Source organism: Halosolutus sp. YCN4 (assembly GCF_059736495.1).
The window spans coordinates 115343-172447 of the sequence record NZ_JCASSM010000003.1 but is presented as its reverse complement, the minus strand read 5'-3'; the positions used below and the strand labels follow the sequence as shown (position 1 = coordinate 172447).

The 57105-nt window shown below is 64.6% G+C and carries 51 protein-coding genes and 7 pseudogenes (2 of these 58 only partly in view); 39 read left to right on the top strand and 19 right to left on the bottom strand.

The window, feature by feature from the left end:
• The 8 genes from AC6I6X_RS11495 to AC6I6X_RS11460 all read left to right on the top strand — a co-directional run.
• A protein-coding gene (locus AC6I6X_RS11495; protein WP_497930650.1) for an ABC transporter ATP-binding protein crosses the window boundary here: on the top strand, positions 1-189 show its end. Its footprint begins 1722 nt before the window's first position; the window shows 189 of its 1911 coding nt (coding positions 1723-1911); its start codon lies off the left edge, out of view; it ends in the stop codon at positions 187-189.
• A 57-nt stretch (positions 190-246) separates the two neighbouring features.
• Complete coding sequence (locus AC6I6X_RS11490; protein ID WP_497930649.1) at positions 247-1476, top strand: ABC transporter substrate-binding protein; 1230 nt, start codon at positions 247-249, stop codon at positions 1474-1476.
• 2 nt (positions 1477-1478) lie between these two features.
• Positions 1479-2669: an ABC transporter substrate-binding protein gene (locus tag AC6I6X_RS11485; protein ID WP_497930648.1), complete on the top strand. Its 1191-nt coding sequence runs from the start codon at positions 1479-1481 to the stop codon at positions 2667-2669.
• Positions 2670-2671: 2 nt separating this feature from the next.
• Entirely contained in the window at positions 2672-3895 is a 1224-nt protein-coding gene (locus tag AC6I6X_RS11480; protein ID WP_497930647.1) for an ABC transporter substrate-binding protein, read from the top strand.
• Between the two features lie 286 nt (positions 3896-4181).
• Positions 4182-4985: a class I SAM-dependent methyltransferase gene (locus AC6I6X_RS11475; protein WP_497930646.1), complete on the top strand. Its 804-nt coding sequence runs from the start codon at positions 4182-4184 to the stop codon at positions 4983-4985.
• A 12-nt stretch (positions 4986-4997) separates the two neighbouring features.
• Positions 4998-5912, top strand: a complete 915-nt coding sequence (locus AC6I6X_RS11470) for a DUF7551 domain-containing protein (RefSeq protein ID WP_497930645.1) — start codon at positions 4998-5000, stop codon at positions 5910-5912.
• Entirely contained in the window at positions 5909-6721 is an 813-nt protein-coding gene (locus AC6I6X_RS11465; protein ID WP_497930644.1) for a DUF7260 family protein, read from the top strand. The genes AC6I6X_RS11470 and AC6I6X_RS11465 overlap by 4 nt, the downstream gene beginning before the upstream one ends.
• A gap of 450 nt (positions 6722-7171) precedes the next feature.
• Positions 7172-7609, top strand: a complete 438-nt coding sequence (locus AC6I6X_RS11460) for a metal-dependent transcriptional regulator (RefSeq protein WP_497930643.1) — start codon at positions 7172-7174, stop codon at positions 7607-7609.
• A 136-nt stretch (positions 7610-7745) separates the two neighbouring features.
• Here AC6I6X_RS11460 and dpsA read toward each other — a convergent pair whose 3' ends face one another.
• Positions 7746-8291 carry a DNA starvation/stationary phase protection protein DpsA gene (gene dpsA / locus AC6I6X_RS11455; RefSeq protein WP_497930642.1) on the bottom strand — a complete coding sequence of 182 codons (546 nt, stop codon included), beginning with the start codon at positions 8289-8291 and terminating at the stop codon, positions 7746-7748.
• 84 nt (positions 8292-8375) lie between these two features.
• Here dpsA and AC6I6X_RS11450 point away from each other — a divergent pair.
• Together AC6I6X_RS11450 and AC6I6X_RS11445 are read left to right on the top strand one after the other, a co-directional pair.
• Positions 8376-8837 (top strand): annotated as a pseudogene (locus AC6I6X_RS11450) (protein-L-isoaspartate O-methyltransferase); the annotation flags it as partial.
• A gap of 304 nt (positions 8838-9141) precedes the next feature.
• Positions 9142-9306 (top strand): HalOD1 output domain-containing protein, encoded by a 165-nt coding sequence (locus AC6I6X_RS11445; protein ID WP_497930641.1) that lies wholly within the window; start codon positions 9142-9144, stop codon positions 9304-9306.
• Positions 9307-9394: 88 nt separating this feature from the next.
• On the opposite strand, the gene AC6I6X_RS11440 is transcribed toward AC6I6X_RS11445, so the two are convergent.
• The 4 genes from AC6I6X_RS11440 to AC6I6X_RS11425 form a co-directional block, all read right to left on the bottom strand.
• Positions 9395-9811: a GlcG/HbpS family heme-binding protein gene (locus AC6I6X_RS11440; RefSeq protein ID WP_497930640.1), complete on the bottom strand. Its 417-nt coding sequence runs from the start codon at positions 9809-9811 to the stop codon at positions 9395-9397.
• A 923-nt stretch (positions 9812-10734) separates the two neighbouring features.
• On the bottom strand, positions 10735-11043 hold the full coding sequence (locus AC6I6X_RS11435; RefSeq protein WP_497930639.1) for a type II toxin-antitoxin system VapC family toxin: 309 nt from the start codon (positions 11041-11043) through the stop codon (positions 10735-10737).
• A 57-nt stretch (positions 11044-11100) separates the two neighbouring features.
• Positions 11101-11583, bottom strand: coding sequence for a hypothetical protein (locus AC6I6X_RS11430; protein ID WP_497930638.1), 483 nt, complete (start codon positions 11581-11583; stop codon positions 11101-11103).
• A 521-nt stretch (positions 11584-12104) separates the two neighbouring features.
• Positions 12105-12443 (bottom strand): hypothetical protein, encoded by a 339-nt coding sequence (locus AC6I6X_RS11425; RefSeq protein ID WP_497930637.1) that lies wholly within the window; start codon positions 12441-12443, stop codon positions 12105-12107.
• 378 nt (positions 12444-12821) lie between these two features.
• Here AC6I6X_RS11425 and AC6I6X_RS11420 point away from each other — a divergent pair, with 378 nt between their 5' ends.
• Together AC6I6X_RS11420 and AC6I6X_RS11415 are read left to right on the top strand one after the other, a co-directional pair.
• Complete coding sequence (locus AC6I6X_RS11420; protein ID WP_497930636.1) at positions 12822-13937, top strand: thiamine pyrophosphate-dependent enzyme; 1116 nt, start codon at positions 12822-12824, stop codon at positions 13935-13937.
• 2 nt (positions 13938-13939) lie between these two features.
• Positions 13940-14920 carry an alpha-ketoacid dehydrogenase subunit beta gene (locus AC6I6X_RS11415; protein WP_497930635.1) on the top strand — a complete coding sequence of 327 codons (981 nt, stop codon included), beginning with the start codon at positions 13940-13942 and terminating at the stop codon, positions 14918-14920.
• A gap of 87 nt (positions 14921-15007) precedes the next feature.
• On the opposite strand, the pseudogene AC6I6X_RS11410 reads toward AC6I6X_RS11415, so the two are convergent.
• From AC6I6X_RS11410 to AC6I6X_RS11400, 3 genes and pseudogenes are all read right to left on the bottom strand, one after another.
• Positions 15008-15232, bottom strand: a pseudogene (locus AC6I6X_RS11410) (proteasome assembly chaperone family protein); the annotation flags it as partial.
• 274 nt (positions 15233-15506) lie between these two features.
• The gene (locus tag AC6I6X_RS11405) at positions 15507-16070 is read right to left on the bottom strand and encodes a DsrE/DsrF/DrsH-like family protein (protein WP_497930634.1); all 564 of its coding nucleotides are present in this window, start codon (positions 16068-16070) and stop codon (positions 15507-15509) included.
• Positions 16067-16327, bottom strand: coding sequence for a sulfurtransferase TusA family protein (locus tag AC6I6X_RS11400; protein ID WP_497930633.1), 261 nt, complete (start codon positions 16325-16327; stop codon positions 16067-16069). Before AC6I6X_RS11400 ends, AC6I6X_RS11405 begins: the two co-directional genes overlap by 4 nt.
• Positions 16328-16604: 277 nt before the next feature.
• Here AC6I6X_RS11400 and AC6I6X_RS11395 point away from each other — a divergent pair, with 277 nt between their 5' ends.
• From AC6I6X_RS11395 to AC6I6X_RS11385, 3 genes are read left to right on the top strand one after another with little or no spacing between them, the layout of a single operon-like run.
• A complete protein-coding gene (locus AC6I6X_RS11395; RefSeq protein ID WP_497930632.1) occupies positions 16605-18401 on the top strand; it encodes a 4Fe-4S dicluster domain-containing protein in 1797 nt (598 codons plus the stop codon).
• Between the two features lie 2 nt (positions 18402-18403).
• Entirely contained in the window at positions 18404-21592 is a 3189-nt protein-coding gene (locus tag AC6I6X_RS11390) for a molybdopterin-dependent oxidoreductase (RefSeq protein ID WP_497930631.1), read from the top strand.
• A gap of 6 nt (positions 21593-21598) precedes the next feature.
• Complete coding sequence (locus AC6I6X_RS11385; RefSeq protein WP_497930630.1) at positions 21599-22843, top strand: Mrp/NBP35 family ATP-binding protein; 1245 nt, start codon at positions 21599-21601, stop codon at positions 22841-22843.
• Between the two features lie 23 nt (positions 22844-22866).
• Here the strand turns inward: AC6I6X_RS11385 and AC6I6X_RS11380 are convergent, their stop codons facing one another.
• The 5 genes from AC6I6X_RS11380 to AC6I6X_RS11360 all read right to left on the bottom strand — a co-directional run bounded on the left by AC6I6X_RS11380 (position 22867) and on the right by AC6I6X_RS11360 (position 28029).
• A complete protein-coding gene (locus tag AC6I6X_RS11380; protein WP_497930629.1) occupies positions 22867-24135 on the bottom strand; it encodes a saccharopine dehydrogenase family protein in 1269 nt (422 codons plus the stop codon).
• Between the two features lie 771 nt (positions 24136-24906).
• Positions 24907-25677, bottom strand: coding sequence for a LamB/YcsF family protein (locus AC6I6X_RS11375; RefSeq protein WP_497930628.1), 771 nt, complete (start codon positions 25675-25677; stop codon positions 24907-24909).
• A gap of 101 nt (positions 25678-25778) precedes the next feature.
• Positions 25779-26027: an acetyl-CoA carboxylase gene (locus AC6I6X_RS11370; RefSeq protein ID WP_497930627.1), complete on the bottom strand. Its 249-nt coding sequence runs from the start codon at positions 26025-26027 to the stop codon at positions 25779-25781.
• Between the two features lie 131 nt (positions 26028-26158).
• A complete protein-coding gene (locus AC6I6X_RS11365; RefSeq protein WP_497930626.1) occupies positions 26159-27127 on the bottom strand; it encodes a 5-oxoprolinase subunit C family protein in 969 nt (322 codons plus the stop codon).
• On the bottom strand, positions 27124-28029 hold the full coding sequence (locus AC6I6X_RS11360; protein ID WP_497930625.1) for a 5-oxoprolinase subunit B family protein: 906 nt from the start codon (positions 28027-28029) through the stop codon (positions 27124-27126). Before AC6I6X_RS11360 ends, AC6I6X_RS11365 begins: the two co-directional genes overlap by 4 nt.
• Before the next feature lie 238 nt (positions 28030-28267).
• On the opposite strand from AC6I6X_RS11360, the gene AC6I6X_RS11355 reads away from it, so the two are divergent.
• The 3 genes from AC6I6X_RS11355 to AC6I6X_RS11345 all read left to right on the top strand — a co-directional run bounded on the left by AC6I6X_RS11355 (position 28268) and on the right by AC6I6X_RS11345 (position 32688).
• Positions 28268-29614, top strand: a complete 1347-nt coding sequence (locus tag AC6I6X_RS11355) for an acetyl-CoA carboxylase biotin carboxylase subunit (RefSeq protein WP_497930624.1) — start codon at positions 28268-28270, stop codon at positions 29612-29614.
• Between the two features lie 859 nt (positions 29615-30473).
• Complete coding sequence (locus AC6I6X_RS11350) at positions 30474-31556, top strand: inositol monophosphatase family protein (RefSeq protein WP_497930623.1); 1083 nt, start codon at positions 30474-30476, stop codon at positions 31554-31556.
• A 139-nt stretch (positions 31557-31695) separates the two neighbouring features.
• Complete coding sequence (locus tag AC6I6X_RS11345; protein ID WP_497930622.1) at positions 31696-32688, top strand: glycerophosphodiester phosphodiesterase; 993 nt, start codon at positions 31696-31698, stop codon at positions 32686-32688.
• A 635-nt stretch (positions 32689-33323) separates the two neighbouring features.
• Here the strand turns inward: AC6I6X_RS11345 and AC6I6X_RS11340 are convergent.
• Positions 33324-34001 (bottom strand): annotated as a pseudogene (locus AC6I6X_RS11340) (IS6 family transposase).
• A gap of 41 nt (positions 34002-34042) precedes the next feature.
• On the opposite strand from AC6I6X_RS11340, the pseudogene AC6I6X_RS11335 reads away from it, so the two are divergent.
• The 4 genes and pseudogenes from AC6I6X_RS11335 to AC6I6X_RS11320 form a co-directional block, all read left to right on the top strand.
• A pseudogene (locus AC6I6X_RS11335) lies at positions 34043-34366 on the top strand (nucleotidyltransferase domain-containing protein); the annotation flags it as partial.
• Positions 34359-34484: a hypothetical protein gene (locus AC6I6X_RS11330; RefSeq protein ID WP_497930621.1), complete on the top strand. Its 126-nt coding sequence runs from the start codon at positions 34359-34361 to the stop codon at positions 34482-34484. The pseudogene AC6I6X_RS11335 and the gene AC6I6X_RS11330, both read left to right, overlap by 8 nt.
• 6 nt (positions 34485-34490) lie before the next feature.
• A pseudogene (locus AC6I6X_RS11325) lies at positions 34491-34717 on the top strand (DUF8154 family protein); the annotation flags it as partial.
• Between the two features lie 56 nt (positions 34718-34773).
• Positions 34774-34833: pseudogene (locus tag AC6I6X_RS11320) on the top strand (hypothetical protein); the annotation flags it as partial.
• 244 nt (positions 34834-35077) lie between these two features.
• On the opposite strand, the gene AC6I6X_RS11315 reads toward AC6I6X_RS11320, so the two are convergent.
• A complete protein-coding gene (locus AC6I6X_RS11315) occupies positions 35078-36208 on the bottom strand; it encodes an iron-containing alcohol dehydrogenase family protein (RefSeq protein WP_497930620.1) in 1131 nt (376 codons plus the stop codon).
• A gap of 154 nt (positions 36209-36362) precedes the next feature.
• Positions 36363-37799 (bottom strand): aldehyde dehydrogenase family protein, encoded by a 1437-nt coding sequence (locus AC6I6X_RS11310; protein WP_497930619.1) that lies wholly within the window; start codon positions 37797-37799, stop codon positions 36363-36365.
• Between the two features lie 276 nt (positions 37800-38075).
• Here AC6I6X_RS11310 and AC6I6X_RS11305 point away from each other — a divergent pair, with 276 nt between their 5' ends.
• Positions 38076-38252: an FxsA family protein gene (locus AC6I6X_RS11305; RefSeq protein ID WP_497930618.1), complete on the top strand. Its 177-nt coding sequence runs from the start codon at positions 38076-38078 to the stop codon at positions 38250-38252.
• 207 nt (positions 38253-38459) lie between these two features.
• On the opposite strand, the gene AC6I6X_RS11300 is transcribed toward AC6I6X_RS11305, so the two are convergent.
• Positions 38460-39239: a carbon-nitrogen hydrolase family protein gene (locus AC6I6X_RS11300; protein WP_497930617.1), complete on the bottom strand. Its 780-nt coding sequence runs from the start codon at positions 39237-39239 to the stop codon at positions 38460-38462.
• Between the two features lie 143 nt (positions 39240-39382).
• Between AC6I6X_RS11300 and AC6I6X_RS11295 the strand changes: the two genes are divergently transcribed.
• The 12 genes and pseudogenes from AC6I6X_RS11295 to AC6I6X_RS11240 all read left to right on the top strand — a co-directional run bounded on the left by AC6I6X_RS11295 (position 39383) and on the right by AC6I6X_RS11240 (position 52078).
• Positions 39383-42262, top strand: coding sequence for an FAD-binding and (Fe-S)-binding domain-containing protein (locus AC6I6X_RS11295; protein WP_497930616.1), 2880 nt, complete (start codon positions 39383-39385; stop codon positions 42260-42262).
• On the top strand, positions 42259-43116 hold the full coding sequence (locus AC6I6X_RS11290) for a DUF6282 family protein (protein WP_497930615.1): 858 nt from the start codon (positions 42259-42261) through the stop codon (positions 43114-43116). The genes AC6I6X_RS11295 and AC6I6X_RS11290 overlap by 4 nt, the downstream gene beginning before the upstream one ends.
• A gap of 87 nt (positions 43117-43203) precedes the next feature.
• Positions 43204-44022 (top strand): amidohydrolase family protein, encoded by an 819-nt coding sequence (locus AC6I6X_RS11285; RefSeq protein ID WP_497930614.1) that lies wholly within the window; start codon positions 43204-43206, stop codon positions 44020-44022.
• A 9-nt stretch (positions 44023-44031) separates the two neighbouring features.
• Positions 44032-44670 (top strand): annotated as a pseudogene (locus AC6I6X_RS11280) (MmgE/PrpD family protein); the annotation flags it as partial.
• Positions 44671-44773: 103 nt separating this feature from the next.
• Positions 44774-45331, top strand: a complete 558-nt coding sequence (locus AC6I6X_RS11275; protein WP_497931283.1) for an MmgE/PrpD family protein — start codon at positions 44774-44776, stop codon at positions 45329-45331.
• Positions 45332-45409: 78 nt separating this feature from the next.
• Positions 45410-46117 carry a helix-turn-helix domain-containing protein gene (locus tag AC6I6X_RS11270; protein WP_497930613.1) on the top strand — a complete coding sequence of 236 codons (708 nt, stop codon included), beginning with the start codon at positions 45410-45412 and terminating at the stop codon, positions 46115-46117.
• A gap of 153 nt (positions 46118-46270) precedes the next feature.
• Positions 46271-46714, top strand: a complete 444-nt coding sequence (locus tag AC6I6X_RS11265; protein ID WP_497930612.1) for a universal stress protein — start codon at positions 46271-46273, stop codon at positions 46712-46714.
• Positions 46715-47159: 445 nt separating this feature from the next.
• Positions 47160-48017: a glycine betaine ABC transporter substrate-binding protein gene (locus AC6I6X_RS11260; RefSeq protein WP_497930611.1), complete on the top strand. Its 858-nt coding sequence runs from the start codon at positions 47160-47162 to the stop codon at positions 48015-48017.
• Between the two features lies 1 nt (position 48018).
• Positions 48019-48759 carry an ABC transporter permease gene (locus AC6I6X_RS11255; protein WP_497930610.1) on the top strand — a complete coding sequence of 247 codons (741 nt, stop codon included), beginning with the start codon at positions 48019-48021 and terminating at the stop codon, positions 48757-48759.
• An 8-nt stretch (positions 48760-48767) separates the two neighbouring features.
• Positions 48768-49784 (top strand): ABC transporter ATP-binding protein, encoded by a 1017-nt coding sequence (locus tag AC6I6X_RS11250; protein WP_497930609.1) that lies wholly within the window; start codon positions 48768-48770, stop codon positions 49782-49784.
• A gap of 1 nt (position 49785) precedes the next feature.
• Complete coding sequence (locus AC6I6X_RS11245) at positions 49786-50454, top strand: ABC transporter permease (RefSeq protein WP_497930608.1); 669 nt, start codon at positions 49786-49788, stop codon at positions 50452-50454.
• Between the two features lie 175 nt (positions 50455-50629).
• Positions 50630-52078, top strand: a complete 1449-nt coding sequence (locus tag AC6I6X_RS11240) for an aldehyde dehydrogenase family protein (RefSeq protein ID WP_497930607.1) — start codon at positions 50630-50632, stop codon at positions 52076-52078.
• Positions 52079-52107: 29 nt separating this feature from the next.
• On the opposite strand, the gene AC6I6X_RS11235 is transcribed toward AC6I6X_RS11240, so the two are convergent.
• Together AC6I6X_RS11235 and AC6I6X_RS11230 are read right to left on the bottom strand one after the other, a co-directional pair.
• A complete protein-coding gene (locus AC6I6X_RS11235) occupies positions 52108-53337 on the bottom strand; it encodes an RNA-guided endonuclease InsQ/TnpB family protein (RefSeq protein WP_497930606.1) in 1230 nt (409 codons plus the stop codon).
• Positions 53338-53340: 3 nt separating this feature from the next.
• Complete coding sequence (locus tag AC6I6X_RS11230) at positions 53341-53487, bottom strand: DUF2080 family transposase-associated protein (RefSeq protein ID WP_394324589.1); 147 nt, start codon at positions 53485-53487, stop codon at positions 53341-53343.
• A 289-nt stretch (positions 53488-53776) separates the two neighbouring features.
• Here AC6I6X_RS11230 and AC6I6X_RS11225 point away from each other — a divergent pair, with 289 nt between their 5' ends.
• From AC6I6X_RS11225 to AC6I6X_RS11210, 4 genes are all read left to right on the top strand, one after another.
• Positions 53777-54199: a nuclear transport factor 2 family protein gene (locus tag AC6I6X_RS11225; RefSeq protein ID WP_497930605.1), complete on the top strand. Its 423-nt coding sequence runs from the start codon at positions 53777-53779 to the stop codon at positions 54197-54199.
• Complete coding sequence (locus AC6I6X_RS11220; RefSeq protein ID WP_497930604.1) at positions 54196-55332, top strand: zinc-binding dehydrogenase; 1137 nt, start codon at positions 54196-54198, stop codon at positions 55330-55332. Before AC6I6X_RS11225 ends, AC6I6X_RS11220 begins: the two co-directional genes overlap by 4 nt.
• Positions 55333-55380: 48 nt before the next feature.
• Positions 55381-56079, top strand: a complete 699-nt coding sequence (locus AC6I6X_RS11215; RefSeq protein ID WP_497930603.1) for a helix-turn-helix domain-containing protein — start codon at positions 55381-55383, stop codon at positions 56077-56079.
• Positions 56080-56452: 373 nt separating this feature from the next.
• A protein-coding gene (locus tag AC6I6X_RS11210) for a zinc-binding dehydrogenase (protein WP_497930602.1) crosses the window boundary here: on the top strand, positions 56453-57105 show its 5' portion. Its footprint extends 484 nt past the window's final position; 653 of the gene's 1137 nt are visible here — the first part of the coding sequence; it begins with the start codon at positions 56453-56455; its stop codon lies beyond the right edge, outside the window.

Here is a 57105-nt window from a genome sequence, read left to right as displayed (position 1 = left end):
TCGACCATCAAAGACGCCGACACGATCGTCGTGCTGGACGAGGGCCGGGTCGTCGAGAGTGGCACCCACGAGGAACTGTTGGAGGCCGACGGATTGTACGCGAACCTCTGGGGCGTGCAGGCTGGCGAGATGGAGTCGCTGCCGGAGGACTTCCTGGCGCGGACGAGGCGGTCGTTCGCTGGATACTGATTTTAGGCTAGCCTAAAAATCGGAACTACTATATTGTTTTAGGCGAGCCTAAATCGTATGGCAGACGACGCGGCGGAACACGACGCACCGACGCGCAGAGAGTACGTGAAGTACGGTGGAGCGGTCGTCGGCGGGGGGCTGCTCGCTGGCTGTGCGGGACAGTCCGATTCTGAAACAACGCCGGAAGGGACTAGCAACGAAACCAACGACGGGAGTTACACGGTCGAGATGTTCCCCGTCGGCGAAGTGGAGTTCGAGTCCGTGCCAGAGTCAGTCACGACTTACGCCATGGCGTGGGCCGACATGGTAGTCTCGCTCGGGCAGGCGGACAAGCTCCAGACGAACCGGTTGAGCGGGCCCACGCTCTTCTACGATCCGTTGGACATCGACTACGACAATGACTGGCCGCCACTGTGGCAGGACGGCGGGATGCCCAAGGAGGTGTTCTACGAGCACGACCCGGACGTGTTCTTCATCGATCCGAACCTGATCCAGGCGTGGGACGACAACTGGGACGACTCGGACGTCGAAGAGATCGAGTCGAACGTCGCGCCATTCTTCGGATGTCTCAACCGTCGCTTCCGTGCCGAGTGGCAGCAGGAGATGGAGTACCCCGAGCAGGCTCCGTCGATGCTGGAGGCGTTCGAGAAGGTCGGGACAGTCCTGGACGAACGAGCCCGGGTGGAGGCCTGGCTCGACCTCCACGAGGACCTCCAGTCCGAACTGCAGTCACGGATTCCGGACGACCCTGAGACGCCGTCGATAGGACTGATAAATAGTGGCTCTTCCCCCGAGAGCGGCGAGTTCTACGTGCTCTATCTTGAGGAAAACGGCTACGAGATGAAGCCCTACCGCGACCTGGGGCTGGTGGAATCGGACGCCTTCGCGGGCGTCGAGACTGGCCAGTACGGATTGACTGACTACGAGACGCTGCTGGAAGTGGACCCGGATCTCATTCTCGTTCACTGGGGCATCACCACGGGGTCGGTAACCTTCGGCGGCGACGGCGCGTTCGACGCCCAACAGTTCCGTGAGCAGTTCGTCGCACCGATAGAGAACGACGACGTCGGGAGCCAGCTCACCGCCGTGCAGAACGATCGGGTCCTCCCCGGGCCGACCGCCGAACAGGGCCCGCTTATCAACGCCTTCCAGACGGAACTGACCGCGCGACTGTTCTATCCGGAGGAATTCGGCGAGCTCGATCTGGACGCACCACTCGACGTACCCGAGGAAGAGCAGCTGTTCGACCGCCAGCGAGTTGCGGACATCATCAACGGAGACATTTGAATATGAACGACGATATCACTACGACGGACGCACTGACGCGGCGAGATACGATCAAATACGGCGGCACAGTCGTCACTGGTGGCCTGCTAGCGGGTTGTACGGGCAAAAGTGGCAGTGGAGACACGGACACCGAGACCACCAGTTACTCAGTGACGATGTCGCCCGTGGGCGAGGTCACGTTCGAGGAGGTGCCGACGAACGTGATGGCGTACAGCCCGCAGTACGTGGACATGCTCGTGGCGCTCGGCCACGAGGACGCGCTGAACTCCATCGGGTTCAACAACTACGTCGAGGGCCTCCAGTACTTCTTCGACGCGTTCGACGGTGCATCTATCTCGGCTGACGGTCTCCAGCAGCTTTACAACGAGGGGATGGACAAGGAACTGCTCTACGAACTGGACAGCGACGTCCACCTCCAGGACCCAGCGTGGGTGACGTCGTTCGATGCCTGGGGTAAGGACGACACCGAGGAGATCGCAGAGAACGTCGGGCCGTGGTTCGCAAACCGATACAGCCGCGAACACACTCAACCGCCCGAAGGGTGGCGCGACGGGTACCGGTACTACTCTATCTGGGAGATCACTGAGAAAGTCTCGCAGGTGTTCAAAGAGCCCGAACGCTTCCAGGCGCTCAAAGACGAATACGAGAAGCTCTACAGCCACATCCGATCGAATCTCCCGCCGGAGAACGAGCGCCCGACGGTCGGCCTCGTCGCGTTCTGGGAAGGGGAGTTCTCACCGTACAAGATCTCGGGGCCCGGCTTCGGGAAGGCCCACACCCGGCCGATGGGCGCGCAAGACGCGTTCGCGGACAGCGACAAGACCTACGACGAAAACTACGGGGCAAGCTATGACTTCGAGGGGATGTTGGAGATCGATCCGGACGTCATCCTCCACAACTTCGCCGTGACGCCCTTTTACGAGTGGGACCAGATCAAAGAGGCCGTCACGGACGACGCTGTGGGGAAAGAACTGACCGCCGTAAAGAACGACCGATTCTACGCCTCTGGGCAGTCCTTCCAGGGACCGCTCCAGAACCTGTTGCAACTGGAGATGACGGCCAAGCAACTCTACCCCGAGCAGTTCGGCGAGTGGCCGCGCTTCGAAGAAGGCGATAGCTATCCCGACTTTTCCGAGGACGAACAGCTGTTCGACCACCAGCGAGTCGCGGACATCATCAATGGAGAGATCTGAAGATGAGTGACAACGACACCAATACGACGAGGGGGGTATCGACGCGCAGAGACTACGTGAAGTACGGCGGCGCAGTCGTCGGCGGTGGATTATTCGCTGGTTGCACCGGACAGAGTGACTCGGAAACGACCACTCGGACGGGGAATTCCCACGAGGCCTGTCTCGAGCCAGCGGGCTGTGTTACGTTCGAGGAGGTCCCGGAGACGTATCTGGTATACAACGGTGGTTGGGCAGACATGGCGTTCGCGCTCGGTCAGCGTGAAGGGTTCGTGACCGCAGGTAACATGATTCCCGGATTCTTCTTCGAGCCCTTCGACTTGGACGTCCCTTCACAGGATGAACTTCCAGCATTGGCGAACTGGGATGGCGGCGGCTGGGACAAGGAGATCTTCTACGAACTCGACCCGGACGTCATCCTCATGGATCCCAACTACATGCACGGAACGGGGTGGGATGACGACTGGGACGAGTCCGATACGCAGGAGATCACCGAGAACGTTGCGCCGTTCTTCGGGAACAACTGCCGCCGTCGCCGTGAGTTTCACGACTACAAACTCCCCACGCTCTACGAGGCGTTCGACCGACTCGCCGATCTCTTTCAGGAACGCGAGCGCTACGAGGCGTTCGCCACGCTCCACGACGAGGTCCTCAGCGAGGTTCAGTCGCGGCTCCCTCCCGAAGGGGAGCGTCCGGAGGTCGGGCTCATCAACGGTGGATCAAATCCGAACAAAGGCGAGTTCTACCCGCTGCACACCCAGGACGAGGGCTACGAAATGAAACCGTACCGCGATCTCGACGTCAAGAGCGCCTTCTCGAAGGAACTGGAGGACAGCGGGACGATCGACTACGAGAGGTTGCTTGAGATCGATCCCGAGATCATCATCGTCCACTGGGGCATCGGTACCACCGGTGACGAGGGACGAGGAGCCGGAAACACGGGCGGCTCCGGGTTCGCCCCCGATGCCTTCCGCGAGCAGTACGTCGCGCCGATGGAGGAGGACGCCGTCGGGAGTCAACTCACGGCCGTGCAGAACGGGGACGTGTATCCCGGTGCCTACGGCGAACAGGGTCCGATCGTCAATCTCCTGCAGATCGAAATGAAGGCCCAGCAACTCTATCCGGACGAATTCGGCGTGTTCGATCCCGAACTGTTCCCGGAGGTGCCCGAAGAGAACCAGCTCTTCGACCGGCAACGGGTTAGGGACATCATCGACGGAGACATCTGAGAATGCACGACGATGCATCCGGTTCCCGAAATTCGGAATCGAAGACCGACCCATCCCGATCCACGAGCGTAGCAGGGACCAGCGCAGGGAAGTCCCGCATGCGAGCCCGGACGTGGGTTATCGCGGCACAGTACAATGAACCGGAGGATTACGGCATTCCGCCGCTGCCAGCATGGACCGTCCTCCGGGGAAACGGATGCGGGATAGCGTTCGCCGAGCACGACGGTGCCGATCCGTTCATCCGAGCTGACCAGCCGATGAAGGTCCGACGATAGACACCAGCAACATGACTGAACGAACAATCACAACCGCGACCGAGCCGGCAGGCGAACGGCTAAAAGCGGCTGCCGGTGCTCGATGGAACGACGAGCGCAGCGCCGAGATGTGGGCGCAGTACGCCGACGAGATCACGCAGCACGGTGACCGTCAGCCGTGGGAGAACGTCATTCGTGACGTGATCGGTGACGACTCCCGCCGTGTTCTCGACGTTGGGACCGGAGCAGGCTTCCTTGCTGGATTGTACGCCGGGTTGGGTCACGAGGTCATCGGGTGTGATTTCTCCGAGCCGATGCTCGAACGGGCACGTGAACGTGCCGCACGCGATGGTTTCGACGCTCGGTTCGCGGCTGGCGACGCGGAGGCCCTCCCGTTCGACGACGGGACGTTCGATGTCGTGACGAACCGTGTCATAATCTGGTCGTTGCCACAGCCTGGAGTAGCGGTTCGAGAATGGTTCCGGGTGCTCCGGCCTGGTGGGCAGGTGGTCCTGTTCGGCAATCACCCGGAGGACCCTACGCAGAGCATTTCGGAGCAGATTATCCGCCGACTGTACGGGTTACTACTGCGTATCCGTCGAGGCGGGTCCGCGATGAGTCTGGACGACCAAACGCAGCAGGTGTGGGATGATGCCAAAACCGACCTGCCGTTCCATCACGCCCCACCCTCGAAGATTCGAAGCCTATTCGACGCCGCCGGCTTCGAAGAAACTCGTGTTCTCGATGTCGCGGAGGCGTTCGATCAGTGGCGACGGCTCGGTCCGTGGCGTGAACGGGTTCCATGGCACATCGTTACAGGCCGCAAACCCGGGTGATTTGAGGAACCGATGGTTGGAACAACGCTCGGTGACATCCGCGAACACATCGAGGCACTCGCTACCGAGACTGGCGAGTACTACCTGGTCTGTGCCCGGTACGGTGATCAGCCGGTTCCAGCCGACGGACTGCGCTTCGACAGTCGCCCGACAGCCCAGGCAGCCGCCCGGGCGACTGAACAGTACCGCACGGCCCTCCGTCGGTACGATCCGCGTCTCCCATACTACGACGTAATCGTCTGTCAGGACACGACGACGCCTTCGACCGACGGCGTTACAACCGAGACCGATGAGCTGCGTCGGTCCCCTGAGCTACCAGCGCCGGAATCAGGGCGACAGTCGCTCATCGACTTCTGTCACACGGTCGCCGGTGCGGTCTTCGAGACGGTTTCGGCGTCCGACCACCGCGCGGTCGAACGGGCGATCATGGAGACGTACCTCGCGCAGGCTGAAACGATAGACAGCCCGGACGAACTCTGTCTGCGCATGCTCGAAAGCATGGCTGTCGAACTCGACCGGCGCCTCACGCCAGACGAACACGCCCGACTCTTACTGTCGGCCGCTGCCCGGTTGCCCGACTCCGCCACGAACGGCGATCCACTCGGCGCGCCCCTGTCACACATCTGTTCGGTATCCCTCGCAACCGACTACACGCTGCGCCCGTGTTCGATCGACTGCGACACTGGTGACCGGTCCTGGGACGTGATCTTGTCTGGATATGCGCTCAACCGAACAGAGAAGGCGTTCACGACGCTCCCGCTCGTCATCGACCTGCTGCGTCGCTGGGCCGAGCCCAGACTCGCGATCACTCACGTCACGCATCGTACTGACGCGAGGGCTCCATCGAGGCGGTGTTTTCGCGTCAGATCAACACCCGGGAACGAGCCGACCGGGTTAGTGCGTCTCTCGGAGGGATCCACGAAATGACCATCCAGACACACATCGATCGGGCCCGTGACCGCGTCCGGAACGAACAGACACACGTTAATGAAAAACGAGCCGCGTTCGATGCGTTTGAACGCAGTGTCCGCGATATCTCCCCTGTTCGACAGCGAACCCACGGAGGACCGGGACCGTCCGCAGACGGTGGGTTGGTCACCGTCTCCGCGTCCTCGCTCACGCCAATCGCGGAATCAGCCGCGGATCGTTGCCGTGAGGTGCGTGAGACGTTTGCCGAGACGGTTCGTCCTTACAGCATCGAGGACATCGACGGGTCCGAGTCCCTGTCGAAGACGGTCGGTGAAGAACTCGGCAGCGATGTTTCGGTCGCGCTCGCTCCGGAGACCGGTGGGAGATTCACACCGACAACGAAGCAAGCAGTCCTCTCAGCGATTACAGAACGACAGCAGGAACTCGCGGTGATGGAACGGGCCCTCGACGCCGAAGAGCAGTCGTTGCAGACAGCTAACCAGCTGATCACGGAGATCACCGACTGGCTCGTTCAGGCCAACGAGACGCCGCTAACTAACCTGGCCTTCGACACCCTCCAGGCACGGCACGAGACGCTGGCGGACCATCGATCCCGGCTCGACGAGGTGGCGGCTGACCGGCAGGACTGCCTCAACGCGACGACCAAGCGCGGCGCAACTGTCGGGATCAACCATCGAGCGCTCACCGAGCACTTGTATACGGAGTTTCCCGTGGACTACCCGGTGTTAGTGACCGTGACGCGTCTGGACGACGTCTGTGCTAACTGCCAGCTCGCTCTCCGTGATCACTTGGTTCGACGAGTATGATCCCGACTGGACTCCGACGAAAACGAGCGCGATGCTGGGCTGCTCTCTACGCCGGACTCTTCGGCGTAGCTGACGAGGACGTGCCTGTCCAGTCGGGAGCAGAAGAAGGCGAACAGCACGATGAAGGACAAGAGGGTGCGTAATGGCTTTCGAACGGCCTTCTCCCGGAAACGGAGGTCATTGGGGACCGGAACTGAGACGTCCTGTCGAGAACCGAACGGTGTCTATTGTGGGAGTACCCGAAACTCGTATCTGGCAGTACGGTCCCGGTCGGAGCCAGAGGGGCCATCGGCACAGATCGGTGATCCTCCCCCAACTATCTCGGTTTGTGAACCCCGTCCCAGGACGTTCGTCTTTCACGAAGCAGATAACACGAACGGCTGGATCGCTATCGACTCGCCCGTCGATCCGGATCGCTAGCCGATCACCGTGCTCCTCAATCTCGGGTGAGTGTCTGTGACAGACCGTACTGCCCAGTATCTCGTTATGATTTACGCGCTCGAAGACAGAGAAGGTGCACCTGTCCCAACTGGGCGAGTCGCACAGGTAATCGATCGCTCACCATCGGCCGTGACCGAAAAGATGCAACGACTCGCAGCCGACGCGCTCATCATCCACGAACCATACGAAGGCGTCGAACTGACTGAGACAGGACGAGACCGAGGCGCCGACCTGTACGCAACCCACGAGACGCTTTGCCGCTTCTTCCGCGACGTGCTCGGACTTGACGACTACGCTCGGGACGCACTGGACGTTACAGGAGTTGTGGACACGAAGATAGCGCGGCGACTGGAAACGACGCTCCTTCGGCCGGACGACGCGTCATCGGAGCCGATCGATCCGCTTCCGTCGCAATCGCCGGTGCTCTCGGAAGAGTTAGAACGTTAACTCAATCGTTCCGTTCTTCGTCGTCAAGGCGGAAGGCGCCACAGAGGAAATTGACCACCACGAGCGTATGAGGCAAGTCTTTTCATGGACAACGAAAACAACCGTTAAGCTCGCACCGGAGTCTACCCTGTTTCGATTACTTTGTCGCGGATTCGAGGACGAGCGTGTCGTCTTCGAGGTAGTGATCGATGACGTGGGCGTGCTCTTCGAGGTCTTCTAGCTGTTCGCGGAGCATCTCGCCCGTCGCGTAGTCGCCGAGCCTTTCCGCGAGTTCGATGTGTTCGCGGTAGCTCTCGATGATGTCACCGTACATCTTCAGGTCGTTCTCGAACGAGGTTCTGATGTCGTAGACGTCTTCGTCTTCGGGTTCGACGGTCGCCGCGTCCGAGAGTGCAGGCATGCTCGCGTGCGGGACGCCGCCGATCGCCTGAATGCGTTCGGCGATCGCGTCCGCGGCCGCTTCGACGTCTTCGTAGGCTTCTTGGAGGAAGACGTGGATCGGGAGGTGTTCTGCCCCTTCGACGTTCCAGTGGTGCTTGTGGAGCTGGTGGTAGAGGACGTACGCGTCCGCGAGGTCGGTGTTGAGTGCGTCGATGATCTGCTCGGCCTTCCCCCGGTCGAGACGTACGGGGTTTTCGTGGACGCTGCCTGCCTGTCTGCGAACCGTTTTTTGAGTGCTCATTGCGTCTATGTGAAGCCATCCAGTCCTCTTATAACTTTTCAAAATGCAAACATTTTTCGTACAGCCTAAAGATCGGCTTCCTCGGCAGTCGCGACGATGGCGGAGTTGCTCGACCTCGGGCGCGGGCAGACGGTCCTCGAGGTCGACACCGGCAGCGGCTACCACGCCGCGGTGACGGCCGACCTCGTCGGGGCGGACCACGTCTCCTCGACCGAGCGCCGGCCGAGTCTCGCCGAGTGGGCACGCGAGAACCTGGCGCGGGCCGGCGACGACGAGGTGACGCTCCGCGGCGGCGACGGCACGACGGGACTGCCCGCCCACGCGCCGTACGACCGGATCTCCGTAACCGCCGCGGGGCCGGACGTGCCCGAGCCACTGCTCGCGCAACTGGCCGACGGCGGTCGCATGGTCGGTCCGCTCGGGCGCGGCACGCGCCACACGCTCACCCGGATCGACAAGCGAGACGACGAGAGCACCCGGACTCGCCACGGTCCGGTGCGGTTCGTCCCGCTGATCGGCGACTACGGGCTGGACGACGAGGCGTGACGACGTGGGGGAGACGGACTGCTGGCCGTCAGGGGCGGCGCACCCGCGAGGTGGCCGTCGGGTATGCCGGACCTCGGTACAGCAGGTCGTTGCACGCGCCAGCGGGGTCTGCGCGCCACGCGGCGGTGAGCCGCAGCCGACCCCGGGTGCCGTCCCAGCGACGGTGGGGCGCTCGCTTCATCTGGATCGACCGCCGGGACTGAATCGGCCGTTCGGGCCGTCTCCAAGGTGATGATCGTATCAGCGATGCTGCCACGTTGTGCTGCGCGCGGGGTATTACTATTGTGTCCGGTACCACTCGGCGGTGCGTGCGAGTCCGTCGCGGAACGAGACCGTCGGGACCGTGGCCGGCACGGCGGTGACCGAGTTGCCGCTCCTGTTCTCAGCCGTCGATCCGAAAGCGCTCGACATGATCGTGGGGTCGGCGGGAGACGACGTGGTCTCTCTGACGCTCCGCCCCAGCGAATAGACTTCCTCTTGGGAATCCCCAAACGAGCACTCCCAGTTCTGGGCGATCGTTGGAACGGGACACCACTGGTGGAAACCGATGCCGACGGTTAGCCGGTCTCGAACGCCTCGAGCCCCGCGTGGGCGACTTCGACGTCCTCGTCCACGCTGCCGCCGGACACGCCGACGCCGCCGACGACGGTGCCGTCGTCGTTCTCGAGGGGGAGTCCGCCACCGAAGGTGATGATTCGGCCGTCGTTCGTCTCCCCGATCCCATACAACGACTCCCCCGGCTGTGCGACCTCGTGGACGGTTTCCGTATCCAGTTGCAACGAGACCGCTGTGTAGGCCTTGTTCTGGGCGATGTCGATACTCGCGAGCAGCGCGCCGTCCATCCGGTGAAACGCGACGAGATTGCCACCCGCGTCCATTACGGCGATACACATCGGCGGGACGTCGGATTCCTCGACGTGGGTCTCCGCCGCGTCGATGATCTTCGTTGCGACATCCAGTGTAACTTCTGTCATGTGGTCCAGCCTCCCGTCCGTATACTCATAATAATGAAAAATAAAGCTATGGCGCGTGTTAGTATGACTATTAGTTTCGGCTGACCCTCTCGTCAGTCGATAGATCGCCGCACGGACGCCGGCCGACCGCGCCGATCGTGACGACAGCCGGTCTGGGGGCACCGTCCGCTGACCGCCGCGGCGCCCAGCCCGGGGTCGGGGGCGCGGCCCGCCCTCGGTCGCGATCGGCTCACGGGTGGCGGTCGACGCCGGTGCCGTCGCCGACCCGACGCGAATCGAGAGCGTGCGCTGGCCGATCGTCGGCGTCGAGTCGCCGCCCGACACCCCGATGGACGTCGACGCGTTCGATCGAGAGGGATCGGTCAGGCCGGGGTCGACCCCATCGGGATCAAGCGGATACTCGTCGGCCGGATCGTCGACAGACGGCTGATTCGGTCCTGGGTTGGAACTTACTGGTCGCGAATTGCACGTCGCGGGCCGACGCGACACGCACAGATGGAGCGATCGTGAACGCCACGCGATGTCTCCGTGGGAGCACGCCGCCGCCTCCCGCTGTGACGCGGCGTTCGCGCGGTGGCACGAGAGGTACCGACGGGGTGGGCCGGCCGCGTCGTGCTGCTGGCCTCCCAACGCCCGGCACTACTCGACACCCTGTTGGCGTGGCCGTGTGGCCGCTTTCCAGTGGGCGCGTTTACTCGTGGTCGTCGTGGTCCCGCGCTCGGGTGCCGGCCTCACGATCGCACACCCACGCGGGCGGCCGACGCTGGGCGTCGCGCTCGCGATCGGTGATCTCAAACCCGGGTATCGACAGACTGCGGGGCCGGACACGATGTCGATGCCCTCCCACCGCTTGGGGGATTCGAGACATTGTTCGACGAGCGAGAGTACGCTGAGTCGGCTGCGTCCACCTCCGTGGGCGGATTTCAAAAGGACGTCCAATCGACGACGGTGACGTCGTCCATCCCGTCGAAGTGGTCGACGTTCGCAGTGAGCACCGAGAGCTGTTCGACCACGGCCGTCGCCCCGATGTAGACGTCATGGAGGTCGTGAAGTGGCGTGCCTTGCTGTTGTAACTCGCTGGTGATGTCGGCGGCAGCGGTCGCGACCGCGCGATCGACCTCTCTGAAGGTTTTTGAAGCGCGGTGATGACAGGTCCGACTGCAGACCACGGCGGCGTCCTCGTACTGGCACCGTCGCTGGTGGCGATCGGCCTCGCGATGACGACCCGCCAAGTGCTGGGCTCGCTGTTCCCCGGCGTCTGGCTCGGCACCGGTGTGCCGCGATCGGGGCTACGGATTCGTGATACGATCACCCACCCAGGCGGTGATCTCCGGGAAGCCGCCGCCGATCGCCGCGAAGAGGAGCACCAACGGGAGCACTGCCACCACTAGCGCGACGAGCTGTGGGAGGCGTGTCCGTGCGACGCCGGTCCGCGTGCGCAACTGGGCCGCACCTGTGAATACTGTAACTGCACCGAGGAAGCACAGGATCGCCCCAGCGATGCTCGCGTCAGTGCGTGCCCGGACGAACGATCGATCGAGCGTGTAGTGAAAGGCGAAGAGATCGGCCCACGGGGAGTTGTGGATCGCGTACAGCTGCGTCTCGTAGCCCGGGACGATGTGGTGGATGTCGGGGGCGAGCCCCCAGAGGCCGCCAGCGGCGACGAGCCACAGCGGCCACCACGGCGCGAGCCGGTACCGGAGCGCGATCGGGGTCGCGAGCAGGAGCGCCAGCGAGGCGCCGACCAGGAAGTGGACGATTGCGAAGGCCATTGACGATCGATCCAGCCGTGACGCCGGCAGGGTAGGTCGCTACACCAGTACCGGACATTAGTAGGCAGTCGTTGCACGAGCAACGCGACTCGATCGCGGCTATCTTTCTTCGAGGAGAGAATCCCGCCGTGAACGGCGGGCGTGAATCCGACGAGGCCGACACGATCACCGTTCAGCAGCAATACGGATATTTAAGTGGCATCGCAGGGTAGTATGACGTACATCGAGGCGGTCACACCGCCCACCTAAATGCACAATATCGGGACTCCGAGGCCCAGAATGTTCGAGACACCCTCTCGAACCGCTGTGGTGTCTCGGTCAAGATAACTCCGAGTCCCCTGCCGGGATAGGAGTAACGGCGGTGTGGCCCCGCCATCGGCCTGTCATGCCGACGGGTCGTAAACCATCAAATATCCCAACTCAGCGGTGCGGTACCGTGGGAAGCCTCGCCGTTTACGGCGAGGAGGAGGTCACAGCGAAGCTACTGCCGCACCCAGATCGACGCCCAGTTCAGGGTCTCGTCAGTCGTCCGATGGGTCCGCGATAGGCTCGCCGCGGCACCGGCGAACGAGGCCCCACACGAGCGCCGCCCCCAGCCCCGCGACGAGGGCCGGCCAGCGATCGCTGCCGAGATAGAGGCCCGGTGCCGGAAACTGATACCCTGACAGCGGCCAGAGCACGGGGTCTGAGTAGCCGGTCACGTTCAGCAAGAGGAGATCGAGCGCGTGGTGGGAGGCGGCGCCAAGGGCAAACAGGACGATCGCCTGCCGGCGGTGGTCGGGCGCGACGAGCAGGGCACCCAGGCCGACCACGAAAACGGAGCCGCCGAGGGTGTGGAGCGGCGTCCAAGCGACCGGCACGCCGAGCAGCACTTCCACGCTGTCGCTCGGCAGCACGAGCAAGATCTTGACGAAATCCGGTGAGACGCCGCCGCCACTGTGTGGGCCGTCTCAGCGACCGTGGATACACGGCCCTCATCGGCTGTCTCTTGCTCGACCGCCCTCCCCAGTGATCCGACCCGGTACGCGATCACCGATCGACGGGGAGGGATCCGGACGAGAACGGGACGAGACGCGCCAGCTCCCGGTGAGCGCAACCGCCTCGGCGGAGACTGCCGCCCAGAAGACGCGGTCGGTCCGATCCGAATCGACAGCCGGGAGGATCACTCCCAGGAGTTCGCACGGCCACAGCCGTGTGTCTCGTTAACATATATGATGGCGGAGAGCGACGTGCTACGCATGGCCAGGTTTCCCGAGGAGTACGACCAGTGCGAACGAATCGTTGCGCCGGACGGGTCCTACGACGCGGCCGACGTTACCGCCCTCGAACTCGACGAGGAGGAGTTTCGAACGCTGTACGAATCGATGGTCCAGGCGCGGGCCCTCGAAGAGCACGGCTTGACCTTGCAACGGCGAGGGGAGTTTCACTTTTGGATGGAGTGTCGAGGCTTAGAAGCGTCGCACGTGGGGCCAGCGGCGGCGCTCGCCGATCGAGACTGGCTCAACACGGAGTGGCGCCAGTACGGCGCTCACATCCAGCGCGGCCGACCGCTCGCGGACATCCTGTCGTTCTGGCTTCGTGGATACGAGGAGTGGGAGGCCGACGACATCGACGGGATGGAACCGTACGAACGGCGACTGCCCCACATCGTCGCGGTCGGCACGCAACTCCCGCAGACGGCCGGGCTCATGTGGGGACGGAAGCTACAGGGATACGACGAAGTCGGGCTCGTCACGGTCGGCGACGGCGGTGCGAGCAAGGGTGATTTCCACGCCGGGCTCAACTTCGCCGGGGTCCTCGACCTCCCGATCGTCTTCCTCGTGCTCAACAATCAGTGGGCTATCTCGACGCCCGTCGCGGACCAGACCGCGGGCGACACGTTCGTCCAGCGCGCGGACGGCTACGGGTTCGACGGCGTGCTGGTCGACGGGAACGACGTACTGGCGACCTACCGCGAAACCCGTCGCGCCGTCGAACGCGCCCGGGACGGCGACCCGGTGTTGATCGAGGCGCTGACGTTCCGCCGCGGTGCGCACTCCTCTAGCGACGACGACCGTCGGTACCGCTCCGCGGAGGCGATCGAACCGTGGCGCGAGCGCGATCCGATCGACCGTTACGAGCGGGTGCTCGAAGACCGCGGGCTCTGGGACGAGGAGTACGCCGCGTCGGTGCGCGAGGCCGCCGAGGAGCGTGCCCGGGAGGCGGCCGACGAGGCGCTCGCGGTGGCGGCGGAGCAGTCCCCCGAGGACGTGTTCGACGAGGTGTTCGCGAACCCGCCGGACTACATCGAGAGCCAGCGGGCCGAACTGCTGGAGCTCTACGAGAGACACGGCGAGGAGGCGTTCCGGTGGTAACCATGGCGGCCGAGACGCTCACGCTGGTCGAGGCGGTCGCCGAAGGGCTCCACGACGAGATGGCCCGCGACGAGTCGGTTGTCGTCCTCGGCGAGGACGTCGGCCGCTCCGGGGGCGTCTTCCGTGCGACCGACGGACTCTACGACGCGTTCGGGCCCGAACGCGTCGTCGACACGCCGCTCACGGAGACTGGAATCGCGGGCGCGGCCATCGGATTGGCGGCCGCTGGGCTGCGGCCCGTGGCGGAGATCCAGTTCATGGGCTTTACTTACGCCGCGCTGGAGCAACTGTTCACCCGGGCCGCCCGCATGAACGCCCGATCGCGGGGGCAGTTCCCCGGCCGGATGGTTATCCGTGCGCCCTTCGGCGGCGGGGTTCGTGCGCCCGACCTGCACGGGGAATCGATGGAAGCGATCTTCGTCCATCATCCGGGGTTCAAAGTCGTTGTTCCGAGCACGCCGCGAGACGCCAAGGGGCTGCTGACGGCGGCGATTCGCGATCCGGATCCGGTCGTGGTTCTCGAACCGAAGAAGATCTACCGCGCGTTCCGCGAGGACGTTCCCGAGGACTCCTACGAGGTATTGATCGGCGACGCGAGCGTTCGCCGCGAGGGCGCGGACGTGTCCGTGTTCACGTGGGGGGCCATGACGCGGCCAACCCTCGATGCGGCCGACGAGGTGGCGGACGAGATCGACGTCGAGGTAGTGGATCTCCGGACGCTCTCGCCGATGGACCGCGAGACGATCGTCGACTCCTTCAAAACGACCGGACGGGCCGTGGTCGTCCACGAGGCGCCCCGGACGGGCGGGCTGGCCGGCGAGATCACGGCACTCCTCCAGGAAGAGGCCCTGTTCTACCAGGAGGCCCCGATCGCGCGCGTCACCGGCTGGGACGTGGTGTATCCGCTCTACGATCTCGAGGATTTTCAGCTCCCGAACGCGGCCCGGATTACGGAGGCGATCAGGGAGGTCAGCGAATTCTGACTCGGCTTCCATGAGATCGACTTCAGCCGCCTCGAATTCCGTTTTCAGCTCCTCGGTGGTGGCAACGCCGACGACGTCGTCCCGCTGTTCCTCTGATTGGGCCGGCGCACCGGCGAGAAAGATTGCCCGGCTGAAGTCCTCAACCAGTTCCGCCAACACACACGGGCTCAGTTCGGTGAACGCGTCGTCCGGAACCGGGGCGTCGCTCTGCAAGGTCAGGACGTCGGGATCCGTCCCGCCGTAGTCCCGGACGGTATCCTGAACGAGCCCGTCGGTGAACGACGTAACGGGCGGAAGGGAATCGGATCGGATCGGATCGACCCGTACTGCTCGAGCCCAAACTGAGTAATCTGGTCGACGGCGATCGACGCAACCAGTCCGTGATCCGGTACCCCCTCGATCAGCGTCGGTGCTTCGGCGTCGGGATCCGTCGATCGATGAAACGCCGTCTCGGCAGCGTTCGATGGCATGTCCAGCGCACTACACCGACCCGCCACATCTGCCTACGGGACGCTCTCAGGGGCAGTGTTCAGCTTCCGTGTCTCAGCGATCTGCCTCGAAGAACGGAACCGCGGGAGGCCGTCGATCAAACGAGTAGTTGGATGTCGGCGTCGGCCATGTGTTCGAGTGCGGTCGCCGCACCGACGCCCGTCGTGACGCCCTCGTAGAACTCGTCCTCGTTGTAGTCCATCAGGTCCTGGGTCATTTGGCAGGCCTGTAGCTCGACGCCCATCTCCAGGGAGGTGTCGATGAGTTCTTCGATGGTGGCCGTCTCGTTGTCAGCGATGCGACGGTTCATCATCCACGTCGTCATTCGATCCATGCCGGGGAGCATGGCGAGTAGGTTCGGTACCGGCATGTTCGGGTTCCCGACGGAACTCAACTTGAGTTCCTTCGAGCGCTCTTCGTGAAGCATCTCCAAGCCCCAAAACGTGTGGAAGACCGTGACATCCCAGCCGAACGCTGCTGCCGTGCTCGCCAGGATGAGTGGCGGGTACGCCATGTCCAGCGTGCCCTTCGTTGCGATGATGGTCATCCGCCTTTGGCCGTCATCGTCGCGTTTCACTGCGGCGAGGTCCTCCTGGAGCTCGGTTATCTGCTCCTGTAGGTGCGCTGTACTCGGGTCCGCTGTCGACGAATCGGTGCTCATGCCCCTGTCCTCCGGACGTAGTGTCGGTAGACTGTTTCGCCGTCTTCGTCACCCTCGTCCTGTTCGAGGAGCTCTACCCCATCCGTCGAGCTCGCCCACCCCTCGATGTCGGATACACTTCCGGGGTCCGTCGCGATGATCGCGATGACGTCTCCTGACTCGCGGCTGTCGACCGCCTGCTTCGCTTTCACAACCGGTATCGGGCAGTTCTGCCCTTTCACGTCGACCGTTTCGGTGATGTCGTAGTTCGTGCTCATATGTCTTGCCGATCTCGCACAACTATCCCTATTATGCACAAGGTAGTTAAAGTTTCGTATATCTGAAAATTGCGTGATATGCTCTATCACAAACGTTGCTGTTCACGACGCTGTCTCCTCTTTCTGGTGCTGGTAGGCGAGCGATAGTTGGCACGCCACGCTTCCAGTGCCAGTCGTGTCGCCGACTTTTGTGTCCTATATTCGGGATATTGTACAATTTAGACAAGATTTAAGTATCGGCTCGATCCATGTTGGGTGTTGCCACAAACCAACGGAGGTGGGTCACATCACGAACTACGGCTTCGTCATCGACAACAGGAAATGCATCGGCTGTCACGCCTGCACGGTCGCCTGTAAGGGTGAGCACGACGACCCGATCGGCGTGAACAAGACATGGGTCAAATACATCGAGAAAGGCGAGTTCCCCAATACGAACCGCAACTTCTCGGTGATGCGGTGTAACCACTGCGACGACTCTCCGTGTACCGACGTCTGTCCCGTTACCGCACTCTGGGAACGCGAGGACGGCATCGTCGACTTCGACCCCGAACGGTGTATCGGCTGCAAGGCCTGCATGCAAGGGTGTCCGTACGACGCGCTCTACATCGATCCGAACACGGAGACGGCGGCGAAATGTAACTACTGTAGCCACCGGGTCGACACGGGGCGCGAGCCGGCCTGCGTGACCGTCTGTCCGGAGGATGCGATCCTCGCCGGCGATCTCGAGAATCCGGACACCGAAATCGCTCGCACGATCTCCCGCGAGGAGGTCCAGGCCCGCAAGCCCGAGAAGGGCACGGAGCCGACGCTGTTCTACGTCGACGGCGACGAGGGCAGCACCACCCCGGGCACGACCGCCCGCGAGGAACACTACATGTGGAGCGACGCTCCCCATCAGGTCGAGACCGAGGGCGAAGCGGTCCCCGACTTCGACCTCGAGAAGGCCGCCGAGTCGCTCGCGGCGTCCGACGTCTCGCTGGGCGATGCCGGGGGATCGGACGGCGGGGATGCCCGCGCCGACGGCGGGCGCACGGACTGTGGCTGTGATTCCTGTGGGTGCGGCAAGGAGGACGCGTCCGCGTCGTCCACGGACACGAGTGACGTCCAGTCCGATGGCGGGTACGGAACCGAGCCCGCAGGCCGGAGGGGGTCCGACGACTCGAAAAGCCGGACCGAACGCGCCTACGAACTCCTCCACGAGGAGGCAACGCGGGTCTACGACATCGGCGAAGACCACTACGGGTCCTGGGGCTGGGAGGTGTACTCCTACACCTGGACGAAGGGGATCGCTGCCGGGGCGCTCCTGCTCCCGGCGCTGTTCATGCTGTTCGGACTGGTCGAACCGAGCGTGACCACCTTCGGCGCGAGCGCGTTCGTCAGCGGCCTGTTTCTGGCGGCGACCGGGGTGCTCCTCATCCTGGATCTGGAGCAGCCGACCCGGTTTCACTGGGTGCTGTTGCGGCCGAACTGGAACTCCTGGCTCGTGAAAGGTGCCTACATCATCTCGGCGGCCGGCGCGTACCTCGGGCTGGCCGTGCTGGGAGCACTCCTGGGAATCGAAGCCGTCGTCCACCCGCTCTCGCTGGGCGCGGCCGCCGTCCTCGGCGCGGCGACGGCGGTCTACACGGCGTTTCTGTTCAGCCAGTCGAAAGGACGCGACCTCTGGCAGAGCCCCGCGATGCCGCTGCACATGTTCGCGCAGTCGATCGTCGGCGGCGGCGCGACGCTGGTGGTCCTCGGCGTCGCTGGCGTGCCGTGGTTCGAAGCGATGGTCGGGCCGTCGGCGCTGGCGCTCGGTGTCGGCCTGGTCGGCCACGCCGTGCTGGTCGCCTCCGAGATCTTCACGCCCCATCAGACCGCGGACGCCGAGGAGGCCGCCGCGCGCATCACTCGCGGCCGATTCCGGAGGGCGTTCTGGATCGGTGGCGTCGTCGTCGGCATCCTGTTGCCGCTGGCGGCGCTGGCCGTCGGCTGGCCGATCCTCGCGGCGGTGGCCGGCGCGCTCGCACTCGCTGGTCTCCTCGCCTTCGAGTATTGCTGGATAACCGCTCCGCAGACGATTTCACTCGCCTGACCATGGGACACGAATTCGATCCGAGCCGAATCGAGAAACTCGCCGAACGACTCGGCGTCATTTCGAACCGGACAGAGCAAACGAAAAAACAGCGACAGCGTCGCGGGGTAGACGGGGTCGATCGCATCGCCCCGGAGGGCGAACTCGGCTCGTATCCGGACCCCGACCAGTGGCACGACTGGGTCGAGTACGAGTCCGAGGGCCTCCCGAAGGAGTACTCGGTCGTCCCGACGGCCTGCTTCAACTGCGAGGCTGGCTGCGGGCTGCTCACCTACATCGACAAGGAAACCGGCGACATCCGCAAGATCGAGGGCAATCCCGAACACCCCGGAAGCCGAGGGCGCAATTGCGCGAAGGGGCCGGCCACGATCAACCAGATCAACGATCCCCAGCGCATCCGCTATCCGCTCAAGCGGGACGGCCCGCGGGGGAGCGGCGAGTGGACCCGCGTGTCCTGGGACGACGCCCTCGAGGACATCGCCACCGAGATGCGCGAGACCATCATCGACGGCCGCGAGAACGAGATCACCTATCACGTCGGCCGGCCCGGCCACGAGGGGTCTATGGACCGGGTCATCAACGCCTGGGGGCTCGACGGCCACAACTCCCACACGAACATCTGCTCGGCGGGTGCCAGGGCGGGCTACGCGTTCTGGCACAAGTACGATCGGCCGAGCGCCGACTTCGCCAACGCCGAGTTCATCCTGTTACTGTCCGCCCACCTCGAGTCCGGCCACTACTTCAACCCCCACGCCCAGCGCATCATCGAGGGCGTCATGGAGGGCGGCCAGCTCGCGGTGTTGGATCCGCGGCTGTCGAACACCGCTGCCATGTCGGACTACTGGCTTCCAACCCAGCCCGGCAGCGAGGCTGCCGTCTTGCTGGCGATGGCGAACGTCATCCTCGAGGAGGGGCTCTACGACGAGGAGTTCCTCTCCAACTGGGTGAACTGGCGGCAGTTCCTCGACGAGGAACACCCCGGCCGCGAGCGGACGTTCGAGACGTACCTCGCCGTGCTTCGGGACACGTACGCGGACTTTACGCCGGCGTACGCCGAGGCCGAGAGCGGCGTCGACGCCGCGACCATCGAGACGGTCGGCCGGAAAATCGGCACTGCCGGGTCGCGCTTTGCCAGTCACATCTGGCGCTCCGCGGCGTCGGGGAACGAGGGCGGCTGGCAGGTCAGTCGGGCGCTGCACTTCCTGTCCGTGCTCACCGGCAGCGTTGGCACGAAAGGCGGCACGTCGCCGAACGCCTGGCACAAGTTCGAGCCGGAGATGCCGAAGGAGCCGCCGCGCCAGACGCTCTGGGACGAACTCCAGTTGCCGCCGGAGTGGCCGTTCGCCCACTACGAGATGAGCCAGCTCCTGCCGTACTTCCTCAAGGAGGGTCGCGGGAAACTGTCGGTCTACTTCACCCGCGTGTTCAACCCCGTCTACACCTACCCCGACGGGTTCTCCTGGATCGAGGCGCTGAGCGACGAGGACAAGGTCGGGATGCACGTCGCGCTGACGCCCACCTGGAACGAGACGGCGTACTTCGCCGACTACGTCCTGCCGATGGGCCACAGCCCCGAGCGTCACGACATCCAGAGCCAGGAGACCCACGCCGCGACGTGGGTCACGTACCGACAGCCCGTCCAGCGGGAGTACGCCGAGCGCGAGGGGGCGGACATCGAGCGCACCTACGAGGCCAATCCGGGCGAGGTCTGGGAGGAAGACGAGTTCTGGATGGACCTCTCCTGGCGCGTCGACGAAGACGGCGACCTGGGCATCCGGGAGTACTTCGAGAGCCCCTACCGCGATCGGGAGACGGCCGCGGCGAACGGCGGCACGACCGAACAGCGCGACGACGGCGCGGCCGATCGCGAGGCGACGGGTACTGACGAGGCCACGGACGACCCGCCCCAGATGACTATCGACGAGTACTACCGCTACGTCTTCGAGCACGAGGAGAACCTCGTCGAGGCGGCCGAGGAGGCCGGGATGGAGCCCCTGGAGTACATGAAACACCACGGGGCGTTCGAGGCCAGCCGGAACGAGTACGAACTCCACGAGGAACCGCTCGATCCGGCGCTGCTCGAGGACGACGACGTGTTCGTCGACGAGTACGGGACGATCCACCGGGTACTGGATGCGGACGCCGACGTTTCGATCCCCGACGGGGCGGCGCAGTCGGCCGACATCGACGAGGGGGCCGATCATCCTGGCGGGTACGATACGGTTCCGCATGGCTCCCTCGCGGACCTCGAAACCCAGGTGCTCGGCGTGCTCGTCGACGGCGAACCGAAACGCGGGTTCCCCTCGCCGACCGGCAAGCAGCAGTTCTACTCGAAGACGCTCGCGGAGTGGGGCTGGGACGACGAGGAGTACACCATCCCCCACTATCTGAAGAGCCACGTCCATCCCGAAAACCTCGACTACGAGGACGGTGAGATGGTGCTCGTGCCGACGTTCCGCCTGCCGACCCAGATCCACTCCCGGTCGTCGAACTCCAAGTGGCTCGAGGAAATCTCGCACAACAACCCGGTCTGGCTGCACCGCACGGACGCCGAGCGACTGGGCGTCGAGACGGGCGACCTCGTGCGCGTCGAGACTGACATCGGCTACTACGTCAACGAGGTCTGGGTCACCGAGTCGATCAAGCCCGGCATCGCCGCGATGAGCCACCACATGGGGCAGTGGAAGATCGACCGCGACGACGACGGTGACTTCGACGAGGGCGGCGACCCCTACGGGAAGGTTACGGTCGACCTGCAAGACGAGGACAGCCAGTGGGGCATGCGACAGCAGTCCGGCATCGGGCCGTTCGAGAGCGACGATCCCGACTCCGCCAGGGTCTGGTGGACCGACGGCGGCGTTCCACAGAACCTCACGCACGCGCCCCACCCCGACCCCATCTCGGGGATGCACTGCTGGCACCAGAAGGTCCGGATCCGGCCGGCGAAGGCGGACGACTACTACGGCGACGTCTACGTCGATACCGATCGCTCCATGGCGATCTACCGCGAGTGGGTCGAGAAGACGCGCCCGGCCGATGGGCCGGCTGGGAAGCGCCGACCGAAGTGGCTCAAGCGGCCGATCGCGCCGCCGATCGACCCCGGCGAGGACGACGCCTGGTATCTGGACGGGCCGGTCGGTCGCGAGCAACGATGGGATCCGGACGAGTTCGGCCCGCACGGTGAGGACTGATCGGCGATGGCTGACTCCGACGAGACACCTCCTGTCGGGCGGACCGGTGAGACGCCGACCGCGCCAGTCGACGCCGATGGGGAAGGCGATATCGCCGCGACCGTCCGGGAGGCTATCGCCTCGGCGGACGTGGGAACGGACGCCCTCTACGCTGACCTCGTGGCGATCGATGGCGTCGGCGAGGTCGTCGTGCGCGACGGCGTGGCCTCGATCGCGATCTCGCTTCCAGTCCCGAGCGAGCCGCTCCGCGAGCAACTCGCCGCGAACGTGGAGGGTGCTGTCGACGCCGTCGATGGCGTCGAGTCGGTCGATGTCGACTTCCGGGCCAGCGCTGCCGACTCGGGAGAGCGTATCGACATGCTCCCCGACGTGAAAAACGTCGTTGCCGTCGCATCGGGCAAGGGTGGGGTCGGCAAGAGCACGATCGCGGCGAACCTCGCGGCTGCGCTGGCGGACGCGGGCGCAGCCGTCGGCCTCCTCGATGCCGACGTGTACGGGCCGAACGCGCCGACGCTTCTCGGCCTCGACGAGCGACGGCCCGATGCGACGCGTGCTGACGAGATGGTCCCCCGCGAGGGCTACGACGTCCGAACGATGAGCATGGAGTTCATCACCGGCGAGGATGACCCGGTTATCTGGCGCGGCCCGCTCGTCGACGAGTTCATCAAGCAATTGTTCGGCGACGTCCAGTGGGGCGAACTGGACTATCTGATCGTCGACTTGCCGCCGGGGACGGGGGACGCACACCTCTCGCTGGTTCAACATGTCCCTCTCGCCGGCGCCGTCATCGTGACCACACCGCAGGCGGTTGCGGTCGACGACGCCGCCCGCGGCCTCGTCGGCTTCGCCCGTCACGACACACCGGTGGTGGGGGTCGTCGAGAACATGGCCGGCTTCGAGTGTCCGGATTGCGAGGCAGTTCACGACATCTTCGGGACCGGCGGTGCCGACGAGCTGGCCGACCAGTTCGACGTTCCCGTTCTCGGTCGCATCCCACTCGAGGCCGCCGTCGGGACGGTGGACGGTAACGGTGAGCCGGTACGTCCGCCCGGCATCGACGTTCCACTCGTCGGCCGCCTCGAGTTACCCCGGACGCACGAGGAGCGAACCCGGGGCGACAGAGCGCCCCCGGTGGCTCGCAGACCCGACGGCGGTGCCGCCCGCGAGCAGCTGCGGATTGCCGCGACCCGAATTGCGGCGCGGGTGAACGAGGCTGCCGTGACGTTCCGCGAGTCAACTCCCCCGCCCTGACGCTCGCTTATACCCGGAGGACGTCAAGGGGGCGGACTCTCCCAGACGTCAACCTCCACATCCAGTCCCGCCTGCCGAAGCCTATCGGCAAGTGGGTCACCGATACCTGACGCCGGCGTGAGAATCCCACCCGCGAGCGGTGAGTCGGTCTGGTCGCACACCAGACACATCGCAGCCTCGCTGAGCATCCTCGCGGTCGCGCCGTAGCCCGGATCCCGATCGGCGCGAATCCGACTCTCCACGACGAACGGACCGTCAGTGGCGGTCCCACGGCCGAGTACGCGGACGGTGAAATACCCGTTTTCGATCTGCGCTCTCGTCGGCCCCTCGCCCGGATCCGGGAACACGAATCGACGGAGTCCGTCTCGTGTCGGTCCGAACGCCATCCCAGCAGTAGCGACCGTGATCCCCGCCCAGACAGCGCTTGCACGCGCCAGGCCGCCGAGGCCGTCGCCCATGGGCAGCACTTCTGTGCACTCGAACTCACGCCCCCACGGATACCCGAGCAGCGCGTTGCTGCGTCGAACGACCCGTTCGTTCACCACCGCCATCGGCGACGGAGCCGTCCATACCGATCGGAGGCGGTCCTTTTTCGGGACGGTCTGTGCGCCCGGATCGACGCCGTCGCGTTCACCTTTCGGTGCCAACGAGTACGGGTTCCGAAGCGTCTGTTGGGCCAGCGGATCGGTCGACGCGGCGCGAAACACTTCGACTGCGCTGGCCATCGTGCCACCGCTCACGCTCCCGCGACTGTCCTCCAGGTAGATGTGTGCCAGATCACACGGCGTCCCGAACTCGTCGATGGCGAACGATTGAACGAGTTTCGTCCCGAGATCGCTGGGGATCGAGTCGAAGCCACAGCTGTGGACGAGTCGCGTGCCCGCCTCGACCGCGTCGTCGTGGTATCGGTCGATCATCTCCCGCACCCAGTTCACCTCGCCCGTCAGATCACAGTAGTCCGTTCCGGCGGCGATGCACGCTTCGACGAGTGGGGTGCCGTACGTCGTGTACGGGCCGACCGTCGTACAGACGACACGCGTGTCTTCGGCGATGGCGTGAAGACTGTCGGGCTCGGTCGCGTCGCCGAGGACGATCGGGATGTCATCCCACGCAGAACGCCGTTCTCCGAGTGCTGTGGCCACTTCGTGGAGCCGCCGCTCGTTACGACCGCCGAGTGCGAGCGAGAGGTGGTCCGGTGTGTACTGTTCGGTGAGATACGCGGCGACGAGGCGGCCAGCGACGCCAGTGGCCCCCCAGACGACGAGATCGTGCTGTCGGTGGGTGCTCGACACGGGTATCGGTTGCAATTCGCGATCCATGGCCTCAACTGTTGGGTGGCGGCCGGTGTCGTCACTCCGTCCGAGCGCGAACGCGAATTCGAGTTCTTTCCGGACGCCGTTCAGCGCCGCCAACGAGATTCTGGTCGCACTCACGGGAGCGCGCACGAAAGCCGCCGCCGGCCTCGACGGCGTCTTCGCCGCGATCTGGGCCGCCCTGGCCGACTCCCCCGCCTGGACCGTCTTGCTGTTGGCCGAGATCGACCACGTCCGCCACGATCCGAACGACGCTCCGACCGAGTTCGTCGACCGCCTGCTGCGCGGCGAGGGCAAACTCGCCCGCGGGATCGACCTGTCGGCCTGGCTCCTGAGTAACGACCTGCTCGAGGGCGACCGCCGCCTGGACGGCCGGGTCGAGAGCGCGATGAGCGACGAACGCGTGTTCTGCTATCCGAGTAGGACACGGAGTCGAGCCAGCGCGCTGGTGTCCGCCGCTGCTGAATCGCTACTCGGCGGCTGCTTCGATGAGGGCGATCGCCATCGCTCGCAGTTCGGCGGTCATGTGCAGGCCGTGCTCGTCGAGCCGACTACTGAGTCAGTTCGGGTGGTGAGCGAATCGGTCCGGGATTCGAGCCGTCTCGTTCGAGACTCGAGTGTGTCGACTTCGTCCTCGAGCGGCTCACCCTGGGTCTCGCGGGTGCCGTCGTTCCAGATCACTCTCCGGTGGGGGATGCCACAGCGACTCACGAACCAGGCGGTCCGACCACGAACACGGCCACGACGCCGTCACTGGCAGAGCGAGAGTTCATCGAGGCGCTTCAATTCGATCCCTTCCGCCTCGAAGCGTTCGTGGATCGTCTCGAGCACTTCGACGGCGTTGGGATTGTCGCCATGAATACAGAGACTGTCAGCGGGGATGTCGATCATCGTTCCGTCAGCGGCCTCGACCTCGCCTCGTGTGGCGATGCTTACGGCCCTGTCGGCCGCGAGTTCGGGGTCGACCGCCGACACTTCTTGTTCGACGATCAGCGTGTGATCCGAGCGGTAATCGAGGTCGACGTATCCTTCGAACACCGCATCGAGGTCGTCGTATTCCTCGGCAATCTCGTAAATATTCAGGTCTGTCGCGAGATAGACCAGCTCGGGGTCAACTTCGAGGATCGCATCCATGACCGCGCGAGCGTGGTCGTCGCTACCGGAGAGCATCGAATACATCGCCCCGTGGGGTTTGACGTGTTGCACCTCGACGCCGGCCCACTCGGCAAAGCCGATGAGCGCGCCGAGTTGATAGACGACGTAGTCGCGTACCTCCTGGGGTGTGGCGTCCATCTGCCGACGGCCGAAGCCCATCATGTCCGGCAGCCCGGGATGGATGCCGACGCCGACGTCGTGCGCCTCGGCCAGCGTGATCGTCTCGCGCATCACGTGCGGGTCGCCCGCGTGGAAGCCGCCCGCCACGTTGGCCGACGTAATGTACGGCATCACCTCCTCGTCGCGCCCCATGGTGTAGTTGCCGAAGCTCTCCCCCATGTCGCAGTTAATGTCAATGGCTACCATGCGTGAGGAGACTCCGTCGGATCCCTTCATTGTTGTGGCGCGGCTCCGCATCTCGACGCCCTCCGGGGGATTTCGGCGGCGATCGTCGCCGGTCGCGGCCGTCAGTCGTCGATCGTCAGTTCGATCAGTTCCTGTCCGGCCTCGATCTCTGCCTCGTTGTCGACCAGCACGTCGGTCACGGTCCCGTCGTGCGACGCCGTGACGTCGTGGAAGTTCTTCATCACGCCGACGAGCGCCACCTTGTCGCCCGCGGTCACGTCGTCGCCGACCTCCACGAGCGGGGGGTCGTCCGGATCTGGTCGTCGGTAAAACACGCCGGGCATCGGGGCGGTCACGTACTCGGTCGTCATACCTCGTGTGTGGGTCCGGCACTACTTAATCGTTGACGCCGAGCGCCGGATTTCGAGGGAGTCGCCCCTTCACGGCGGCGAACGTACACGCAGCGGTGACGTCGGGTTGACGGCGCGCCCGCTCGCGCGCGTCACTCGAGGGCGTCTCGAATCGCGTCGAGATCGGCCTGCGCGGCCGCGCGGGCCTCGAGCGCCTCGTCGACCGTGACGGCGTCGAAGCGGACGGTCTCGTGGGTGCGAATCTGGGCGAGCAGGTCGCGGTCCGTACTGATCACCGTCGCGACGGTCGCGTACCCGCCGCCGGTCACGGCGTCCCGCATCAGGACGATCGGTTGCTGGGGCAGCTGGATCGAGCCGATCGGGTACCCGACGTCGACGACGTTCGACGGGTCAGTCCCCGCGCCGAACGGCTGTTCGCGCTCGACGAAGTCGAGTTCCGGCCCCTCGAGGCGGTAGCCGACGCGATCGGCCTCCGGCGTCACCGTCCAGTCGACCTCGCAGAGCCGCTCCCGGCTCTCGTCGGTGAGCCGGTAATCGCATAGGCCGACGACGACGCGCACGCCGTCGATCGCCTCGAAGTCGCGGAGCCGCGATTCGGGGGCGCGGTTGCCGATCACAGCCTCGCGGTCGACGCCGGTCTCGCCGATCGCCAGCTCGTCGCCGTCCGCGAGCGTGCGGCCCTCGTGCCCGCCGATGCCGACGAGCGTGTAGGTCGACTTGCTCCCCATTACCTCGGGGACGTCGATCCCGCCGCCGACGGCGAGGTAGGTGCGCGCGCCCGTCGTGGTGAACTCGGTCTCCAGTTCCTGGCCGCGCTCGACCCGCACCGCTTCGTGCATGGGGACGTCGTCGCCGTCGATGCGCGCCGGCATGTCGGCACCCGCGAGCGCGACGACGGCGTCCGCCTCGAACCGGAGGTCGGCGCCACCGTACGTCATCTCCAGGGTGGCCGCCTCCGGACTGTTGCCGACGAGCGCGTTTGCGACCCGGTGCGAGAAGCGGTCCATCGCCCCGGAGGGCGGCATGCCGATGTGGTACTGGCCGAACCGGCCGAGATCCTGTACCGTCGTCGAGATGCCGCCGTCGAGGACGCGAATCATTCGTACAGCACCTCCGTGATCGCCTCGTTGTACTCGTGTGGGGCCTCGAAGAACTCCTCAGGGGTGAACTCGACCGACGCGGTCGTGTACTCGTACGTGCCGGCCTCGACCGCCTCGCGCACCGCGTCGTACTCGTCCCGGTCGATCGGCCGGTAGTTCAGCACGTCCCCGGGATTCGGGAAGACGATCGACTCCTGGAAGTCGGGGAGGGTCTGCTCGGCGTCCAGCACCTCGATCGGCGTCCGGCCGTACAGCTGGTAGCCGCCCGCGCCCTGGACCGGGTAGATGACCGAGAACGCGCCGCCGAAGCCGACCGCCCGGCCTGGCGTGTTGGTTCGGGGTTGCTCGTACTTCGGGACCTCGAGCTGGTCGCTCCTGGGCACCATCTGGAAACACCACGGGAGGCCGGGGACGAACCCGACCATCGTGACCATATGCGGCGCGCCGACGAAGGTCTCGATGAACGCCTCGGCGTCCTCGAGCCCGTTGATCCGCGCGGAGTACTCGAGGTCCGTCGCGTCGGGGTCTTGGTGGCGATCGCGAAACTCCATGAGCGTCTCGTGGGTCCACGGGTCCTGGAAGAGGACGGGAACGTCGACGATGCGCGTCTCCCAGGAGTACTCCTCGATGTCGGTCTCGGCGGCGATCTCGCGCAGCCTGTCGACCATCGCGGCCGGCCGGATCACGTCGGGGTCGAACCGGACCATGTACGACGCGTTGGCGGGGCAGATTTCGGTGACGCCGTCGATGTCGCGCTCGCTTATCTGTTGGGTGATCGCCATCGCCTGAAAGTTGGCATCGAAACTCATCGCCTCGTCGAGTTCGACAAACACGTGATCGTCGCCGCCGAATTCGTATCGCGGCTCCGGCAGTTCCGTGCGTTCGATTCGCGCTTCTGTCATCAGTGTGCCGCCCGTCACCGTGTGATATATTAACAGTGGCGGTCGTCCGGTTCTGGCCGTCTCTCCACCGAAATCGACGCTCGACGACACCCACAGTCGTGGTCTCACCCCGCAGTCGTCTCGACAGTGCGCGTCGGCGCAGGCAGTCCGAGCCGGGTGGCGAGCGCGCCCGGGCCGCCCGGCACAACGGACGGCGCTCGGGTTCCAACTTAAGTGGGTTGCTAGTGACTTCCAAACGATGTTCGACAGACTCCTCGTCGCGAATCGCGGCGAGATCGCGGTCCGGGTAATCCAGGCGGCACAAGAACTCGGCGTCGACACCGTCGGCGTCTACAGCGACGCGGACGAGACGGCAAAGCACGTCCGCCACGCCGACGTCACCCGTCACGTCGGGTCGTCGCCGGCCAGAAAGAGCTACCTCGACGGTGACGCCCTCCTCGAGGCTGCCCGCGAGACCGACGCGGAGGCGATCCACCCGGGATACGGGTTCCTGGCCGAAAACGAGGCGTTCGCTCGCCAGGTCGAGCAGTCGGAGTGTGCGTGGATCGGGCCGCCGGCGGACGTCATGGCCGAGTTCGGCGAGAAGACGAACGCCCGGACGCTGATGCAGCAGGCGGGCGTGCCGGTCGTTCCCGGCACCGAGGACATCGTCGACGCGCCGGCCGACGTCCGCGCGTTCGCGGCCGAGCACGGGTATCCGGTCGCCGTCAAAGCCGACGGCGGCGGCGGCGGTCGCGGTCTCAAAGTCGTCGCCGACGCGGCCGAGATCGAGGACGCCCTTGCGGACGCCAAGCGCGAGGGGGACGCGTACTTCGACAACCCCGACGTCTACGTCGAGAAGTTCCTCGAGAACCCGCGCCACATCGAGGTCCAGGTGCTCGTCGACACGCACGGCACCGCCCGCCACCTCTACGAGCGCGATTGCTCCGTCCAGCGCCGCCAGCAGAAACTCATCGAGGAGACGCCGTCGCCGTCGCTCGATCCGGAGACACGCGAGGAGCTCTGTGCCGCCGCGTGCCAGGGCGTCTCCGAGGCCGGCTACCAAAACGCCGGCACCGTCGAGTTCCTCTACGAGGACGGCGAGTTCTACTTCCTCGAGGTCAACGCCCGCATCCAGGTCGAACACACGATCACCGAGGTCGTGACGGGCATCGACATCGTCAAGTGGCAGCTCCGCATCGCCGCCGGCGAGGAACTCGACTTCGCGCAGGACGCGGTCGCCCCCCGCGGCGCGGCGATGGAGTTTCGCATCAACGCCGAAGATCCGGCGGCCGGCTTCGCGCCCACCCCCGGGACGCTCGAGACGTATCGCCCGCCGACCGGCATGGGCGTTCGCGTCGACGACGGCGTCGACCAGGGCGACCGGATCAGCCCGTACTACGACTCGCTCGTCGGCAAGTACGTCGTCGCTGGCGAGCACCGCGACGAAGTCCTCGCGCGGGGCCGACGCGCGCTCGCCGAGACCGACGTCGAGGGGATCGCGACGACCGTCCCGTTCCACCGCGCGGTGCTCGAGGACGAGCAGTTCCGCGCGAACGACCACACGACCAAGTACCTCGACGAGCAGTTCGACGGCCTCGATTGACGGCGGGCGACGCGCCCCGACGCCCGGCGGTGGCCGGCGCGGCAGCCGGCCGGTGCGGCGTCGAGAGCCGCCCGAAGCGCCGCGCCGATCGACGTGAGCCGCTCGCGGTCGATCGGTAGCGGCGGCTGCATCCGAAGCGTGTTCCCGTCGACCCCGCCGACGCCGATCACGATGCCGGCGTCGACGAGTTGGGTTGCGATCGTCCGTCCGAGGTCGGGGTCCGGAGCCGAGGCGACGCCTCGCGGGCCGTCAGCGTCGGGGTCGACGATCTCGAGCCCGTGCATCGATCCGTCCCCGCGAGCATCACCGACGACGTCGGACGCGTCGGCCAGCGCCGTGCGGTCTTCCGCGAGCCACACCCCCCTGCTCGCTGGCGTTATTGAGGTTGCCGTCCTGGACCTGATCGATCATCGCGCAGGCCGCGGAGCACGCCATCGGGTTCCCCCGAACGCCGAGTAGTGATCGCTGGCCACGCGCTGCGGCGACGAGGTCGGGGGCCGACCACGTGTGCGATCCGTTCCTTGCTGGCACGCCACTATCGCCAGCGAACGCGGTCGCACGAGCACGTCCGACGTCCGCTTCGTTGCGACGGCGCTCGCCGACAGCGCCTTCGTCGACAAGAACGCGCTCGATCCGCTGATCGCTCCCGTGACAGATTTGCGTGCGAGCCATACACCGAGAGCGGTGTTGCTGTCGGGCCTCTCGATGTCGCCGCATCGTCCGGTCGGTTTTTGTGGGAACAAATTCCCGTAATATCCATTATATATTCGTCTATTCATATACAACACAACCAATATATGTAGCTGAAATTAGACCCAATTAAATTTAAATAACTGATCGTTGCCGTCCGAAATGGACCATGTCCGACGACACTGGTGACCACGAACACAGAGACGGTACCGAGAGCGAAGATCGCCGACGGTTTCTCAAGTTGGCGGGCGTGACCGGGACTGCCGGGGCGGCAGGAATCGTCGGCTCTAACGGTGTTCTCAGCGCACTCGCCGCAGAAGGCGATGACAACGACGAGGGGGTCGAGATCGAGGACCTCCAGGGGCAGATGCCGATCGAGGATCGCTACCTCAGGATCGCCGTCCTGGCTGCGGCGAAGGCGGCGCAGCTTCACCAGAACTACTTCGGCGAGATCGGAGAGGCCGAGGAAAAGGACCCGCAGAACCTCCTCACGGAGGTCGACACGGAAGCGGAGACGCTGATCCGTGACACGATCAGGGACGAGCTCGGCGACGACTTCGAGGACGAGAATCACGCGCTGTACGGCGAGGAACAGGGCGGCCAGCTCGAAGGGGGGTACGTCTGGATCATCGACCCGCTCGACGGGACGACGAACTTCTCCAAGGGGATCCCCCACTTCGGCGTCAACATCGCCGTCACGAAAGACGGCGAACTGTACGCTGGTGTGATGTATTACTCGCTCCGGGACGAAGTGTACGTCGCGGTTCGGGACGAAGGCGCCTACAAGTTCCGGAGCGATGGCTACGACCTCGTCGCCGAGGACTCGGAACCGACGGAGTTGTCCGTCACCGACACCGAGGCCATCGAGGACTCGTTCCACGGGGTCGGGTTCTACCTCAAGGAGACGGCCGACGACTTCGACTACATGGGCCTGTGGCGGTACCTCTTCTCGTACACGCAGGGGACGCGACTGCTCGGAGCCGCCGCGCCCGACCTGGCGTTCGTCGCCGAGGGCGTGTTCGACACGGTCTCGGTGAAGGACCTCAAGCCGGTCGACGTTGCGCCCGAGGCGCTGCTCGTCCGAGAGGCGGGCGGGACGGTGACCGACTTCGACGGAAACACCGACCTCGACAGCATCCTCGAGGGGAGCGTCGTCGCCTCGAACGGCGAACTCCACGACGACTTCTTCGACCTGCTCGAGGACTCCGGAAAAGACTGGCTCACCAGACCGATCGACACGCTCGAGCGCTAGCCAGCGACCCCGCCCGTCGGGAGGTCGCGCGGCCCGCTGCGGCCTTCGTCCGTAGCGGGCAGCGACAGGTAATAATAAATATATTAAAATAAATTTATGAAATATTTTATTAGTAGGAGCGTAGTCACCGTCCGATGCAATGTTCGGAATTCCCAACATCGGTCGGCGGACCGTGCTGAAGGCGACGAGCGCAGCGGTACTCGGATCGTACGTCGGCGGCGTTGTGAGCGCGGAGGGTCGTGACGACGGCAAGTTGCCGGACGACGAGTCGACGACGCTGATTGCGCATCGTGGGTTCGCGGGCGTGTATCCAGAAAACACGGTTGCCGCCGTGGAACAGGCCTCCAGAGGGGGAAGCGGCGACGGCGCGGCCAAGCGCGGCGCCGAGATGATCGAAATCGACGTGGTGCCCTGCGGCGGGCGCCCCCACGAAGGCGACGACTTCGAGGTCGTGGTCTTCCACGACGACCGGCTTGCGTCGCGCGACGGCGGGGAGCGCGGTCTCACCGACCATGAGAACACGCTCGTGTGGGAGACGCCCTGCTCGGAGGTGCGAACCGCCGAGGTCCTCGCGAGCGGGGAGACGGTGCCGACGTTGCGGGAGGTTCTGTCGGCGATCCCGTCGAGTGTGGCCGTCAACATCGAACTGAAGAATCCAGGCGATACCGACGTTCGATTCGCCGAGAAGCTGGAAGGTGGCGACCTTGAGGACCGGAAAGACGTCTGGCGGCCGTTCACCCGGCGCGTGCTCGACATTGCGTCCGAGTTCGAGAATCACGTCCTCGTGTCGTCGTTCATGGAGGCCGCGCTCGCGACGACGCGCGAGTACGACGCCGACGTCCCGATCGCGTTCCTGTTCTGGGACTCGATCGACGTCGGGCTCGTGATTACCAACAAGTACGATTGCGAAGCGCTTCACCCGCCGTACAACATGGTCGCTGGGTCGCCGTTCTTCAACGACTCCTACTACATCGACGACCCCGGATTCGCCGATATCGACCTGATAGAACGAGCCCACGACGAGGGACGGGCGGTAAACACGTGGACGGTCGGGACCTGGTATCAGGCGGAGCAGCTCGTCGACGCGGGGGTCGACGGAATCATCGCTGACTACCCCGGCGTGCTCGACTGAGTCGTCGGGCCCGCATCGGCGACACCGACAGCAGCAGCGGTTCTTTGCCGGGGACTGCGATCTCTCGGTTCGATCGGCCTCCCCCGTGGACACTGTCGTCTCCGGACGGCTCCGCGAGGCCGTCACGCCGCTTCCCTGCCAGACCTGCTCGTGGTGAGCCACCCACCACTATTCGCCTCCCGTAAACGATCACACACACTCGTAGTTCCGCTGGAAACCGACCGATACACCAGCACTGCTTGGGGAACCGAGCAGCACTCAAGCAATTGATTTCCGCAGGATACGTCGCGCCCCAGCCATGGTTCGGTGGTTGCTCGATCGGCGTGTCTGAAATAGATTTTAAACTGAGGGGGTACGTCATTATATCTCTTAGAAGAGATGTTCGACGCCGTTCCGATACCTGTGACTCACATCTCGAAATCTGACCCCGTGCCGGTGGTGTACAATGTTGAGCCACGGTGCTGAATCGATGAGATACACGGCGTCTGCGGCGTCGTATCTCGCTGTCAGTGTACTGAATCCCTTCCAGCACGTCCCGGTGGGCGCCATTAAATAACGCGTTGAGGTTGAGTTCGTGCCTGTCGGTATCGACAGCAATCTGTGGCTACTGGAGCTGATTGTCGAGTCGGCACTATCTAGTTTAGTACCTCCGCTGGCATCTGTCCGTTAAGTGATTGATGCGGTCGTTGTGTGTTATAGTAGTGTACAAACTGTTCAAGTCATTCTCTGATGCTCGCCCGACTGCCCACCCACGAATTATGGAAGCAGTCAACACGTATCTTGGAAGTATGAAACCACTTTTCGATTGGGTTTCGATCAACGTAGTTGAGCTGACCGCTCAACCCTAATCAGGACAGGGCGGTCAGATAGCCGTAGCCATCGACGAGAAACACCGTCTCGGAGAGATCGTGTTTCTCGGTCAATTTATGCAGGAACGCAGCGGCTGGATCAGTTCCTTGTCATCCGAAGACTGTAACATCAAGAATCAACCGCGAATCTAGTTCGATTGCAGCATATACCCAAGACCAGTCGCCATTGATCTTGACAGCGGTCTCATCAATGGCGACCCGCGACGGCTTCGCCGTCGGCGGGTCTGGAATGCTGTCAGCCAGCCGATGTGCCCACTGCTAGATTGCTTGATTAGGCCGCTCAACGCCGAGCAAGCGAAGAATCGCTTGTGTTTCTCGAAGCGAACAACCGGTCGCGTGGAGCCGGACGGCGAACGCCCTAGCGGGCGTCGCCGTCCGCTCTCGCTCCCAAGATTCATCAAATTCCGCCGCGTAGCAGTCGCTGAGCAGGTCTGCGAGTGACATAGCCAAACTAACTCTACAACCTGCTCAGTTCTCAAACTGGCCTAGACACTGCCATCGGTATCGTTTTGTACGGCAGTGTTGCGCGAGGCGACGCTGATCGGCGGAGTGACATTAACCTGTGGGCCCTCGTCGAGGAAGATCGCATGGCGAATCGGCGAACCGTGAATCGCATCCGACAAGACCTCGAAGACCACGGGTTCGACACCGGCCGGTACGCATACGAAATCGATGTCGAATCCCTTCCAGCCGTCTCGAACTACACAGACGAACTCCGAGATGTCCTCAGTGATGGCCTCGTCGACACCGACACAGAGAAATTCGAAACGGTCCGAAAGATGGTGTTCCACGGTGATCTCGATGAGTAGAGAAGGCAACCCGCAGGCCATCACGGACGCGCTCACCGTGGCTATCGACGCGTTCAACGAGGAAGGATACGGTGTGCCCAAGCGAGAAGAGGCGATTGACGCAGACGCCGACTGGTAAACCCAGATGGCGAAGGCATGCCGGTTGCTAGCCGCAGTCGATACGATCGCTGAGCAAGTATTCTACACTGCTACCATCGAATTGTGTTTCGGTGCAACGAACGATCGGTCGAAGCCTTCGCGTTGGCTGAAGGCGGCGACGAGCTCGATGATTTCCATGACCGCACCACTTGGTACGATCGTGCCACCGACCTCGGACTTCTCTCCGCCGAAACGACGCGTGAACTCCAACAACTGTACGACAGTACGACGATCCCGAGGCGTTCCGGCCCAAGCGCTGGACTGAGGCGTTCGACGACAAACTACACGACTACGCCTACTTCCCGTTCGGCGGCGGGCCTCGGACTTAGGGCGGGATCCTTTCGCCACGATGGAGGCGAAGCTGTCGCGCGCGACGATGTTGCCGCGCTGCGAATTCGAGGCCGTAACGGAGCCACTGAACCTGACGATGATGTTGACGTTGCAGTCCGAGGACGGCAGCGACGTGATCCTATACGAGAGGGAGTAATGCGGTTTGAATCCCATGTCCAGGGAAGCCTCGATCCCCGGGACGAACTGGGAACGGTTGCCGCTCCCTGTGCTCCAGGCGGTGGTCTATGCCGTGTTTGGGAGCGCATGCCGGCAGATGGACATGACGGCGTCCTCGTCGTACTGGAATGGATTCGTCTCCATGTTGAGGTTGTCAACGGCCGTCTCGGCGACGACCTCCAGCTGCCAGTCCTCGGGGACGTCCGGCAGGTGCTGCAACCCGACGTCGCGTCGGAGGCGTTCCACGCGGTCGGCGAGCTCCACGTGCGGGGGGCGGGCTGACTCCACGAGGGTGGCGTATCGCGCCCGTGCTCCCGGATCTCGCTCGCCGTTACGGCGGACGACCGCCGGGAGAAGCATCGCGTTCAGGTGGCCGTGTGGAAGGTCGTGGACGCCGCCGAGCGCGTGGCTCACTGCGTGGACGGCACCCAGCCCGGCGTTGTTCATCGCGACACCGGCCAAATAGCTGGCCTGCTGCAGCGCCTCACGGGCGGCGAGGTCGTCGCCGTCCGCGACCGCCGCCCCGAGTGACTCCCTCGCGACGTCGTAGGCGTGGCGGCTGTAGGGGAGTGTCAGCTCTGTCGCGCCACTGGCAGTGAGTGATTCGATGGCGTGCGTGAGCACGTCGAATCCCGTCGCGGCCGTCAGGACTGGTGGCAGCGAGAGGGTCAGTTCGGGGTCGAGGACGGCCGCGTCAGCCAGCATCGAGGGGTGACCGACGCTCCGCTTCTCCGCGCGGTCGTGGTCGGAGACGACGGCCCAGTAGCCGGTTTCGGTACCCGTTCCGGACGTCGTCGGCACCAGAACGAACGGGACGCGGCGGTCCAGACGGTCCAGGGAGGTCTCCGGGGAGAGGTCCAGCGGGACAGTGGTCGCCGCCGAAACGGTCGGTGCGATGCACGCAGCCTTCGTTGCGTCCATCGGACTCCCCCCACCGACCCCCACAGCGAAGTCAGCGGCTGCGAGCCGGTCGGAAAGCGACAGAACGGTCTCCTGGTCCGGGTTCGACGGGACGTCCGTGTGGACGGTCGGCTCGACCGGCAAGTGATCACGGACCGCGTCGACGACGCCAGCGTTTGCAACACCCTCGTCGGTCACGACGTGAACGTCGCTCGCGTCGTCTGGCATGAGGTCTGCGAGCCGGGACCGGGAGCCGGGTCCGGTGAACGTGCGCGGTGGGGAAACGAACTCCGTCATGTTCGATCGAATGGCCCTCCAGTTGTATTCAGCGTCGCGACGCGAACGAGTTTGATCGACCGCAGAGAGCTCCCGGCTCCCCCCGGAAATCGCGTCCCACCCCGAACTCCTGCCCGGTCGTTATCCCGGATGCGTGGCATGGAGTCGTGGCGGCTCATGGGTTGATGTTGATGCCGACGTTCTTTTCCTGCGTGTAGTTCTCGATCGCCGAGAGCCCCTTCTCGCGACCGACGCCGCTGTTGTCGTACCCGCCGAACGGCGTCTCGATCCCGCCCACGAACCACTCGTTGACGTATATCTGCCCGGCATGGACGTCGCGAGCGAAGCGGTGCGCGCGCCGCAGGTCCTCGGTGAACACCCCGGCGACGAGCCCGTAGTCGACGTCGTTGGCGAGTTCGACGGCCTCCGTCTCGTCGGCGAAGGTAGTCACAACGAGCACTGGCCCGAAGATCTCCTCCTGGGCGAGGCGCGAGTCGTGGTCCACGTCGTCGAAGATCGTTGGTTCGACGAAGTAGCCAGTCCGGTCCGGGACGCCTCCGATGAGCGGGCCGCCGTACTCCCGCCGGCCCGCGTCGACGTAGGAAGCGACGCGGTCGAGTTGGTCGGCCGAAATCAGTGGGCCCACGTCCGGGTCGTCCATACCGGGGCCGACCGTGAGCGACTCGACCCGCGCAGCGAGCTGCTCAACGACTGCGTCGTGAACGTCCTCGTGGACGAGCAGGCGGGAGGCCCCGGAGCAGATCTGGCCGGCGTTCGAGGTGAACAACCCGGCGACAGCGCTCTCGATGGCAGCGTCCAGGTCGGCGTCCCCGAACACGACCAGCGGGCTCTTCCCTCCGAGTTCGAGGTGTACGTGCGCGAGATGCTCCATGGCCGCCTTCCCGACCTGGCGGCCTGTTTCGACCGATCCGGTGAAGCTCACGCCGTCGACGTCGGAGTGGCTGGAGAGGGCAGCGCCCGCCTCGTCCCCGCGGCCAGGAACGACGTTGAGAACGCCGTTGGGGAGGCCAGCGTCGGCCGCGATCTTGGCGACCCTGACCGACGAGAGGGGCGCCTCCTCGGCCGGCTTCACGACCGCTGTGTTGCCCGCGGCGAGCGCCGGAGCGACTGATCGGCCGAAGATGCCGATCGGGTAGTTCCACGGGATGATCTGGGCGGTGACACCTAGCGGTTCTCGAACGGTGTAGTCCACGTACTCCTCGCCGAGCGGGATACTATCGCCGTGTATTTTGTCGGCGATACCCGCGTAGTACTCGAAGGCGCGGGCGCAGCCGTCCACGTCGGCGAGTGCCTGAGACCGGGGTTTGCCAGTGTCGAGCGTCTCCAGGTCCGCAAGCTCCGTCCGCGCGGCCCGGATACGGTCTGCAACGTCGGCGAGCAGTTCGCCGCGTTCCGCTGGCGGTCGGGACCGCCAGTCAGCGAGCGTCTCGCGGGCTGCGGCCACGGCTCTATCGACGTCTCGACTGTCACCGGCAGCGACTGTTGTGAGCTCAGTCTCCGTGGACGGGTTCACGATCGGCAATCGGCCACCCGTCACGGACTCGATCGGGTCTCCATCGATGAAGAGACGATACTCGTTCCTGATATCCATGGTGGGCGTGATCCCGCTGGTCACATTACGGTTGGCGGTTACATGGGTCAGTATTTATACCTATTTTCGCTGGTGGTAGTCGCGCCCGCATACAAAAAGCTCAACTGCCGCCGGTTCGTCTCGAAATGCGTTTGGAGCATACGTCGCAAGGAAGAGTATGCATCGAATCATCGGCTCCTGCTCCTGCTACCCCTGCTCGACATACTCCTTTCTTGCCCTTGGTGGTGCTCTGGGGAGTCCTAACGGCGCTGGTGGGGATGTTGCTCGTCCGGGTAGATGGCGGTACGCCTTGGCCCAGATGCATCGCAAGGCCGCCAGGAGAGAAAGGACCCCACCGACGAACCCATTGACGGTGCCCTCCTTCTCACTCTGGGCCTCGTTACTGATTTCGTCGGGTTCGTTTTCGTCCTGGCGCCGACCCGATACCCCGTCCGTTTGGCGCTGAAGAAGTGAGTGGTCACGTCCTACGTCGACGCCAAAAGCACCAGCTTCGCCACCGGCAACGTCTATCTCGTCGACTTTCCCGACGAGAACGACTTTAGCGGAGCCCGGGCAGCCAGGGGCCGGGCGCTGGCGGGCCAGGCGCCGGTCGGGACGAGACCGTCGACCTCTGGAAAGACGCCTACGCCGTCGAGTTCGAAGAAGCGAGCGACACCTGACTCAGGTCTCCCGGGTCCGGCGCGTCTCGAGGACCGGGTTCCGCTCGCGAGCGGTCGCGATTCGTCCCCGGTCGAACGATGCAGCCACAGTCGTCTTGCCGTCACCGGTCTCCACGAGTATATCGCCCTCAGGGCTGGCAACGAGGCTTCCGCCGGCGTGGACGCGACCGCGCTGGTCGCCGGCGTGATTCGCACCGACGACGTAACACGTGCCGTCGAACCCGCGAGCCCGACAGAGGAGACGCCAGTCCGACCGATAGGACTCGCGCCAGGCTGCGCTGACCGCTAGGAGGTCACACTCAGCGCGACCGTACGCCAGCGTCACCTCGGGAAAGTTCAGGTCGTAGCACAGGACGAAGCCGACGGTCCCGACGGTTGTTTCGACGGTCACGGGTGCCGACCCGGTAGCGAACCGGTCTGCCTCGTCGCCCCAGAGGTACTGCTTGCGGTACGTCGCTGTGACGCCGTCGCCCGTGACGCAGACGAGGTCGTTGTACAGTGCGTTGCCGTCCCGCTCAGGGAGGCCGACGACGAGGGTTGTCCCGTGGGAGTCCGCTACTTCGATCAGCCGATCTGTGAGCCGTCCGGGGATTTCCGCTGCGTGCACCTCAGCCACGTCAACGTCGTAGCCTGTCACGCAGAGTTCGGGAAATACGGCCAGTTCGACCGAATCAGGAAGCGACCCCAGTAGTTGCTCGATCCGTTCGACGTTCGCGTTGACGTCGCCTACCGTCGGTTCGAACTGGCAGGCCGCGATGGCCGGGGCGTCCGGGTCGGGCATGGTTCTGGGCTACGTAGGCGGCCTCCGGACTTGAGCGTACCTGAGAACATGTGGGCCGTTTAGAGTGCCCCACCCCCCGGCCGAATAAACCGTGGACATGTGGGTCGCGAGGGTTAATGGGCTGAAACTGCAGCTTTCATCCCATGAGTATCGACAGCGAACCGCGTCCCAGCGGACCGGGGGATCTCGCCGCGCTCGACAGGCGTATCGACGGTGACGTTGACGCCAGCGACGCGACGCGGGCCCTCTACGCGACGGACGCGAGCATCTACAGGGTAGAGCCTGCGGGGGTGGTCTGGCCGGCCGACCGCGACGACATCCGCGAGAGCGTTCGGTTTGCCCACGAAAACAACGTCAGTCTCACCGCCCGCGGCGCCGGTAGCAGCCTCACCGGCAACGCCATCGGCGAGGGGCTAGTGGTCGAGTGTACCCGATACCTCAACGAGATCGTGGCGGTCGACCCAGAGCGCGGGACCGCGACCGTCCAGCCAGGGGTCGTCCTGGACGACCTCAACGCGGCGCTCGCCGAACACGACCTGTACTTTCCGCCAGATCCCAGCACGTCGAGCACTTGCACGATCGGGGGGATGGTCGCCAACGACGCGGCCGGGCCCCACTCGGTTCGCCACGGTACGACCCGCGAGAACGTCGCCGCCGTCGAGTGCGTCCTCGCCGACGGGAGTCTCGCGACCTTCGAGCGCCGCTCGGGGCCGGCGCTTGAGCGGGCACGAGACCGGGACGACCGTGTTGGCGACTTGTACCGGACAGTGCTGGATGCCCGGGCACAATTGGCCGAGGAGATCGATGAGCGGTATCCCGACGTCGAACGGAACTCCAGCGGGTACGACCTCCAGTCGGCCGCGGCACCCGACGGGTCGTGGGCGGACCTCTCGCAACTGCTCGTCGGCAGCGAAGGGACGCTGGGGTTCATTGTCGAGGTGACGATCGAGGTGACCAAGCGACCGTCAGCGCGAGCGGCCGCCCTCTGTTTCTACGACGACGTCGTCGATGCCGCGGCTGCGGTCGTCCCGGCCCGGGCGGCCGAGGCGAGCGCCATCGAACTCGTCGACGACGCCGTCCTTGGCTACGCCCGTGACGCCTGGGGTATCGACCTCGTCCCGGAGGCGGCAGGCGCCGCACTCCTGATAGAGGTAGAAGGCGAGCCGGCGGACCTGGAGGACCGGCTCGACGAGGCCGTCGCCGCGGCCACGACGGCGGACTTGGTCGGCGTCGAGCGGGCGACGTCGGACGAGAAGCAGGACGTGCTGTGGAAGGTCCGCAAGGCGTCGAACCCGCTGTTGAACCGGCGACCCGGCGACGAGCAGGCGCTGTCGTTCGTCGAGGACGCCGCGGTGCCACCCGAGCGCCTCCCCGAATACCTCGAGCGCGTCGGAGACGTCCTCCGCGAGCACGACCTGGAGGCGAGCGTCTTCGGTCACGCTGGCCAGGGCGTACTCCACGTCAAGCCCTTCCTCGACCTCTCGACCGAAGCCGACCGGGAACGCCTACAGGCGGTCTCGGCGACGGTCCACGAACTCGTGCTCGACCTGGGCGGCTGTGTCTCCGGCGAGCACGGCGACGGCCGATTGCGGTCCCAGTACCTCCCGCAGATGTACGGTGAGGATGTCTACGAGACGTTTTGCGCGATCAAGCGGGCTGCCGACCCCCGGGACGTGTTCAACCCAGCGAAGGTGGTTCCCAACGCTGAGGGAAATCTCGCCGGTGTCACGGAGGACCTCCGATTCGAGGGCTACGACCCGCAGACGGTAGAGACGGCGCTGGACTTCTCGGCCGAGGGCGGGTTCGGCTCGCTTGTCGAACAGTGTAACGGCTGCTCGAAGTGTCGGTCGACCGGCGATGGCGTGATGTGTCCCTCCTACCGGGCCGCCGACACGGAGGTCACGAGCACTCGGGGTCGCGCTAACATGCTCCGGGAGGCCATCGACGGCGAGCTCGGCGAGGATGCGCTGACCAGCGATTGGTTTCAGGAGGAGGTGTTGGACCGCTGTCTGGCTTGCAAGGCCTGCGAGACAGAGTGCCCCACCGGCGTCGACATGGCGAAGCTCAAGACCGAGGCGAAACACCGGCGCCACCAGGAGCATGGGGTCCCACTGCGTTCGCGGCTGTTCGGTAACGTCAGGACGCTCAACCGGCTAGGCAGCGCGCTGGCACCGCTGGCCAACCGCCTCGCGACGTTCGGTCCAGGCCGCGTCGTGCTGGAGAGGGTACTCGGCATCGACCGGCGGCGGTCCGTCCCCCGATTCGCTGCCGAGTCGTTCCCGGAGTGGGTCGCAGCACGCGAGCCCGCGGCCACTACCGGCGAGTGCGGCCGGGTCGTCCTCTACCCGGACTGCTATACGGCCTACAACCACCCCCAGGTCGGCAAGGCGGCTGTCCGCCTCCTGGAGGGTCTCGGCTACGCCGTCGAGGTTCCCGCCGTGAACTGCTGTGGCCGGCCGGCCCTGTCCCAGGGCATGGTCGGGCGCGCGCGCGCCGACGCAGCCGAAACCGTCGACGTCCTCGCCGACTACGTCGACGATGGCGTTCCCGTGCTCGCAGTCGAGCCGTCCTGTGCCAGCGCGCTCGTCGAGTACGACGATCTGCTCGAAGAGACAGCCGGCGTTCCCGACTCGGCCGCGACGCTCTCGACGTTCCTCTACGACAGAGTGGTGACCGGCGACCTGGCGTTGCGCGAAGCCGTCGATGGCGAGCGCGTCGCGTTCCACGGCCACTGCCACGAAACCACCAGGGGCTGGGACCACGCACCGGTCGCTCTGCTCCGCCAGGTTGGCTACGAGGTTGAGCCGGTAGCGGCCACCTGCTGTGGCATGGCGGGCTCGTTCGGCTACGAGACCGAGCACTACGGCCTCTCGACGACGCTCGGCGCGGACCTCGTCGAGACTATCGAGGCCGGGGCGCCGGACGTGGTTGCCGCGACGGGTGCGTCCTGCAGCCAGCAACTCGGGGATTTCGATGTCGATACTCGTCATCCGGTCGAACTCCTCGCGGAGGCGGTCGTATGACCGACGATGTCCTCGACGGTGCGATCGACTGTCACGTCCACACGGCGCCTGACCTCGTCGAGCGCTATCAGACGGACCTGGCGCTCGCTCGTGAGGCGATCCAGGCTGGCATGCGCGGCGTCGTCGTCAAGAGCCACGTCCTCCCGACCGTCGGACGGGTCGACCAGGTCAACGAGGCGCTCGGTGAGACGGTCCTCCACGGCGGTGTCGCGCTCAACGGAACCGTGGGCGGGCTGAACCCGGACGCCGTCGAGACCGCGCTCGAACTCGGTGCGCGGATCGTCTGGCTGCCGACGGCCTGGGCCGCCAACCACGCCAGCCAAGCGCGAGCGGCGGGCCGGTCGCGATTCGTCGGCCAGCGGGTCCCCGGTCCCGACGAGGAGATCCGCGTCGCCCGCAACGGCGAGGTGACCGAGGCGACCCAGCGCGTCGTGAACCTGGTCGCCGAACACGACGCGACGCTCGGGACGGGTCACGCCAGTCCCGACGAGATCGACGCCGTCGTCGAGGCCTGCGACGCCGCCGGCGTCAGGTGCCTGGTAAACCACCCCTGCTTCCGCGTCGTCGACCTGCCCCTGGAACGCCAAGTCGCCCTCGCCGAGCGCGGTGCCGTCATGGAGTACTGTGCGTACGCTGTCGAGAGCACGCCAGACCACTCCGTCGACCGCCTCGCGCGCGCCGTCAACCGGATCGGCCCGGAGCGGTGTCTGCTCGCCACCGACTACGGACAGGCTGAGAATGCGGCGGTGTCTGGCCTGGCCACGTTCGCGCGCGAGGTTCAGGAGGCAGGCGTCCCCCGCGAGGCGGTGCGGACGATGCTGACGGAGACGCCGGCTCGCGTCCTCGGACTCTGAGGCGTAATCTGTCGCCCACCCCGATTTAAACCCTCCATCTTGTTGGAGTGAAGACTGATGCGGGGTCTCAGTCAACACCGTAGTTGTATGCCAGACTATCCCATCGTCAACGCACACCATCATATCGGCCACCCCGACGACGACCAGGACAGCGTTTTCCAGTGGAGCGAGAGCATCGCCCAAATCATCGACACGATGGACGAGAATCGGGTCGACGCGAGTATGTTGATGCCCCTCGGTGGCGAGAATGACCGGAGCGTCACCGAAGTACACGACAGCATTTACGAGGCGAGCGAGGCCTATCCCGGTCGGATCTTCGGCATCACCGCACCCAACGCCCACCTCGGGCGCGAGTTCGTCCACGAGGAGATCACCCGGTGTGTGGAGGAACTGGACTTCAAGTACGCCAAGCTCCACACGCTGGCCTGGGGCGTCGACCCCACCTCCGACGTGGCCTACGACTTCTACGACGCCTGCGTCGAGAACGACATCCCCGTCATGATCCACACCGGTCCCCACGGGATGCCCTTCTCCGTGCCCGGGATGCTCATCCCGGTTGCCGAGGACTACCCGGAACTCGACATCGTGATGGCCCACATGGGCGGTGCCTACACGCTCACCCAGGAGGCGATCATCCTGGCGAAACGCTACGAGAACTTCTATCTGGACACGACTCTGGCGCTGAACATGTACGTCCGGCGGGCGATGGAAGAGGTCGGCGCTGACCGCCTGCTGATGGCCGCCGAGCACTCCTCGAACATCCCGGTCGCCCTGACGAAGATCGACTGCATCGGGGCCAGCGAGGACCAGAAGCGCCAGATCCTTGGCGGGAACGCCATCGACCTGTACGACCTCGACGTGGCCGTCCAGGACTGGGAAGAGAAAGAGGTCTCCGCCGCCGACTGAGGACGACCCGTGAGCACCGCCCGCGCCGTTGCGTTCGCGACGGACGCCACGCTGGCGGACACGCCACCAGCGGTCGGGCGGCACGTCCGACGGCGCGTCCTCGACACGCTCGCGGCGACAGTCGCGGGATTCCGCACGCCTGGTATCGACGTCACCCTGTCGTACGCCCGCGACAGACTCGACGGCGGGGAGGCGACACTCCTCGACGGAACGGGCACGCGCCGCTCTCTCGAGGGGGCGGTACTGGCCAACGCCACCGCGGCGAATACGCTGGACGTCGACGACGGCCACCGGGCGGTCAAGGGCCACCCGGCGGCGGTCGTCGTTCCCGCCGCACTGGCGGCCGCGGAGGCGGCGGACGCCACCGTGGACGAGTTCCTCGACGCCGTCTTCGTCGGATACGAACTCGGCGTTCGCGCCGGGCTGGCGATCCACGCGACCGACGGCATCTACACCGGCACCGGGTCGTGGGGCGGCGTGGGCGCGGCCGCCGCCGTGGGACGACTCCGCGGCCTCGACCGGTCGGTCTTCGCGGATGCCCTCTCGGTCGCCGAGTACCACGGCCCGCGCACGCCGATTATGCGAGGCGTCGAGCGACCGGACATGACAAAAGACGGCGTCGGCTGGGGCGCCTACAGCGGGACGGCCGCAGCGCTGCTCGCTAAGCGAGGGTTCACCGGGTCGGGGACGGTCTTCGACGAGACCGACGTCACCGTTTTGGCGGACCTCGGCGCACGTCACGTGAGGGTACCTGAAACCGTCTCCCTGCTGTCGGTGGGCCCATCCCGGCCTCGACGCCGTCCTGGCGCTCCGAGCGGAGCACGACCTGGCACCGGACGACGTCGAGACGATACGCGTATTCACCTTCGAGGAGGCCACGCACCTGCAGACGCGCCACCCGGAGACCGTCGAGGAAGCCGAGTGCCCCTATCCCTACCCGATCGCCGTGGCGATGGCCCGCGGCGAGTTCACGACAGCGGACCTGGGCGAAGCGGTACGGACGGACCCGACGGTTCGCCGGCTGGCCGATGCCGTCGAACTCGCCGTGGACCCCGACCTCGACGCGGCGTTCCCGGCGTCGTGTCTGGCGCGTGCCGAGATCGAGACCGGCGCCGAAACCGTCGCCTCAGATGAGGCCGTCCAGCCGCGAGGTGCCCGAGAACGGCCCCTCGACCCCGACGCCTTCGAGAGTAAGCTCCGGACGCTGTTCGCGCCGACGCTCGATGGGGCTGACGTCGAGGCACTCGAGGCCGCCGTCGAGGACCCGGAGGTATCGGTCGAGAAGTTGCTAACGAAGTTGCACGGCTGAGGGCTGGCGGGTCCCGTTCTCTGGGATCCACCGGGGCGAGGTGGTGTTTTATGTACCCCACTGCCCGAGTAAGCGGTGATGCTAACGGCAAAGGTGTGCGTCCGGTACGAGGACGACTGGACGGCCCAGCTCCAGCGGTACGACGTGTTCGCGGAGTTCCTCGCATCCACGTTTCGCAACCGGCGCTATATCGGCCTCGTCGCGCTCGAGGCGGACGACCTCGACGCGGCACTCGAAGTCATCGAGGGACACGACGACGTCAGCGAGGTGCAGGTCATCGAGCGGTTCGACGCGGACAGTGCCGGTCGAACCGCCAGCACGATCTTCGTCCGCGGACAGCTATCGCAGTTCACGCCACTCCAGACGCTGATGTACGAGGGCTTTCTCCCGCTCGGATCGACCAAGCTCGAAAACGGCAGGGAGTGTTTCGACCTTTTGTTGGAGGGCCGCGAGGAACTGGCGGACGCGACCGACCTGCTCAGGGATTTCGGCGCCGTCTCCGTCAAGCGCGTAACCAGAGAGTTCCGCCGAGAGGTCACTCCCAGTGCGGCCGAGTGGCAGGAGGTGCTGGGGACCATCCCGGAACGCCGGCGCGAGATTCTCCGTCTGGCCGTCAAGCGGGGATACTTCAAGGTGCCGCGCGAAATCACGCTGGCCGAACTGGCCGAGGAAATGGGTATCACCAAGACGACAGCGTCGAACCACCTACGAAAGGTCCAGCAGAGCATCATCGAGTTCCTCGCACCGTACGTCGCCCTAGCAGCCGAGAGCGACAGTGACTTGTAGGCGTCGTAGACGTGACCGCCGCTCCGTCGATACAGAACCTCATCGTCCCCCTCAGGTGTGTATACGTCTGCCCCGAACGGCAGAACGCCGGTACATAAAGGCCGCACATGTTTTACAATCGACATACAGTCACGAGCGGTAACTATGCGAGTAATGGATACCATTCTCGTTCCGGTTCCCGACCACGACAAGTGGTCCAAAGAGACCGCAGAGGTGCTGGCCGACGTCGAAACCGATCCGGAGGTTGTCCTCCTCTACACGTTCACCGACGAAGACGTGTCGTCCACCTCCGACAACCTGGGCCAGTCACTGGAGTCTGTCGACCTCGACGAACTGGCGTCCCGGAAGTCGGCAGTCCGGATGGCTTCACGCACGCTCGAGACCGCTGGAATCGATACCAACGTCGTCGGTGCCAGCGTGGACGAGGATCGAGGTGACGCAATTCTGTCGACCATCGATGACGTCGACGCGGACAGGGCGTACATATTCAGCCGAAAGCGCAGTCCGGTCGGCAAGGCGGTCTTCGGGAGCGCGATACAGGACGTACTGTTCGACAGTCCCGTCCCGATCGTCGTGGTACCGCTGGCAGCCGTGTGAGAGGGGCAAACTGGATTGGGATGTACCTTCCCGTGACTCGCCCACTGGTTCGAGGAGACGCAACACCAACACCGTGCCAACTGGTCGCCGGTCGTCGGAAGCAGAACGGCGCTGGGAGAGTGTCGTCCGAGATGTTCAACTCCCAGAAATGATCGCCTCGATGGAGCTACACAAATCCCCGAGGACAATTCGAGCTTGACCGTCGAACGTCCCGAGACGGGGTGGAATGTATGCCAGTCGAAACCGTTAGTTGCAGACATCATTGCGCCGGAAATCGAACGAGGTCTTAAAAAACGCTACAAGTGTTCGAGGCAAAGTATATCCCATTATGAGAGAGTATTTGACCAGCATGGCAAACCAAGGCACACGTCGAAAGTTCCTCAGGGATGGTAGCGCAGCGGCGACAGCGATCGGTCTCAGTAGTCTGGCCGGGTGTAGCTCGCTTTTGAGTTCGGGCGGCGGGGGCGGTGTCACCGTCGGCTCGAAGCAGTTCGCCGAACAGGAGATTCTCGGCTACCTCGGCTATCACGGGCTCGCAGAGAACACCGACCTCGACGTAGTCGATGAGGTGTCCCTCGGCGGGTCCAACACGAACTTCGAGGCAGTCAAGAACGACAGCATCGACTTCTACTGGGAGTACACCGGGACGGCGTGGGCGACGTTGCCGCCACAACACGACGAGGTGGTTTCCGACTCGGACGAACTCCACCAGCGCCTAAACGAGGAGTTCCCCGAGGAACACGACCTTGAGTTCCTCGATTACGCGACGTTCAACAACGCGTACGTCCTCATGACGACGACCGAGTGGCAGGACGAGACCGGCGTCGAGTCGATGTCGGACCTCGCCGCGTACATCAACGACGGCAACACCGACATGACGATTGTCATGGACGCCGAGTTCGAGGATCGCGATGACGGCTGGCCGGGACTGGTCGAGCACTACGGCTTCGCGGACGCCGCGAGCGACCTCGACACGAGGGCGATGGAGGCCGGCCTCGTCTACCAGGCCGTCGACGAGGGTGAGTCGGAGGTCGGCATGGGCTTCAACACGAACCCCAACATCGTCCGGTTCGACCTGCAGGTGCTCGAAGACGACGAGGGTTTCTTCCCGGTCTACAACCCGGCACCGCTCGTCCGGCAGGATACGCTGGAGGAGTTCGACCAGATGGTCGACCCGCTCGAGTCGATCGCAAACTCGCTGGACACGGAGACGATCCGGCAACTCAACCAGCGGGTCTCGATCGACAACGAGAACGCTGAGGACGTCGCACTGGAGTACCTCCAGAACAACGACCTCGCCTGATATGAGCCCCACCGACGCAGTCCTCGCGATAAATGCGGTGGTACTGTTAGTGGATACAGTTGCCGATCTCGTGACGTACCTCGCCAACAACTCTGACGAACTGGTGAAGCTGACTATCGAGCACATCGATATCATCGCACTCTCTATCGGGATCGCCGTTCCGATCGGCGTCATCACCGGGGCAGCGATCACTACGAACGATCGTCTGGCGACGGTCGTCATCTGGCTGGCCGGCATCATGATGACGATCCCGAGCATCGCGCTGTTCGGTTTGCTGATTCCAATTTTCGGCATCGGCGATCCGCCAGTCGTGGTCGCGCTGGTGATGTACTCCCAGCTCCCCATTATCCGCAATACGTACGTGGGGTTACAGCAGGTCGATCCCGCAGCCATCGAAGCTGGACGGGGACTCGGGATGTCGCGTCTGCAGCGCCTCCGGCACGTCCAGTTCCCCATCGCGCTCCCGGTCATCATGGCGGGTGTTCGCAACGCGGTGGTCATCCTCATTGGCATTGCGGCCATTGGAGCGTACATCGGCGCCGGCGGCCTGGGTCGGCCGATCTTTGACGGGATCAGAGACGCCTACACGTCCCAGATCGTGGTCGCCACGATCGTCTTGTCGGCCTTGGCGCTCCTGGTCGATTACGTACTGGGCGTCGTCGAGCAGTTCCTGCGGCTGCGGAACGGCGAGGACATCGACCGAACGCTCCCGACCCGCCTCGTACAGGGGATCCTACAATGACGAAACCAATGATAGAATTCGACGACGTTACCAAGGTGTATCCAGACGGTACAGTCGCCATCGAGAACGTGAGCTTCGAGGTCGAAGAGGGCACGACGACGGTGCTCGTCGGCCCGTCAGGCTGTGGCAAGACGACGACGATGAAGCTGGTGAACCGGCTCGAAGACCCGACGGAGGGAACCGTCTACTTCGACGGCAGTGACGTCCAGCAGCAGGACAAGATCGAGCTCCGGCGCAGCATCGGGTACGTCATCCAGGAGATCGGGCTGTTCGACCACATGACCGTCGGCGAGAACGTCGCGACGGTCCCCAAGTTGCTCGACTGGGACGGCGAGCGGATCGACGACCGCGTCGACGAACTACTCGAACTCATGGACCTCCCGCCGGAGAGCTACCGTGACCAGTACCCGCCGGAGCTGTCGGGCGGCCAGCGCCAGCGCGTCGGCGTCGCTCGCGCCCTAGCAGCCGATCCCGACGTCCTCCTCATGGACGAACCCTTCGGTGCACTGGACCCGATCACCCGCGAGAATCTGCAGGACGAGTTCCTCGAGATTCAAAAACAGATCAATACGACGATCCTCTTCGTCACCCATAGCGTCGAAGAGGCACTGAAGATGGGCGATCGGATCGCCGTCTTCGACGTCGGTGAACTCGTTCGGTACGACGAGCCCCGGAACATCCTCGAGGATCCCGGGAGTGAGTTCGTCGCCGACTTCATCGGCTCCGACAGAATGCTGAAACTCCTGCAGGTGACACGCGTCGAGGAGATATACCAGACCGAAGTGGCGTCACCCCATCAAGACGTCGTCGATGTCGTCGAGAACGGAAGCGACGGCGATGTGGCTCCGGACGTCGTCCCCGTGCGCCCCGAGGAAAGTGCTCAGGTAGCGTTCTCTCGGATCATGCAGGCAGAGACGGAGGCGATCCCGGTCGTCGACGACGGTGAGGTGGTCGGGGTCGTGACCGAGGAGCGCATCCGGGAGGAGACTGCCGGCCCGAAGCTGACCGACACAGAGGTGGCCTGACGTGAGCACGGTCGACACCCTTGTCGGCGGCTGGCAGTTCCTCATGGAGAACTTCGACCAATTCCTCGTTCTCCTGCGCGAACACCTGACGATGGTCCTTCTCGCCGAGGTGCTGGCGCTGGCCGTAGCACTACCGCTCGGCGTCTTCGCCATCCGGGACGAGCGGTCGAAACGGGTCATCCTCAGCTTCGGGAACGTCGCCCAGACGATTCCGACGCTGGCGATTATCGCGCTCGCGTTCCCCATCCTGGGACTCGGCTTCAAACCCTCGGTCCTCGCTCTGTTCGCGTACGCCCTGCTCCCGATCCTGATCAACACGATCGCCGGACTGGACGAGGTCGACGAGGACACCGTCGAGGCCGCGAAGGGCATGGGGATGACCGAGATGGAAATCCTCCGGAAGATCCGGTTCCCCCTGGCCATTCCCGTGATCTTCGCCGGCATCCGTACGAGCGCCGTCATCAACGTTGGGACCGCCTACCTCGCGTTCTTCATCGGCGGTGGCGGCCTGGGTGTGTGGGTCATCGGGGGCATCAACCTCTTCAACATGGAGCAGATGGTCGCCGGGGCGATTCCCGGCGCCTTGCTCGCCATCGGGCTAGACACGCTGTTCGCGATGATCGAGCGGCGACTCGGGGGACAGGTCTCGATCGACAGCGTCCCCGCCTGACCGTCCTCTTTCGACCGAGTGGCCCCGCTCCTGTGGCGGGAGAGAGACCGTAAGCGATGCTACCCGGATTCGATGCCGGATGGGGCCTCGCGAGGACGCTCGAACGACCGGGTACAAAGACCGTGGACATGTCCAACAGAACTGCAATGCCGAGTGGGGACACAACTGACTCTCGATGACGACCCAGTCAGGCACGAGGACGTACGATCTGGTTATCGATGGCGACCCCGTCCAAGCAGCCACCGAGGAGCGGTTCGACACGGTCAACCCGGCGACCGAATCGGTCATCGCCTCGGTCTCGCGGGCACAGGAGGAAGACGTCGACAACGCCGTCGCAGCAGCGCGAGACGCCCTCCCAGACTGGCGGTCGATGCCGCCCCAGGAGCGGGGCCGCCTGCTCGCTGCGCTGGCAGAGAAGATCCGCGCCCAGCAGGAGAGCCTGGCGCTACTCGAGACCCGAGACAACGGCAAGCCGCTGTCCCACGCCCGGGCCGACGTTGAGACGTGTGCACGCTACTTCGAGTACTACGCCGGCGTGGCCGACAAGGTCCACGGCGACTCGATCCCGCTGACCGACGAGTACGTCGACTACACGGTGCGCGAACCGCTGGGCGTCACCGCTCAGATTATCCCCTGGAACCTGCCGACCAACATCTTCGGCCGGAGCGTCGCGCCGGCGCTGGCGACCGGAAACGTCGCCGTCGTGAAACCCGCCGAGCAGACGCCGCTGACCGCCGTCGAGATCGGCCGCCTCGCTTCTGAGGTCGGACTCCCCGACGGCGTGCTCAACGTCGTCCCCGGCTTCGGCACTGAGGCCGGCGCGGCCCTCTCTGGGCATCCCGATGTCGACGGCGTGAGCTTCACCGGCTCGGTTCCCACCGGCATCGAGGTGGGCAAGACCGCCGTCGAGAACGTCACGAACGTCCACCTCGAACTCGGCGGGAAGAGTCCGAACGTCGTCTACCCCGACGCCGATCTCGACACGGCCGTCGACAGTACGATGACCGGCATCTTCGCCAACGCCGGCCAGGTCTGCTCGGCTGGATCCCGGCTCCTCGTCCACGAGGACGTCAAAGACACGTTCCTGGACGAACTGGTCGACCGCATCGAGGAGATGTCGATCGACTCGGGCGAACTCGACCCGGACATGGGGCCGCTCGTCTCCGAGGAGCATTTCGAGAAGGTGACGCGCTACCTCGAGGTGGGCCGCACGGAGGCCGGCGACCCGCTGGTCGGCGGCGAGGCCCTCGACCGCGACGGCTACTTCGTCGAGCCGACAGTCTTCGACGGCGTCGACAACGACATGCGGATCGCCCAGGAGGAAATCTTCGGGCCGGTCCTCTCGGTCATCGAGTTCGCCACCGAAGAAGAGGCCATCGAGATCGCCAACGACGTCGACTACGGGCTGGTCGCGGGGATCCACACCAGCGACATCGGCCGTGCTCATCGATTCGCCCGGGACGTCGATGCCGGCCAGGTGTACATCAATGAGTGGTTCGCTGGCGGCGAGGAGACGCCGTTCGGCGGCTACAAGCAGAGCGGCTTCGGCCGCGAGAAGGGGCTGGCTGCTGTCGACGCCTACACCCAGGTCAAGAACGTCTGTGCGAACATCGCGCCAGAGTAGGTCGCCACCCCTGAGTGAACTACCCCACCCTACTTGCTCACGGCTGACGCCGTTCGCTCCTTGAGGGTGGGGCTTCCTGTTTCCACGACGCGCTTTGCAGATACGGGCGTATCCACAGGGAGCGCAGTCTCCGCAGGCGTTGCTTCGGAGTGAACCACTCCTACGTCTTCAAGACCGCGAGAAAGAATATTCCACGCCGCGTTCGCGTCTCTGTCCGCCTCAAACCCACACGCCGGGCACGAGTGTTCACGAACCCACAGCGGCTTGTCCGTCTTGACACCGCAGGACGCGCATTCCTTCGTCGTGTCTTTCGGGTCGATCACGACGAAGTGTGTCCCTTCGCGCTCGCACTTGTATTCGAGCATTTGGAGGAACGTCCCCCACGCCGCACCCGCACGATTCCGTGAGTTGCCGGGGAGTTCGACCAGTCCCTTCGCATCCAAATCCTCGACCGCCACCAAGTCATACTCGGTGGCGTAGTAGTTCGACAACTTGTGGAGGAAGTCTCGTCGCTTCCGCTTCAGATCGGCGTGGCGTTGGGCGACCGTCTTGCGTTGTCTCTCCCAATTCGCAGAGCCGTGTTCCTTCCGTGAAAGGTCGCGCTGTGCGCGTTCGAGTCGCTCGCGCTTTTCGGTGAAGTCGGGACTCTCGATGGCGTAGCCATCGGTGTCGTGGACGTACTTGAGAATCCCTACGTCGATGCCGACAACCTTCTCGGGTGTCTCCGGTTTCTGGGGGGTGTCTTCGCCCACGTCGATGCCGAACGTGGCGAACCACTCACCTGTGGGTTCTCGCTTGACCGTGACCTGTTTGAGGGTCGCGTTCTCGGGGATGTCTCGGTGGAGGGTGATGGGTATCTCACCGATTTTGCTCACCCACAGGACAGGCCGACCACTCGTATTCTTGAGTTTGAAGCCGGACTGGTTGTAGGTGAGCGACCGATACTCCCGAGGCGGTTTCCACTTGAGCATCCCCACGGCGCGTCCGTTCTCCTTCTGTGCTTTGAGCGTGGAGAGGTTGTCGTAGACGCGCTTGACGACCATCTGGAGGACTTTCGAGTGAACGTCGGTCAGGTCGTCCCACCACGATTTGAGGTCGGGGAGTTGTCCCTGCACCTCGTAGCGGGCGGGAATGCCGTCTGCCTCGTTGAGCAGGTAGAGAACGTGGTTGTATAGTTGCCTACAAGTATCGACGTGGTGCAGAAGCGTCTCAGCGATGGCCTCCGGTGGGTCGAGCCGATACTTGTAGTTGTACTGCATATCCTACTCGTCTGAACTGGGTTCGGAGACGCGGACGACTTTCACGTCGGCTCCACGCCAGCGTTTGGGAACAATGACGTGGGCACTATTGCCCGACGGTTTTGCAGTCCCGTCGAGGACTTCCTCGCCTTCGATTTCAAATCTATCCATCACTGATGTATAGACTATGGATAGACATAACGGTGGCGGTGGGCCTGTGGGAATAGTGTCGCAGGTGTATGAGAACTGTGCGGCGTTGACGAGCCGCGGAGCGTCTCGTTCGCACACCAGAAATCGAAGATTTCTGGGGACGCTGTATCTCCTCCCTACTGCGCTACTCGGTCGCTTCGCTCCCTGCGTTGCTCCTTGAGGAAGGGGACTTAGCGCCTAATTCCAGTTAAAAACGCCGAACTATGTTTGCCTAAAACAGTATCCGGCGTCCGCGGCAACGTACTTGCGGATGAGCGTCGAAGTCGCACAACGATATTTCGAGCTGATGGACAGTCCCGACGCTGGAACGGACGACGTCCTCGAGCTGTACGCCGAGGACCCGGTCGTCCACTCCTCGCGTGCCGGGGTCGTTCGTGGCCGGGAGGAGATCCGGCAGTTCTACGAGGACAACGCCGAGTTCTTCACCGGCGGCGCACACCACATGGAGGCCTTCCACCAGGACGGGAACGTCGTGGTTTGCGAGGGCTACCTCGACGGCGAGACGGCCGTCGGCCGGTCGGCCGACGGCGTCCCCCTCTGTGACGTGATGGAGTTCAACGACGACGACGAGATCGTCGCCTTCCGTGCCTATCTCGACTACCGGGGCTACGTCGACGAAGTGCCGGAGGACGTTCCGAACGTCCGGGCCGAGGCCACCAGCGAGGACGTATGACCAGTTCTGGTGATGTAACTGGCGAGACGGACGAGGCGGCTGAGACGGGCGAACTCGTCTACATCAACGGTCCGAAGGACCTCGAATTCCGGGAGTACGAGGTACCCGAACCGGAGCCAGGCGCCGTCGTGACCGAGGTCGTTCGCGCCAACGTTTGCGGGTCGGAGCTCCACGTCTGGAAGGGCGACCATCCCCTCCAGGACTGTGTCCTCGGTCACGAGGCACTCGTTCGCGTGGCCGACCTCGGCGAGGGCGTCGAGACCGACAGCGCCGGCACCCCGATCGAGGAGGGTGACCTGGTCGCGCCGGTCTACTTCCAGACCTGCCAGGCCTGCGAGTTCTGTCGCCGCGGCGAGTTCTACCGCTGCGAGAACGACTACGAACACACCGGGAAATCCCCGGAGATCTGGCCGCACTTCCACGCCCCCTGGGCCACCCACTACTACATCTACCCGGACAACCACTTCTACAAGATTCCCGATGAACTCGAGTCGCACCTGAACGTCGCGGCGGCGGCCAACTGCGCGCTGTCGCAGGTGAAGTTCGGTCTCGATCGGGTCGGTCTCGAGTTCGGCGAGACGGTGGTGATCCAGGGTGCCGGTGGCCTCGGACTGAACGCGACCGTAGTCGCCAACGAATACGGCGCGGAGACCATCGTCGTCGACGGTGTCGACGAACGCCTCGAGCAGGCCAGGGCGTTCGGTGCCGACCACGTTATCGACTTCCGGGAGGACGACACCGTAGAGGCGCGCGTCGAACGGGTCGAGGAGATTACCGACGGACTCGGGGCCGACGTCGGCGTCGAGGTCGCGGGCGTCCCGGAGGCGTTCACCGAAGGAATCGAACTGCTCCGGACCGGCGGGCGCTACCTCGAGATGGGGAACGTCCGGCCGGGCCACGAGGTGGACTTCGACCCCGGCAAGCTCACCAGGAAGTCCATCGACGTCACGACGGCCGTCGAGTACGACCCTTGGACGCTCTACGAGTCGCTTCAGTTGCTTGCGGAGACGGTCGACAGCTATCCGTACGACGACCTGATCGACACCGAGTATCCGCTGTCGGACGTGGAGGCTGCACTGGAACACTCCGAGAACCGTGACGTCATTCGGGCGACGCTGATCCCATCACAGTAATCCGCCCGGACACGGCCACTTATTATCGCCGGGGTGCTCTACAGACCAATGCTCACAGCCAAACTAAGCGTCCGATACGAGGGGGACTGGACGGCAGAGCTCGACCGGTACGATGTCACCGGTCAGTTCTTGGCCTCCACGTATCGCGACCGGCGGTATTTCGGGCTGTTCGCCCTTGAGGCCGCCGAGCACGAGTGCGAAGCCGTTATTGACGTCATTCGAGAACACGAGACGACGGACACAATCGACGTGATCGAGCGATACCAGGTCGAGGGGGCGGATCGGGTGACCGCGACGGTCATCATCAAAGGGCAGTACTTCGAGTTCACTCCACTCCAGGTGCTTCTCCACGAGGGGTTCATCCCGCTGGCGAACTTCGGCGAGGTTCGGGACGGTCGAGAGACCTTCGACCTCCTGCTATCGAAGCGTGAAGACCTCGCGGAGGCCGTCGACCTGCTCGAGCGGTTCGGCCCGGTGACGATCGAATACGTCTCGCGGGACTTTCAGCGCCGCATCACGCCCAGCGTCACCGAGTGGGCGGAGCTGTTCGAGACCGTCACGCCGCGCCGCCGGCGCGTCCTCAACGAGGCCCTCGAGGCCGGCTACTTCGACGTGCCCCGCGGCTGTACGCTCGAGGAGATCGCGGACGACCTGGGGATCGCCAAGACGACCGCCTCCCAACACCTGCGGAAGGCGGAGAAGGACCTGATGCAGTTCTTCATCAAGTACGTAAACCTGTCCGCGTGAGTGTGGACGGCGTGGTCGGCCACGCACCGTTCGACGGGGTATCTCGCAGCTAGCCTGCTCCAGACGGGCCCGGTCGTCGGTACTTATAAGAACTACCATGTGTGGCAGAACTTTCGTGCCGCTGACCCTCCCAGATGGGCTGTGAATCCTGAGACAGCACCAATCCCAGAACCAACGAACAGAGCGGTGTTGGGGGACTCGCGCGGCCGAACTTCGGGGAAAGATCGGTTGGCAAGCGCACGACTGGAACCGCGTCCGCAGCGGTCCCACCTTCCTCACCTGGCCGCTCGTTCCAGAGGGCCGTCCGCCGACCGCCAGAACGAGAGAGGCCAGGTTGACACACCGATGGCGAAATCGGCCGGGAGGGGCGTCCATGGGCGGTGAGCCGAACCCGGAAGGCCAGACGTCCAGGCCAACCGGTGAGGTCGTCTACTTTTACGGACCAGGAGAACTTGCGGTGCGCGAACATCCTGTGCCGGAGCCTGAGCCCGGCGCCGTAGTCACTGAAGTGGTGCGTACCAACGTGTGTGGCTCGGACGTGCACATCTCCGAGGGGCGACTCGGCGAGCCCTTCGTGGACATGGTCCTGGGTCATGAGGCGGTCTGTCGCGTCACCGAGCTCGGGCCAGGGGTCGAGACGGATTACGCCGGCAACGAGATCGCACCGGGCGACCTCGTCGCCCCGGTGTACTATCTCACTTGTCAACACTGCAGTGCCTGCGCCCGGGGGGAGTTCCACAACTGCCAGGAGTCGTACTCGTACAAGACCAAGTCACTTGAGGAGTTTCCACACTTCCACGGGACGTACGGCACGCACTACTACGTCCACCCGAACCAGCACTTCTACAAGGTTCCCGACGCGCTCACGGAAGTGCCGAGCGTGGCCGCGGCGGCCAACTGTGCGCTGTCGCAGGTCATGTTCGGTCTCGACCAGGTGGATCTGGAGTACGACGAGACGGTAGTGATCCAGGGCGCCGGCGGACTCGGACTCAACGCAACCGCGTACGCGAATGAACGAGGGGCAGA

Excerpts from the sequence above, each read along its gene's own strand:
- AC6I6X_RS11265 (WP_497930612.1), top strand. The coding sequence starts at position 46,271 with ATGGATACCATTCTCGTTCCGGTTCCCGACCACGACAAGTGGTCCAAA.
- AC6I6X_RS11360 (WP_497930625.1), bottom strand. The coding sequence starts at position 28,029 with ATGACAGAAGCGCGAATCGAACGCACGGAACTGCCGGAGCCGCGATAC.
- AC6I6X_RS11470 (WP_497930645.1), top strand. The coding sequence starts at position 4,998 with ATGGTTGGAACAACGCTCGGTGACATCCGCGAACACATCGAGGCACTC.
- dpsA (WP_497930642.1), bottom strand. The coding sequence starts at position 8,291 with ATGAGCACTCAAAAAACGGTTCGCAGACAGGCAGGCAGCGTCCACGAA.
- AC6I6X_RS11480 (WP_497930647.1), top strand. The coding sequence starts at position 2,672 with ATGAGTGACAACGACACCAATACGACGAGGGGGGTATCGACGCGCAGA.
- AC6I6X_RS11405 (WP_497930634.1), bottom strand. The coding sequence starts at position 16,070 with ATGAGCACCGATTCGTCGACAGCGGACCCGAGTACAGCGCACCTACAG.
- AC6I6X_RS11465 (WP_497930644.1), top strand. The coding sequence starts at position 5,909 with ATGACCATCCAGACACACATCGATCGGGCCCGTGACCGCGTCCGGAAC.
- AC6I6X_RS11440 (WP_497930640.1), bottom strand. The coding sequence starts at position 9,811 with ATGACAGAAGTTACACTGGATGTCGCAACGAAGATCATCGACGCGGCG.
- AC6I6X_RS11375 (WP_497930628.1), bottom strand. The coding sequence starts at position 25,677 with ATGGTAGCCATTGACATTAACTGCGACATGGGGGAGAGCTTCGGCAAC.
- AC6I6X_RS11255 (WP_497930610.1), top strand. The coding sequence starts at position 48,019 with ATGAGCCCCACCGACGCAGTCCTCGCGATAAATGCGGTGGTACTGTTA.
- AC6I6X_RS11300 (WP_497930617.1), bottom strand. The coding sequence starts at position 39,239 with ATGCCCGACCCGGACGCCCCGGCCATCGCGGCCTGCCAGTTCGAACCG.
- AC6I6X_RS11215 (WP_497930603.1), top strand. The coding sequence starts at position 55,381 with ATGCTCACAGCCAAACTAAGCGTCCGATACGAGGGGGACTGGACGGCA.
- AC6I6X_RS11330 (WP_497930621.1), top strand. The coding sequence starts at position 34,359 with ATGAGTAGAGAAGGCAACCCGCAGGCCATCACGGACGCGCTCACCGTG.
- AC6I6X_RS11385 (WP_497930630.1), top strand. The coding sequence starts at position 21,599 with ATGGCTGACTCCGACGAGACACCTCCTGTCGGGCGGACCGGTGAGACG.
- AC6I6X_RS11230 (WP_394324589.1), bottom strand. The coding sequence starts at position 53,487 with ATGGATAGATTTGAAATCGAAGGCGAGGAAGTCCTCGACGGGACTGCA.
- AC6I6X_RS11420 (WP_497930636.1), top strand. The coding sequence starts at position 12,822 with ATGGCCAGGTTTCCCGAGGAGTACGACCAGTGCGAACGAATCGTTGCG.
- AC6I6X_RS11270 (WP_497930613.1), top strand. The coding sequence starts at position 45,410 with ATGCTAACGGCAAAGGTGTGCGTCCGGTACGAGGACGACTGGACGGCC.
- AC6I6X_RS11485 (WP_497930648.1), top strand. The coding sequence starts at position 1,479 with ATGAACGACGATATCACTACGACGGACGCACTGACGCGGCGAGATACG.
- AC6I6X_RS11305 (WP_497930618.1), top strand. The coding sequence starts at position 38,076 with ATGGCGGTACGCCTTGGCCCAGATGCATCGCAAGGCCGCCAGGAGAGA.
- AC6I6X_RS11390 (WP_497930631.1), top strand. The coding sequence starts at position 18,404 with ATGGGACACGAATTCGATCCGAGCCGAATCGAGAAACTCGCCGAACGA.
- AC6I6X_RS11220 (WP_497930604.1), top strand. The coding sequence starts at position 54,196 with ATGACCAGTTCTGGTGATGTAACTGGCGAGACGGACGAGGCGGCTGAG.
- AC6I6X_RS11370 (WP_497930627.1), bottom strand. The coding sequence starts at position 26,027 with ATGACGACCGAGTACGTGACCGCCCCGATGCCCGGCGTGTTTTACCGA.
- AC6I6X_RS11290 (WP_497930615.1), top strand. The coding sequence starts at position 42,259 with ATGACCGACGATGTCCTCGACGGTGCGATCGACTGTCACGTCCACACG.
- AC6I6X_RS11430 (WP_497930638.1), bottom strand. The coding sequence starts at position 11,583 with ATGGCCTTCGCAATCGTCCACTTCCTGGTCGGCGCCTCGCTGGCGCTC.
- AC6I6X_RS11250 (WP_497930609.1), top strand. The coding sequence starts at position 48,768 with ATGATAGAATTCGACGACGTTACCAAGGTGTATCCAGACGGTACAGTC.
- AC6I6X_RS11285 (WP_497930614.1), top strand. The coding sequence starts at position 43,204 with ATGCCAGACTATCCCATCGTCAACGCACACCATCATATCGGCCACCCC.
- AC6I6X_RS11315 (WP_497930620.1), bottom strand. The coding sequence starts at position 36,208 with ATGACGGAGTTCGTTTCCCCACCGCGCACGTTCACCGGACCCGGCTCC.
- AC6I6X_RS11235 (WP_497930606.1), bottom strand. The coding sequence starts at position 53,337 with ATGCAGTACAACTACAAGTATCGGCTCGACCCACCGGAGGCCATCGCT.
- AC6I6X_RS11490 (WP_497930649.1), top strand. The coding sequence starts at position 247 with ATGGCAGACGACGCGGCGGAACACGACGCACCGACGCGCAGAGAGTAC.
- AC6I6X_RS11240 (WP_497930607.1), top strand. The coding sequence starts at position 50,630 with ATGACGACCCAGTCAGGCACGAGGACGTACGATCTGGTTATCGATGGC.
- AC6I6X_RS11350 (WP_497930623.1), top strand. The coding sequence starts at position 30,474 with ATGTCCGACGACACTGGTGACCACGAACACAGAGACGGTACCGAGAGC.
- AC6I6X_RS11365 (WP_497930626.1), bottom strand. The coding sequence starts at position 27,127 with ATGATTCGCGTCCTCGACGGCGGCATCTCGACGACGGTACAGGATCTC.
- AC6I6X_RS11355 (WP_497930624.1), top strand. The coding sequence starts at position 28,268 with ATGTTCGACAGACTCCTCGTCGCGAATCGCGGCGAGATCGCGGTCCGG.
- AC6I6X_RS11295 (WP_497930616.1), top strand. The coding sequence starts at position 39,383 with ATGAGTATCGACAGCGAACCGCGTCCCAGCGGACCGGGGGATCTCGCC.
- AC6I6X_RS11415 (WP_497930635.1), top strand. The coding sequence starts at position 13,940 with ATGGCGGCCGAGACGCTCACGCTGGTCGAGGCGGTCGCCGAAGGGCTC.
- AC6I6X_RS11310 (WP_497930619.1), bottom strand. The coding sequence starts at position 37,799 with ATGGATATCAGGAACGAGTATCGTCTCTTCATCGATGGAGACCCGATC.
- AC6I6X_RS11475 (WP_497930646.1), top strand. The coding sequence starts at position 4,182 with ATGACTGAACGAACAATCACAACCGCGACCGAGCCGGCAGGCGAACGG.
- AC6I6X_RS11400 (WP_497930633.1), bottom strand. The coding sequence starts at position 16,327 with ATGAGCACGAACTACGACATCACCGAAACGGTCGACGTGAAAGGGCAG.
- AC6I6X_RS11345 (WP_497930622.1), top strand. The coding sequence starts at position 31,696 with ATGTTCGGAATTCCCAACATCGGTCGGCGGACCGTGCTGAAGGCGACG.
- AC6I6X_RS11225 (WP_497930605.1), top strand. The coding sequence starts at position 53,777 with ATGAGCGTCGAAGTCGCACAACGATATTTCGAGCTGATGGACAGTCCC.